The organism is Micromonospora sp. M42 (genome assembly GCF_000568915.1).
In the GTDB taxonomy this organism is placed as follows: Bacteria; Actinomycetota; Actinomycetes; order Mycobacteriales; family Micromonosporaceae; genus Micromonospora; species Micromonospora chalcea.
Map to the genome: position 1 here is coordinate 3,287,991 of NZ_KK037233.1, position 57,128 is coordinate 3,345,118.

General features: G+C 73.0%; 52 protein-coding genes, 1 tRNA gene, 1 other RNA gene and 1 pseudogene (1 of these 55 only partly in view). 22 read left to right on the plus strand and 33 right to left on the minus strand.

Features of this window, described 5'->3' with window-relative positions; all coding sequences use genetic code 11:
* The coding region (locus MCBG_RS14845; RefSeq protein ID WP_043326344.1) for an RICIN domain-containing protein at positions 1-584 on the plus strand (584 nt) is incomplete at its 5' end.
* A gap of 15 nt (positions 585-599) precedes the next feature.
* On the opposite strand, the gene MCBG_RS14850 is transcribed toward MCBG_RS14845, so the two are convergent.
* Positions 600-1,898, minus strand: coding sequence for an MFS transporter (locus MCBG_RS14850; protein ID WP_043326346.1), 1,299 nt, complete (start codon positions 1,896-1,898; stop codon positions 600-602).
* A gap of 53 nt (positions 1,899-1,951) precedes the next feature.
* Between MCBG_RS14850 and MCBG_RS14855 the strand changes: the two genes are divergently transcribed.
* The gene (locus tag MCBG_RS14855) at positions 1,952-3,055 is read left to right on the plus strand and encodes a GlxA family transcriptional regulator (protein WP_043326348.1); all 1,104 of its coding nucleotides are present in this window, start codon (positions 1,952-1,954) and stop codon (positions 3,053-3,055) included.
* Between the two features lie 38 nt (positions 3,056-3,093).
* Here the strand turns inward: MCBG_RS14855 and MCBG_RS14860 are convergent, their stop codons facing one another.
* The 5 genes and pseudogenes from MCBG_RS14860 to MCBG_RS14880 form a co-directional block, all read right to left on the minus strand.
* Entirely contained in the window at positions 3,094-3,570 is a 477-nt protein-coding gene (locus MCBG_RS14860; RefSeq protein ID WP_043330618.1) for a hypothetical protein, read from the minus strand.
* A 137-nt stretch (positions 3,571-3,707) separates the two neighbouring features.
* Entirely contained in the window at positions 3,708-4,283 is a 576-nt protein-coding gene (locus tag MCBG_RS14865) for a hypothetical protein (protein ID WP_043326350.1), read from the minus strand.
* A gap of 949 nt (positions 4,284-5,232) precedes the next feature.
* Positions 5,233-7,190, minus strand: a pseudogene (locus MCBG_RS14870) (VWA domain-containing protein).
* A 2-nt stretch (positions 7,191-7,192) separates the two neighbouring features.
* Positions 7,193-8,674, minus strand: coding sequence for a magnesium chelatase (locus MCBG_RS14875; protein ID WP_043326352.1), 1,482 nt, complete (start codon positions 8,672-8,674; stop codon positions 7,193-7,195).
* Positions 8,675-8,732: 58 nt separating this feature from the next.
* Positions 8,733-9,701 (minus strand): aldo/keto reductase, encoded by a 969-nt coding sequence (locus tag MCBG_RS14880; protein ID WP_043326355.1) that lies wholly within the window; start codon positions 9,699-9,701, stop codon positions 8,733-8,735.
* A gap of 57 nt (positions 9,702-9,758) precedes the next feature.
* Between MCBG_RS14880 and mgrA the strand changes: the two genes are divergently transcribed.
* A complete protein-coding gene (mgrA, locus tag MCBG_RS14885) occupies positions 9,759-10,748 on the plus strand; it encodes an L-glyceraldehyde 3-phosphate reductase (protein WP_043326357.1) in 990 nt (329 codons plus the stop codon).
* A gap of 1 nt (position 10,749) precedes the next feature.
* Here the strand turns inward: mgrA and MCBG_RS14890 are convergent, their stop codons facing one another.
* The gene (locus MCBG_RS14890) at positions 10,750-11,499 is read right to left on the minus strand and encodes a lytic polysaccharide monooxygenase auxiliary activity family 9 protein (RefSeq protein WP_369799309.1); all 750 of its coding nucleotides are present in this window, start codon (positions 11,497-11,499) and stop codon (positions 10,750-10,752) included.
* Between the two features lie 1,104 nt (positions 11,500-12,603).
* On the opposite strand from MCBG_RS14890, the gene MCBG_RS14895 reads away from it, so the two are divergent.
* A complete protein-coding gene (locus MCBG_RS14895) occupies positions 12,604-14,217 on the plus strand; it encodes a DUF4153 domain-containing protein (RefSeq protein WP_223201443.1) in 1,614 nt (537 codons plus the stop codon).
* 35 nt (positions 14,218-14,252) lie between these two features.
* Here the strand turns inward: MCBG_RS14895 and MCBG_RS14900 are convergent, their stop codons facing one another.
* Entirely contained in the window at positions 14,253-14,594 is a 342-nt protein-coding gene (locus MCBG_RS14900; RefSeq protein ID WP_043326359.1) for a VOC family protein, read from the minus strand.
* Positions 14,591-15,535 carry an AraC family transcriptional regulator gene (locus MCBG_RS14905; RefSeq protein ID WP_083296921.1) on the minus strand — a complete coding sequence of 315 codons (945 nt, stop codon included), beginning with the start codon at positions 15,533-15,535 and terminating at the stop codon, positions 14,591-14,593. Before MCBG_RS14905 ends, MCBG_RS14900 begins: the two co-directional genes overlap by 4 nt.
* Positions 15,536-15,606: 71 nt before the next feature.
* On the opposite strand from MCBG_RS14905, the gene MCBG_RS14910 reads away from it, so the two are divergent.
* Positions 15,607-16,095, plus strand: coding sequence for an anthrone oxygenase family protein (locus MCBG_RS14910; protein ID WP_043330621.1), 489 nt, complete (start codon positions 15,607-15,609; stop codon positions 16,093-16,095).
* Between the two features lie 4 nt (positions 16,096-16,099).
* On the opposite strand, the gene MCBG_RS14915 is transcribed toward MCBG_RS14910, so the two are convergent.
* A complete protein-coding gene (locus MCBG_RS14915) occupies positions 16,100-16,579 on the minus strand; it encodes a GNAT family N-acetyltransferase (protein ID WP_043330622.1) in 480 nt (159 codons plus the stop codon).
* A gap of 426 nt (positions 16,580-17,005) precedes the next feature.
* Between MCBG_RS14915 and MCBG_RS14920 the strand changes: the two genes are divergently transcribed.
* Complete coding sequence (locus tag MCBG_RS14920) at positions 17,006-17,920, plus strand: DNA-processing protein DprA (RefSeq protein WP_043326361.1); 915 nt, start codon at positions 17,006-17,008, stop codon at positions 17,918-17,920.
* 274 nt (positions 17,921-18,194) lie between these two features.
* Positions 18,195-18,656 (plus strand): hypothetical protein, encoded by a 462-nt coding sequence (locus tag MCBG_RS14925; RefSeq protein WP_223201227.1) that lies wholly within the window; start codon positions 18,195-18,197, stop codon positions 18,654-18,656.
* 438 nt (positions 18,657-19,094) lie between these two features.
* Here the strand turns inward: MCBG_RS14925 and MCBG_RS14930 are convergent.
* Together MCBG_RS14930 and MCBG_RS14935 are read right to left on the minus strand one after the other, a co-directional pair.
* A tRNA-Ala gene (locus MCBG_RS14930) sits at positions 19,095-19,167 on the minus strand.
* A gap of 90 nt (positions 19,168-19,257) precedes the next feature.
* The gene (locus tag MCBG_RS14935; RefSeq protein WP_043330624.1) at positions 19,258-19,848 is read right to left on the minus strand and encodes a YqgE/AlgH family protein; all 591 of its coding nucleotides are present in this window, start codon (positions 19,846-19,848) and stop codon (positions 19,258-19,260) included.
* Between the two features lie 148 nt (positions 19,849-19,996).
* Here MCBG_RS14935 and MCBG_RS14940 point away from each other — a divergent pair, with 148 nt between their 5' ends.
* Positions 19,997-20,797 (plus strand): S-methyl-5'-thioadenosine phosphorylase, encoded by an 801-nt coding sequence (locus tag MCBG_RS14940; RefSeq protein WP_043326365.1) that lies wholly within the window; start codon positions 19,997-19,999, stop codon positions 20,795-20,797.
* A gap of 109 nt (positions 20,798-20,906) precedes the next feature.
* Positions 20,907-22,499 carry a benzoylformate decarboxylase gene (mdlC, locus tag MCBG_RS14945; protein WP_043326367.1) on the plus strand — a complete coding sequence of 531 codons (1,593 nt, stop codon included), beginning with the start codon at positions 20,907-20,909 and terminating at the stop codon, positions 22,497-22,499.
* A gap of 3 nt (positions 22,500-22,502) precedes the next feature.
* Here the strand turns inward: mdlC and MCBG_RS14950 are convergent, their stop codons facing one another.
* The 9 genes from MCBG_RS14950 to pruA all read right to left on the minus strand — a co-directional run bounded on the left by MCBG_RS14950 (position 22,503) and on the right by pruA (position 30,358).
* Complete coding sequence (locus tag MCBG_RS14950) at positions 22,503-23,447, minus strand: hypothetical protein (RefSeq protein ID WP_043326369.1); 945 nt, start codon at positions 23,445-23,447, stop codon at positions 22,503-22,505.
* 37 nt (positions 23,448-23,484) lie between these two features.
* A complete protein-coding gene (locus MCBG_RS14955; RefSeq protein ID WP_043326371.1) occupies positions 23,485-23,907 on the minus strand; it encodes a hypothetical protein in 423 nt (140 codons plus the stop codon).
* 175 nt (positions 23,908-24,082) lie between these two features.
* Positions 24,083-24,458, minus strand: a transfer-messenger RNA (tmRNA) gene (gene ssrA / locus MCBG_RS31800).
* 103 nt (positions 24,459-24,561) lie between these two features.
* Positions 24,562-25,041, minus strand: coding sequence for an SsrA-binding protein SmpB (gene smpB, locus MCBG_RS14960; protein WP_030501421.1), 480 nt, complete (start codon positions 25,039-25,041; stop codon positions 24,562-24,564).
* Positions 25,042-25,172: 131 nt separating this feature from the next.
* Positions 25,173-26,048: a permease-like cell division protein FtsX gene (ftsX, locus tag MCBG_RS14965; protein WP_030501420.1), complete on the minus strand. Its 876-nt coding sequence runs from the start codon at positions 26,046-26,048 to the stop codon at positions 25,173-25,175.
* Between the two features lie 65 nt (positions 26,049-26,113).
* Positions 26,114-26,794: a cell division ATP-binding protein FtsE gene (gene ftsE, locus MCBG_RS14970; protein ID WP_013284225.1), complete on the minus strand. Its 681-nt coding sequence runs from the start codon at positions 26,792-26,794 to the stop codon at positions 26,114-26,116.
* Positions 26,795-26,912: 118 nt separating this feature from the next.
* A complete protein-coding gene (prfB, locus tag MCBG_RS14975) occupies positions 26,913-28,034 on the minus strand; it encodes a peptide chain release factor 2 (RefSeq protein ID WP_043326373.1) in 1,122 nt (373 codons plus the stop codon).
* Positions 28,035-28,079: 45 nt separating this feature from the next.
* Positions 28,080-28,595 (minus strand): PadR family transcriptional regulator, encoded by a 516-nt coding sequence (locus MCBG_RS14980; protein ID WP_043326375.1) that lies wholly within the window; start codon positions 28,593-28,595, stop codon positions 28,080-28,082.
* 134 nt (positions 28,596-28,729) lie between these two features.
* A complete protein-coding gene (pruA, locus tag MCBG_RS14985; protein ID WP_043330626.1) occupies positions 28,730-30,358 on the minus strand; it encodes an L-glutamate gamma-semialdehyde dehydrogenase in 1,629 nt (542 codons plus the stop codon).
* A 567-nt stretch (positions 30,359-30,925) separates the two neighbouring features.
* Between pruA and MCBG_RS14990 the strand changes: the two genes are divergently transcribed.
* Complete coding sequence (locus MCBG_RS14990; protein ID WP_043330628.1) at positions 30,926-32,074, plus strand: hypothetical protein; 1,149 nt, start codon at positions 30,926-30,928, stop codon at positions 32,072-32,074.
* A gap of 9 nt (positions 32,075-32,083) precedes the next feature.
* Here the strand turns inward: MCBG_RS14990 and MCBG_RS14995 are convergent, their stop codons facing one another.
* A complete protein-coding gene (locus MCBG_RS14995; RefSeq protein WP_043326377.1) occupies positions 32,084-32,593 on the minus strand; it encodes a DUF6912 family protein in 510 nt (169 codons plus the stop codon).
* 141 nt (positions 32,594-32,734) lie between these two features.
* On the opposite strand from MCBG_RS14995, the gene MCBG_RS15000 reads away from it, so the two are divergent.
* Complete coding sequence (locus MCBG_RS15000) at positions 32,735-33,016, plus strand: helix-turn-helix domain-containing protein (protein ID WP_247660237.1); 282 nt, start codon at positions 32,735-32,737, stop codon at positions 33,014-33,016.
* A gap of 95 nt (positions 33,017-33,111) precedes the next feature.
* Positions 33,112-33,690: an Rv3235 family protein gene (locus MCBG_RS15005; RefSeq protein WP_043326379.1), complete on the plus strand. Its 579-nt coding sequence runs from the start codon at positions 33,112-33,114 to the stop codon at positions 33,688-33,690.
* Between the two features lie 219 nt (positions 33,691-33,909).
* Here MCBG_RS15005 and secA read toward each other — a convergent pair whose 3' ends face one another.
* Entirely contained in the window at positions 33,910-36,807 is a 2,898-nt protein-coding gene (gene secA, locus MCBG_RS15010) for a preprotein translocase subunit SecA (protein WP_043326381.1), read from the minus strand.
* Positions 36,808-36,976: 169 nt separating this feature from the next.
* On the opposite strand from secA, the gene MCBG_RS15015 reads away from it, so the two are divergent.
* The gene (locus MCBG_RS15015; RefSeq protein ID WP_043326382.1) at positions 36,977-38,134 is read left to right on the plus strand and encodes a GNAT family N-acetyltransferase; all 1,158 of its coding nucleotides are present in this window, start codon (positions 36,977-36,979) and stop codon (positions 38,132-38,134) included.
* Positions 38,131-39,237, plus strand: a complete 1,107-nt coding sequence (locus MCBG_RS15020) for a GNAT family N-acetyltransferase (RefSeq protein ID WP_043326385.1) — start codon at positions 38,131-38,133, stop codon at positions 39,235-39,237. The genes MCBG_RS15015 and MCBG_RS15020 overlap by 4 nt, the downstream gene beginning before the upstream one ends.
* Before the next feature lie 45 nt (positions 39,238-39,282).
* Here the strand turns inward: MCBG_RS15020 and hpf are convergent, their stop codons facing one another.
* The 5 genes from hpf to mtrA all read right to left on the minus strand — a co-directional run bounded on the left by hpf (position 39,283) and on the right by mtrA (position 45,142).
* The gene (gene hpf / locus MCBG_RS15025; RefSeq protein WP_043326386.1) at positions 39,283-39,927 is read right to left on the minus strand and encodes a ribosome hibernation-promoting factor, HPF/YfiA family; all 645 of its coding nucleotides are present in this window, start codon (positions 39,925-39,927) and stop codon (positions 39,283-39,285) included.
* A gap of 250 nt (positions 39,928-40,177) precedes the next feature.
* Positions 40,178-40,882: a ComF family protein gene (locus MCBG_RS15030; RefSeq protein WP_043326388.1), complete on the minus strand. Its 705-nt coding sequence runs from the start codon at positions 40,880-40,882 to the stop codon at positions 40,178-40,180.
* 6 nt (positions 40,883-40,888) lie between these two features.
* Positions 40,889-42,688, minus strand: coding sequence for an LpqB family beta-propeller domain-containing protein (locus MCBG_RS15035; RefSeq protein WP_043326390.1), 1,800 nt, complete (start codon positions 42,686-42,688; stop codon positions 40,889-40,891).
* The gene (gene mtrB / locus MCBG_RS15040) at positions 42,685-44,436 is read right to left on the minus strand and encodes an MtrAB system histidine kinase MtrB (RefSeq protein ID WP_369799310.1); all 1,752 of its coding nucleotides are present in this window, start codon (positions 44,434-44,436) and stop codon (positions 42,685-42,687) included. Before mtrB ends, MCBG_RS15035 begins: the two co-directional genes overlap by 4 nt.
* Before the next feature lie 16 nt (positions 44,437-44,452).
* A complete protein-coding gene (gene mtrA, locus MCBG_RS15045) occupies positions 44,453-45,142 on the minus strand; it encodes an MtrAB system response regulator MtrA (protein WP_030501405.1) in 690 nt (229 codons plus the stop codon).
* Positions 45,143-45,356: 214 nt separating this feature from the next.
* Between mtrA and MCBG_RS34090 the strand changes: the two genes are divergently transcribed.
* The 7 genes from MCBG_RS34090 to MCBG_RS35230 all read left to right on the plus strand — a co-directional run bounded on the left by MCBG_RS34090 (position 45,357) and on the right by MCBG_RS35230 (position 50,373).
* Positions 45,357-45,779: a hypothetical protein gene (locus tag MCBG_RS34090; RefSeq protein ID WP_223201229.1), complete on the plus strand. Its 423-nt coding sequence runs from the start codon at positions 45,357-45,359 to the stop codon at positions 45,777-45,779.
* A 118-nt stretch (positions 45,780-45,897) separates the two neighbouring features.
* Positions 45,898-46,203 carry a hypothetical protein gene (locus MCBG_RS34095; RefSeq protein ID WP_223201230.1) on the plus strand — a complete coding sequence of 102 codons (306 nt, stop codon included), beginning with the start codon at positions 45,898-45,900 and terminating at the stop codon, positions 46,201-46,203.
* Positions 46,200-46,796, plus strand: coding sequence for a DUF4129 domain-containing protein (locus tag MCBG_RS15055; protein WP_043326392.1), 597 nt, complete (start codon positions 46,200-46,202; stop codon positions 46,794-46,796). The genes MCBG_RS34095 and MCBG_RS15055 overlap by 4 nt, the downstream gene beginning before the upstream one ends.
* Entirely contained in the window at positions 46,793-48,091 is a 1,299-nt protein-coding gene (locus MCBG_RS15060; RefSeq protein ID WP_043326394.1) for a DUF4350 domain-containing protein, read from the plus strand. The genes MCBG_RS15055 and MCBG_RS15060 overlap by 4 nt, the downstream gene beginning before the upstream one ends.
* Entirely contained in the window at positions 48,088-49,065 is a 978-nt protein-coding gene (locus tag MCBG_RS15065; protein WP_030501401.1) for an AAA family ATPase, read from the plus strand. Before MCBG_RS15060 ends, MCBG_RS15065 begins: the two co-directional genes overlap by 4 nt.
* Before the next feature lie 321 nt (positions 49,066-49,386).
* Positions 49,387-49,614, plus strand: coding sequence for a hypothetical protein (locus MCBG_RS35225; RefSeq protein ID WP_223201231.1), 228 nt, complete (start codon positions 49,387-49,389; stop codon positions 49,612-49,614).
* 51 nt (positions 49,615-49,665) lie between these two features.
* Positions 49,666-50,373 (plus strand): DUF58 domain-containing protein, encoded by a 708-nt coding sequence (locus tag MCBG_RS35230; protein ID WP_255358606.1) that lies wholly within the window; start codon positions 49,666-49,668, stop codon positions 50,371-50,373.
* Here the strand turns inward: MCBG_RS35230 and MCBG_RS15075 are convergent.
* On the minus strand, positions 50,351-51,304 hold the full coding sequence (locus tag MCBG_RS15075) for a stage II sporulation protein M (protein ID WP_043326396.1): 954 nt from the start codon (positions 51,302-51,304) through the stop codon (positions 50,351-50,353). The two genes, MCBG_RS35230 and MCBG_RS15075, sit on opposite strands and share 23 nt — an antisense overlap.
* A 23-nt stretch (positions 51,305-51,327) precedes the next feature.
* Here MCBG_RS15075 and MCBG_RS15080 point away from each other — a divergent pair, with 23 nt between their 5' ends.
* Positions 51,328-52,338 carry an RDD family protein gene (locus MCBG_RS15080; RefSeq protein WP_223201232.1) on the plus strand — a complete coding sequence of 337 codons (1,011 nt, stop codon included), beginning with the start codon at positions 51,328-51,330 and terminating at the stop codon, positions 52,336-52,338.
* A 7-nt stretch (positions 52,339-52,345) separates the two neighbouring features.
* Here MCBG_RS15080 and efeB read toward each other — a convergent pair whose 3' ends face one another.
* From efeB to ahcY, 4 genes are all read right to left on the minus strand, one after another.
* Positions 52,346-53,668: an iron uptake transporter deferrochelatase/peroxidase subunit gene (gene efeB, locus MCBG_RS15085; protein WP_043326398.1), complete on the minus strand. Its 1,323-nt coding sequence runs from the start codon at positions 53,666-53,668 to the stop codon at positions 52,346-52,348.
* On the minus strand, positions 53,665-54,795 hold the full coding sequence (efeO, locus tag MCBG_RS15090; protein ID WP_043326401.1) for an iron uptake system protein EfeO: 1,131 nt from the start codon (positions 54,793-54,795) through the stop codon (positions 53,665-53,667). The genes efeB and efeO overlap by 4 nt, the downstream gene beginning before the upstream one ends.
* A 27-nt stretch (positions 54,796-54,822) precedes the next feature.
* On the minus strand, positions 54,823-55,710 hold the full coding sequence (gene efeU / locus MCBG_RS15095; protein WP_043326403.1) for an iron uptake transporter permease EfeU: 888 nt from the start codon (positions 55,708-55,710) through the stop codon (positions 54,823-54,825).
* A 175-nt stretch (positions 55,711-55,885) separates the two neighbouring features.
* Positions 55,886-57,128: the 3' portion of an adenosylhomocysteinase gene (gene ahcY, locus MCBG_RS15100; RefSeq protein ID WP_043326405.1), read on the minus strand. The gene runs 257 nt beyond the window's last position; only the last 1,243 of its 1,500 coding nucleotides appear in the window; its start codon lies off the right edge, out of view; the stop codon is at positions 55,886-55,888.

A 57,128-nucleotide genomic window follows, 5' to 3' on the forward strand; every position in this document is an offset into this window, starting at 1 on the left:
TCGGGGCCTTCTTCGCCACCGGCGTGCTCGGCGGTGGCGACGAGCGGCCGGTGGTGCCAGCGGCGGCAGTGCCGACCGCGACGGCGAGCGAGCCGAGCGCGGAACCGTCGGCGGAGCCCACGCCGTCGCCCTCGCCGAGCGCGGCGCCGACCACCCCGGCCGCGCCGGTGGCCACGCCGAAGGTGCTCCGGGGCGTGCCGTCCGGGCGCTGCCTCGGCGTGACCGGCGACGAGGCCGAGGGCGCGCAGGCCGCGCTCGCCGACTGCACCGGCGGGCCCGAGCAGCAGTGGGTGGTCACGCCGGTCACGAACGACACCTACCTGCTGGTCAACGCCGCGAGCAGCAAGTGCCTGGACGTCAACGAGGCGAAGACCGACGACGGCACGGACGTGCAGCAGTGGTCCTGCAACGGGCAGGCCAACCAGCAGTGGCGGTTCCAGCAGGCCGGCGACGGCGTGGCGCTGCTGGTCGCCGTGCACAGCGGCAAGTGCGCGCAGGTCGACGACGCGGGCACCGAGCCCGGCCGTGAGCTGGAGCAGGCGCCGTGCAGCGGCGCTCCGGAGCAGCAGTGGGCGGTCGGCTGACCGGCAGCGCGGGCGTCAACCCCGATAGCTCCAGGCCCGCCGGCCCGCGGCCACCGGGAGCGCGAACGCCGGTTCGTCGGCGGGACGGCGGCGCAGCAGCAACGACAGCCCGGCCGCGCCGACCGACAGCGCGCCCGCCACGTACCAGGCCATCGCGTAGTCGCCGAGCCGATCCCGGACCAGGCCCGCGCCGGTGGCCGCGAGCGCGGCCCCGAACTGGTGCGCGGCGAACACCCAGCCGAACACCACCGCCCCGGACGCGCCGAACCACTCCCGGCACAGCGCCACAGTGGGCGGCACAGTCGCCACCCAGTCCAGCCCGTAGAAGACGATGAAGACCAGCATGCTCGGCCGGGCCGACCCGGCGAACAGGCTCGGCAGCACCAGCAGCGACGCCCCGCGCAACGCGTAGTAGGCGCCGAGCAGCAGCCGCGCGTCGACCCGGTCGGTGAGCCAGCCGGAGGCGATCGAACCGGCGATGTCGAAGAGCCCGACCAGGGCGAGCAGCCCGGCCGCTGTGGTCTCCGGCATGCCGTGGTCGTGCGCGGCCGGCACGAAGTGCGTACCCACCAGGCCGTTCGTGGTCGCGCCGCAGATCGCGAAACCAGCGGCGAGCAGCCAGAACGGCCGCGTCCGCGCGGCGGCGGCGAGCGCGCCGACCGCCCGGGCCGCCGCGCCGCCCTCCGGCCGGGCCGGCGGCACGACCTCCGTCGCGCCGTAGGCGGGCCGCCCCAGATCCGCCGGGTGCTCGCGCAACAACCACACCACAAGGGGTACGACCGCCAGCGCGGCCCCGGCCACGACGAGTGCCGCCGTGCGCCAGCCGTGGTCGCGCACCAGCACCGCCAGCAGCGGGAGGAAGACCAGCTGCCCGGCCGCCCCACCCGCGGTGAGCACACCCGTCACCAGGCCCCGGCGCTTGACGAACCAGCGCCCGGTCACCGTCGCCACGAACGCCAGGGCCATCGAGCCGGTGCCCAGCCCGACGAGGACGCCCCAGCACAGGATGAGCTGCCAGCTCTCGGTCATCGCCACGGTCAGGCCACTTCCGGCGGCCACCAGCACCAGCGCGCCGGCCACCACCCGGCGGATGCCGAACCGGTCCATCAGCGCGGCGGCGAACGGCGCGGTGAGCCCGTACAGCAGCAGGTTGACCGAGACGGCGGCGGAGATGGTCGCCAGCGGCCAGCCGAACTCGGCGTGCAGCGGGTGCAGCAGCACGCCGGGGGTGGCCCGGAAACCGGCCGCGCCGACGAGCGCGACGAAGGCGACGGCGGCGACGAGCCAGGCCGGGTGCAGGCGGGATCGGTTCACCAGCCGAGTCTCGGACCGGGGTGGCCTCGCCGACGAGTGGCCGGAAAGCCATCATGCGCAATAATCGGGCCATGTCCGTACCACACCGGGTCGCCGTCCTCGCCCTCGACGGCGTGGTGGCACTCGACCTCGGCACCCCCGCCCAGGTCTTCGGCGCCGCCCGCACCGACGGCGGCGTCCCCCTGTACCTCGTCGCCACGTGCACCCCCGGCGGGCAGCCGGTACGCAGCAGCGCCGGCTTCCAGGTGCTCCCCGACCACGGCCTGGAACTCCTCGACACCGCCGACACCGTGATCGTCCCCGGCATCCACGCCGGCGCGCCACTGCTCGACGGCACGGTGGCCGCCGAGGTGGCCGACGCGCTGCGCGCCGCGTACACCCGGGGAGCGCGCGTCATGTCCATCTGCACCGGCGCGTTCGTGCTGGCCGCCGCCGGTCTGCTCGACGGCCGCCCGGCCACCACCCACTGGGCGTACGCCCCACGCTTCCGTCGCCTGCACCCCGGCGTACGACTCGACCCCGACGTGCTCTTCGTCGACGACGGGCGCGTGCTCACCTCGGCCGGGGTGGCCGCCGGCATCGACCTGTGCCTGCACGTCGTCCGCACCGACCACGGCAGCGCGGCGGCCAACCGGGCGGCCCGGCGCTGCGTGGTGCCGCCGTGGCGGGACGGCGGGCAGGCCCAGTACATCGAACGGCCGGTGCCCCGGGGCACCGACCACGGCACCGCCGCCACCCGCGAGTGGGCCCGGCAGCGCCTGCACGAGCCGGTGGCGTTGCGCGATATGGCCGCGCACGCGCGGATGAGCGTCCGCACGTTCACCCGGCACTTCCGCTCCGAGACCGGGCTCAGCCCGGCGCAGTGGCTGCTCCAGCAGCGCACCGAGCACGCCCGGGTGCTGCTGGAGACCACCGACCTGAGCGTCGACCGCATCGCCCAGGACGCGGGTTTCGGCACCACAGCCGCGCTCCGCCAGCACTTCCACGCCCGGGTCGGCGTGGCCCCCACCGCCTACCGCCGCACGTTCCGCCACCCTTCCCCCGCGGCGTCCCCCGCGACGTCCCCGCGTTCCCCGCGCCCCGCTCCCGTCGATCTTGGAGTTGTGGCGCCTGGAAGGCCGGACGTGCCGGAGTTGTCCACCGCCACAACTCCATGATCGGCGGCGGGGCGGATCGGCGGCGGGCGGTCCCGCGGTCAGGCGAGGTGGGGCTGGCGGCGCAGGGCGCGGAGCTGGGTCATGTGCAGCGGCAGGTGCACGCGGATGTGCAGGTCCAGCGCCCTGCCCCAGGGCAGCGACTCGTCCACGTCCAGGTCGAAGCCCTCGCGTAGCACCGTGTCCACAGGTGTCTCCGCCGCCGGGCCGAGCCGGTCGGCCAGCGCGCACAGCTTCTGGCTGGTGGCCCGGAACAGCACCGCCAGGCCGTCCAGCCCGCCGCACTCGGACACCAGCGCGTCCAGCTGCGGCCGGTGAATGGTGTCCAGGTCGTAGTAGGCGAACGGCGAACCGGCCAGCACCGCCTCGGTCGCCTCGCTCATCAGCTCGTCGTTGGCGGCGAGGTGCGCGACGATCTGCTCGGCGCTGAGTTGCCCCTCCGGCGGCGGCCCGAACCCGCCCGCGTCGATCTCCGCGAACAGTTCGTCATACGCCTGCCGCAGTGCCGCGACGTCCACCTCGTCCATGTCCCGCATCCAACCCCCGCCGCTGCCGCGCCCACCCCGGCTACCGCGCCCGGTTCACCCGGACGGGTCCGGACAGGCGTGAAGGCCGGCACCCCGTTGGTTCGGGGTGCCGGCCTTCACGTTTTGTCTTACTTGTTCCAGTGCTGGGCGACGAGGTCGGCGGCCTGCTGCTCCCACTGGGCGTAGTGGTCCGGGTAGGCGGAGACCTGGACGGTCTGGGCGGCCTTGGTCAGCGGCATGTCCTGCCAGCCGTCGACCTGCTTCAGACCCTTCAGGAACGCGGTCGTGGAGTACTCGGGGTCGGTGATCTGCTCGACCGTGCCCCAACCGGAGGAGGGGCGCTGCTGGAACAGGCCCTGCGAGTCGTGGTCGTTACGGTCACCCAGGTGGCCGAGGTTCTCCAGCTTCGACTCCTGCAACGCGGTCGCGATCGACACGACCGCGGCACGCTCGTCCATGCCGGCCTTCTTCGTCGCGGCAATGATCGCCTTCACGTTCTTGGTCTGCTCGTCATTGAGGTCGATGCGGGACTGGGCGCCCTGCACGCCGTGCGGAATCAGCTTGTCACCCTGCACGGTGGCGGTGACCGGCTTGACCGCGTGGGCGGTGTCGGCCGCGTGGGCGGCGACCGGGCCGGCGAACACGCCACCGGTGAAAGCCAGACCAGCAATACCCAGAACGCTCTTACGCAGAATCGTGTTCATGATGGGGGCTCCATTCGGGGGTCGACACACCCCCCGGGGGGGACCGGGGGTGCGTGGGCACCGTCAGGCGCTCAAGAAAGTCTCAGGGGATCTCGGCTGCTCGCGGGGGCTGGGGGCCTCTCCGCGGCGCCGGAAGGATGTCCAACGACCGTCGACCCGGCATCATTCCCGGGCCAGCTCACGCTGTCGGGGGGCGGCGCGGGGCTCACGTCGTCGGAACCGTGTTCAACGACCAGCCGAGCGGGATGATTCCCCGCGGCTCACGCCGCCGCACGTACTCAACGGCCTGAGGTCTGTCCCCACAGCCGACGCGCTCGGGGGCGCGGCCTTGCTCGGTCGTTCACCCGGTTACAACGCCACCGGCCCGCCCACGATTCCGCCACCAAAGTGCCGCCCACCACCCCCAAACCCGACAACCCGCACACCACCGACCAGACTCGCCCAGCCCATCCGGACACCTCACTCTGTGCCCCGTGATCAAGGAGTTTGCGGCCATTTCCGGCGCCACGAGGACACAAACCCCTTGATCACCCCCACAAAAGCCTCCCCGGGCACCCGCCATAGCGTTGATCATGAGGTTAGCGGCGACATAACGGACACCAAGTGCCGCCAAGTTCATGATCGACGCGAGCGGGCAGGGCGGTGCGCTGGGCAGGAGCGAAGCGGCCGCGACCGGTCCCGCGATCTTGCAGTTCGCGCCCTCCGAGCACCCGATTTGTCCGGCTCGCGGGGCGCCAAAGTGCAAGATCGCGCACACTCAGGGGTCTGGGCGATCCGGGGCGCCGCGAGCTAGCCCGACGGGCCCCGGGGGTCGGGGATCTTGGAGTTGTGGTGCCTCGCGAAAGGTGTCAAGCCGGGCATCCTGGGCGCCACAACTCCAAGATCGACGAGAACATGGGAGGACGAGGGAGCGCGGGGACGGGGGGCGGGAGGATGAGGGAGCGCGGGGTCAGCGGCGGCCGTGGCGGGCTCGTAGGTAGTCGGACACCACGTACTCGCCCAGGTCGTCCAGGTCAGGCGTGAACATCCGGCCACCCGAGCGCCGCGCCACCGCGTCCACGAACCGGCGCAGCCCCGGGTCGTCGCCCAGCATGAACAGGTTGAGCGTCGCGCCGTACCGGGTCAGCCGGTCCACCTCCCGGATCGTCGCCGAGATGGTCTCCGGCAGCGGCGGCCAGTGGAAGTACGCCTCGCCGTCCTCCGGGTCCAGGTGCGCGGTGGGCTCGCCGTCGGTGACCACGAGCACCACCGGCTCGGCGCCCGGGTGGCGGCGCAGGTGCCGGCCGGCGAGCCGCAGCGCGTGCTGGAGGTTCGTGCCCTGCTGCATGTCCGGCTCCACCGCCGCCAGTTCCTGCTGGGTCAGCGGCATCGCCTCCCGGCCGAAGCCGACGATCTGCAACGCGTCCTGCGGGAACCGGGTGGCCATCAGGTGCGACAGGGCCAGCGCGGTCTGTTTCATCGGGCCCCACCGGCCCTGCGAGATCATCGAGTACGACAGGTCGACGCAGAGCACCACGGCCGCCGACGCCCGCCGTTCGGTCTCCACCACCTCGAAGTCCTCGACCGCGAGCGGCACCGGCACTCCGGGGCCGGCCCGGCGTACCGCGCGGGTGAGTGTGCGCACCACGTCCAGCGGCTGCTCGTCGCCGTACTCCCAGGGGCGGGACGCCCCGCTCACCTCGCCGGCCGCGCCCGCGGTGCGGAGGTCGTGCTGGCCGCGCGGGCCGGCGGTCAGGTCCGAGAAGACGCGCCGCAGCGCGGTGCTCGCGAGCCGGCGCAGCGCCTTCGGGCTGAGCGTCAGCCCGTCCGCGTCGCGGGTGACCCAGCCCTGGCGGCGCAGTTCGCGTTCCAGTTCCTGCAACCGGCGTACGTCGTCGGCGGCGTCGCGGCCCAGCGTGCGGGCGACCGCCTCCACGTCGACGTCGTCGAGCGTGGCGCCGGGCTGGTCCTGGTCGAGGGAGTCCAGCAGTTCGTCGAGTTCGGCGATCTCGTCGAGCGCGCCGGTGGCCTCGCCGTAGCCGAGCGGCTGGTCGCCGCGTACGCGCCTCGCCGCGCTGCCCAGTTCAGGTCCGGCCGCAGCGACCGCAGGTGCGCGTCGAGCTGGGACAGCTCACCGGCGAGCCGGTCGCCGAGCGACTGGCGCATCAGTCCGGCCAGTTCCTCGCGCTGCCTGTCGGACAGCGACCGCATCAGTCGCTCACCTGCAGCCGCCCGCCGGGCCAGCACGTCGATCAGCTCGTCGACGTTCCTGGGCCGTTCCGGGAAGAACTCCCCGTGCCGCCCCATGAACTCGGCGAACGCGTCGGTGGTGTCCTCCGAGCGGGCGTGCCGGGCGAGCAGGTCGTTGAGGTCGCGCATCATCTCGGCGAGCTGCCGCTGGGCGGCCGGGTCGGCGGCGGCCCGCGCCGCGTCGCGCAGCCCGGCGAAGCGCTGCTCCAGCACGTCGCCACGCAACCCGTCGAGGATGCGCTGGTAGGTCTGCCGGGCCTCGGCGCTGGCCCAGTCGTACCCGGAAAGCTCCGACACCGCGCGGGCGGTGGAGCGGGGCAGGTTGTCGAGCACGGCCTCGGCGAACCGGGCGTCGTCGCCGTCGCGGCCGCGCAGCTCGTCGCGTTCGGCGGCGAGCGCCTGGTCGAGCAGCGCGCGGGCCCGGGTTACGGCGCCGTCCAGGTCGCCGCGGCGCAGCGCCTCCCGGCGCAGGCGGCGGGCGCGGGCGGCCAGGTCGTCCAGGCCGCCCCGCCCCTGCGGGCCGCGCCGCAGCAGCTCACGCAGCGACTCGCGCAGGCTGCCGCCGGCGAGCACGTCCGAGCCGACCGCGTCCACCGCGGCGCGCACGTCGTATGGCGGGGCGAGCGGGTCGGGTCCGCCGCGCCACTGCCCGTACCGGAAGCGGTTGCCGCCGGCCATTGTCAGTCCCGGTCCCCGTAGACGGTGCGCCCGGAGTCGGTGACGTCCTTGCCGAGCCGGCGGGTCAGGTGCAGCCCTTCCAGCACGAACTCGATGCCGGCGGCGGCCTCCTCCGGGCTGGGCGCGTCGCCGAGCCCGAGCCGGTCGAGCACCTTGGCCAGCCCCGGTACGGTGCCGACCTGGCGCAGCAGCTCGGCCGAGGAGACCAGTTCCCCGGTCTCCACGGCGCCGCCCTCGGCGACGATCGCGGTGAAGCCGGACAGGTCGAGCCCGGCCAGGCGGGCGCGGAACGTCTCGGCGGTGGCGGTACGCAGCAGGTGCGCGAGCACCTCGATCTCGCGTCCCTCCTCGCCGCTCTCGAACTCGACCTTGCCGCGCAGCGTGGAGGTGACCGACACGGTGTCGCCGATCCGGGCCACCGGCGCCTCCGGCCGGGACGCCGACCCGGCCCCGCCACCCGAGGCAGCAGAGGCACCGGCCAGCAGACCGGAACGACGCAACGCGGCGGCGGCCACCGTCTCCGCGGCGGCGATGGCGAACCGGGCGGACACACCCGAGCGCGGATCCACCGACGGGGACTCCCGCACGTCGCGGGCGAACCGGGCCAGCACCTCCAGCACGTGTTCCGGCACGACGGCGACCAGGTCGGCCTCCTGCCGGATCAGCGACAGCTCCAGGTCGAGGTCCAGGGGGTAGTGGGTACGGATCTCCGCGCCGAACCGGTCCTTGAGCGGCGTGATGATCCGGCCCCGGTTGGTGTAGTCCTCCGGGTTGGCGCTGGCCACCAGCAGCAGGTCCAGCGGCAGCCGCAGCTGGTAGCCGCGGACCTGGATGTCGCGCTCCTCCAGCACGTTGAGCAGCGCCACCTGGATGCGTTCGGCCAGGTCGGGCAGCTCGTTGACGGCGAAGACGCCCCGGTTGGTGCGCGGTACGAGCCCGAAGTGGATGGTCTCCGGGTCGCCGAGCGTGCGCCCCTGGGCGAGGCGGATCGGGTCGACGTCGCCGATCAGGTCGCCGACGCTGGTGTCCGGCGTGGCGAGCTTCTCGCCGTACCGCATCGAGCGGTGCAGCCAGCCGATCGGCAGGTCGTCGCCGGCCGAGTCGACCAGTGCCCGGGAGGCGGGGGTGATCGGGTGCATCGGGTGCTCGTTGAGCACCGAGCCGGGGATCACCGGGGTCCACTCGTCCAGCAGCGCGCCGAGCGAGCGGATCAGCCGGGTCTTGCCCTGCCCGCGCTCGCCGAGCAGCACCATGTCGTGCCCGGCGAGCAGCGCGCGCTCGACCTCGGGCAGCACCGTGTCCTCGTAGCCCACGATGCCGGGGAAGCGGTCCTCGCCGGAGCCCATCCGGGCGAGGAGGTTGTCTCGGAGTTCCTGCTTGACCGTGCGGTACTGGTGGCCGGCCGCGCGCAACGCGCCGAGCGTGCTCGGCAGCTCGGCGGGCGGGACCGGGGGAACCTGGTTGGGAGCGGTCACCCGATCCACGCTAGCGCGCTCCGGTGACCGGCGGCGCCCGTCGCCACTGACGCCGCCGGAGCGCCGCTCACCTCCCGAGGCGGGCGCGGACCATCCGGGGCACCGCGGCCACGCCGGTGACCGGGCGGAACGCGTGCGCGGCGGCGACCAGCGCGGCGTACTCGTCGTCGGTCAGGTCGATCTCGGCGGCGGCCGCGTTGCGTTCCATCTGCTCGACCCCGGACGCGCCGGGGATGGCCACCACGTTCGGGTGCCGCAGCACGTACGCGAGCGCGATCTGGCTCGGCGTGGCGTCGTGCGCGTCGGCGACCTCGCGCAGCGTGGCGATCAGCGCGGTGCCGCGTTCCAGGTTCTCCGGCAGGAAGTACGGGTTGGCCCGGCGTACCGCCCCGGCGGGCGGGTTCGTGGCGTCGTAGCGGCCGGAGAGGAAACCCTGCGCCAGCGGCGAGTACGCGATGACGATCCGGCCGGCCTGCTCCGCGTACGGGATGAGGTCTTCTTCGGGGCCGCGGTCGATCATGCTGTAGCGGACCTGGTTGCTCAGCACCCGGCGGCCCAGCGCGGCCTCGGCGAACCGCCACCGGCGCAGGCCGTAGTTGCTGACGCCGACCTCGCCGACCAGTCCGACGTCCTGCAGCGAGCGCATGCCGCGCATGGTGGTGGTGTCGGCGACCACCGGGTTGGCCTGGTGCACCTGGTAGAGGTCGATGCCGTCGACGCCGAGCCGGGCGGCGGAGGCGACGGCGCGCTGCTGCACCACGGGGGCGACCGGCAGCAGCGGGAAGATCTTGCTGGCGACGACGACCTTGCTCCGGTCGTCGCCCAGCGCCGCGCCGAGGATGCGCTCGCTGCGGCCGAAGCCGTACAGCTCGGCGGTGTCGAACAGGGTGACGCCCAGGTCGAGCGCCCGCCGGACGATCTCGGCGGCGCGGCGCTCGTAGTCGGGGCCGTAGCCCCACTCCTTGGAGCCGAACTGCCAGGTGCCGAGGCCGATCTTGGAGATGGGCTTGGGGGTGTCGAGCTGCACGTAACGCATGTGGCCGAACGTACCCGCGCCGCTGCGGCCGCACTCCGCTGCGGACAGAATGGCCCCGTGACATACCTCGCCAGCGACGACCGTTACCACGAGATGATCTACCGGCGCAGCGGCCGGAGCGGGCTGAAGCTCCCCGTCATCTCCCTCGGCCTGTGGCACAACTTCGGACCGGACCGGCCCTTCGAGCGGCAGCGCGACATCGTCCGCCGCGCCTTCGACCTCGGCATCACCCACTTCGACCTGGCCAACAACTACGGCCCGCCGCCCGGTTCGGCGGAGGAGAACTTCGGCCGGCTGCTCGCAGGCGACCTGAAGCCGTACCGGGACGAGCTGGTGATCTCCAGCAAGGCGGGGTACCTGATGTGGCCCGGCCCGTACGGCGAGTGGGGCTCGCGCAAGTACCTGATCTCGTCGCTGGACCAGTCGCTGCGCCGCCTCGGGCTGGACTACGTCGACATCTTCTACTCGCACCGCTTCGACCCGGAGACCCCGCTGGAGGAGACGATGGGCGCGCTCGACGCGATCGTCCGCTCCGGCAAGGCGCTCTACGTGGGCATCTCCAACTACGACTCGGAGCAGACCGAGCGCGCCGCCGAGATCCTGCGCGACCTGGGCACGCCGCTGCTGATCAACCAGCCGTCGTACTCGATGATGAACCGCTGGACGGAGAGCGACGGCCTGCTGGACACGCTGGAGGGCGTCGGCGCCGGCTGCATCGCGTACAGCCCGCTCGCCCAGGGCCTGCTCACCGACCGTTACCTCACCGGCATCCCGGCCGACTCCCGGGTACGCACGAGCGTCTTCCTCAACGAGGCCGACCTCGACGAGGAGACGATGGCGACGGTCCGGGGGCTCGCCGCGGTGGCCGAGCGGCGCGGTCAGACGCTCGCCCAGCTCGCCCTCGCCTGGGCGCTGCGCGACCCGCGAATGACCAGCCTCATCATCGGCGCGAGCAGCGTGGCGCAGCTGGAGGGCAACGTGGCCGCGCTGGACAACCTCGACCTCGCCGGTGAGGACCTGGCCGAGATCGAGCGCCTGCTCGGCTGACTCACCAGACGCGGCGCCGCCCGGCGCGGTGGTTGCGGACACCGCACGGCCGTCCGGGCGGAGGGCCGCCGGCCCGGCTCAGCCGCCGTCCGACCACCGCCGCGGCGAGCAGCGCGACGACGAGCGCCGCCGCGCCGAGCACGAGCGGCCGGGACAGCGGTCCGCCGTCGGTCACCGTCGCCACCGGCACCGCCGGCTCGTCGTCGGTCGCCGCCCCGGCGAGGGTACGCGGAGGCGACGCGCTCGCCTCCGGCGCTGCCGGGGTCGCGTCCGGCTCACCGCGTGCCGCCCGGAAGATCACGTCCGAGCAGGAGTAGTAGGTGTCCTGGGTGTCCGAGTTCTGCCAGATGACGTAGACGATGTGCCGGCCGGTCCGGTCGGCCGGCAGCCGCCCCCGCATCTCGTACGCGCCGGAGCGGATCGGCGGGTCGGTGACCTGAAGGAACGGCTTCTTCTCCAGGTCCGCCCAGGTCAGCCGCCGCTGCGGCGAGTACGAGCCGGTGGTGACGTAGAACCGGAACGTGCCCTGGTGCGGGATGGTGGTGCGGTAGCGGAACGTGTGCCGGGCGCCGGCGGTGAGCGTGGTGGCCGGCCAGTCCGCGCGCGGCAGGTCCAGCCCCCGGTACGCGGACAGCCCGCCGCTGCACAGTTCCCCGTCCGGGATGCGTTCCCGGTCCCGCCCGTCGACGCGGGCGACCCGGATGTTGTCCCACTCGCGTACCCCGCTCCGGCGGCGATCGCGGCCCGGCACGCGGGCGTCCGCGCCCGGCCACCGCCCTCCGGCCCGCACGCGGCGGCCCGGCTCAGCGGGCTGGTCGGCGCACCGTGCGCGCCGGCCGGCGTGGCGGCGAGCGGCACCGTCACGGCGACGGCGGCGAGCGCGGCGAGCGCGCGGCGTGCGGCCATGTGATCGACCTCCCGCGCACTGGTACGGCCGCGAGACGTCAAAGGTTCGATCCGCGCCGATCGGCCGGGCCGACGTGACCGAACGGACAGACGGGGCGGCGGGGCGCATGTGGGGGGACCTAGAGTGACGAAACCCTGTGATCGAGGAGCGTCCCTTGCCCGAGCCGGAACCGTCCCCCGAGCCCTCCCGCGCCGCCCCGGCGAACGGGCCTCCCGCGGGCGACGTCCCACCTTCCCAGCCCTATCTGCTGGTGATGCACAGCATGGAGGGCGCGCCCCCACCGGTGCCGTGGCCCGGCGCGGAGGGGCAGCCCGGCTGGGCGATTCCGGTCACCGTCCCGCCCGGCACCCAGGGGTACGCGCTGTTCCTCCCGCTGGTGCCGGGGGCCGGCCAGCCGAGCGCGGTGCCTGCCCAGGCGACAGCACCGGCCGTCGAACGCTCCCCGGTGGAGGATGCCGCCCTCTCCCCCACCACCGGCGACGTCGCCAAGACGCCGCCGGCTTCCGCGGGCGCGGGCGTGTCCCCGGCCGGGGACGGTTCGACGGGGGCGGCTGATCATGGGGAGCCCGCCACCGCACCGGCCGACCGTCCGGCGGAGCCCGTCGCCGCCACGCCGGACGCCGCTCCGGCGGCCCGGCCTGCCGCCACCCGAGCCGACGGAACCCCTTCGGCTGCCGAGGACGCCGCATCGGCGGGTCCGTCCTCCTCGGGCGCCGGCACGACGGCTCCGGCCACCGGTTCGCCTGCCGCCCCGGGTTCGTCCCCGTCGGATGCGCCGAACCCGCAGGCCGGCTCCGGCACACTGGCCAGTTCGGGCGCACCGGGTGCCACCCGCAGGCCGGTTCCGGCGCGCCCGGCACGCCGCACGCTTCCGCCCGGCCCGGGACCCCGAGCACGCCGCCGATCCCCGGCGCGTCGCCCGCGCCGGTCACACCGCACGCTCCGGGGATGCCGCAGCCTCCCGGTCGGCCGGTGGGCGCGCCGCCGTACCCTGGTGTGGGGTGGACCGGCCATCCGCAGGCGCCGGTCTGGACGCCGCGACCGCCGACGCCGCGGACCTCGTTCCTCGGCGCGCGGTGGCCCGGCCCGAAGGCGGCGACCGGCCGGGCCGTGCCGCTCGCGGTGCTGGCCGGCGCGGTCGGCGGCGCGGTCTTCGTGCCGCTGGGCCGGGTCGGCGTCGGCTGGTTCCTGGGGTGGCTCACGCTCACTGTCGCGGTGGTGCTGGCGATCCGGTCGAAGACCGCTGACCTGCCGCGCGCCGACCGGCTCATCCGGGCCGGGTGGGCGGCGGCCGCGCTGGCGCTGATGGCCGTGCCGGCGTTCCGCAACGCCTGGTGGCTCGTGACGTTCTGCGTGCTCGGCGCGCTGGGCTGCGCCACCCTCGCGATCGTCGGCGGGCGGTTGGTGCGATCGATCCTGTTCGGCCTGGTCGCCACGCCGTTCGCGGCGCTACGCGGCCTGCCCTGGGTACGCCGGCACGTCACCGCCTCGGCGTCGGCGGCGACGGTGAGCAAGGTGACCGTCTCGGTGGTCGCCACGGTCGTGGTGCTCGTGGTCTTCGGCAGTCTGCTCGCCTCCGCCGACGCGGCGTTCTCCGAGGCGCTCGGCTCGCTCGTTCCCGAGACCGACATGGGTTCGGTGTTCAGCTGGGTGTTCCTGGCCGTGGTGGGCGGGCTTATCGCGGTGGCCGCGGTCTACACGCTCGCCGCGCCGCCCGACTTGTCCACCGTGGACAGGTCCGGCGAGCGGCGGATCGGCCTGCTGGAGTGGGCCCCGGCCATCGGCGCGCTCGTCCTGCTGTTCGCCGGGTTCGTGGTGGTGCAGTTCACTGTGCTCTTCGGCGGGCAGCAGCACGTGCAGCGGGTCGCCGGTCTCAGCTACGCCGAGTACGCGCGCAGCGGCTTCTGGCAGTTGCTCTTCGTCACGCTGCTGACGGTGGCGGTGCTCGGCGGCGTGGGCCGCTGGGCGCGCCGGGAGCGGCCGGTCGAGCGCGTCCTGCTGCGTGTGCTGCTCGGGCTGATCAGCGCGCTGAGCGTGGTGATCGTGGCGTCGGCGTTGTCCCGCATGTGGACGTACCAGAAGGTCTACAGCTTCACCGGCGAGCGGATCTTCGTGATGGCGTTCGAGATGCTGCTCGGCACGGTCTTCCTGATGATCATCCTGGCCGGCGTCCGGTTCAAGGGCCGGTGGATTCCCGGCGCCACTGTCGCGCTGGCCGTGACGATGCTGCTCGGCCTGGCGGTGCTCAACCCGGAGGACTACGTCGCCCGCCGCAACACGCTGCGGTACGAGCAGACCGGCAAGATCGACGCCTGGTATCTGCGGGCGCTGTCCGCCGACGCGACGCCGTCGCTGGCCAAGCTTCCCGACCCGGTACGCCGGTGCACGCTGAGCTGGATCGCCGACGACCTCGCCGAGCCCGACCCCTGGTACGCCTGGAACCTCGGTCGGCAGCGCGCCCGTAAGGCACTGGAGGAGGTCGGCCCGCAGGCGGTCGGCGGCCCGAAGGACTGCCGCCGGGCGGACCAGTTCGACCTGCCGAAGACGCGCGGTCCACGCTGACGTCGCCGACCGGGCCGCGGATCGCCGCGGCCCGGTCAGGCGGGGCCGCCGCCGAAGCCGATCTCGTTGCCGTCCGGGTCGTGGAAGATCGCCTTCCGGACGCCGTTGTCGTAGGTCTCCTGCGCAGCCGGCTCCAACCCTCGGGCCGCGATCGCCGCGAGACGGAGTTCGAAGTCCTCGACGAAGACAGTCTGCATGGCGTGACCGGCGTGGTCGGGCCGCACCTCGATGTAGAGGTAGCGGTGCTCGGCCAGCTCCCACACCGCCTCGTGGTCGTTGGGCAGGAACTGCGGCGGAGCGCCGAGCAGCCGCTCGTACCAGGCCGTCGACACGGCGATGTCGTGGATCGGGACGCCGGCGAACAGGTCGACAGTCATCCGGTCAATCTAGCCCCGTCGACGTGCCGACGAGGGCTCGTGCCGTACCGGCGTTTGAACGCGGTGCTCAGGGCGAACGAGCTGCCGTAGCCGACCCGGCGGGCCACCGCGCCGACAGTGGCGCCGGGCTCGCGGAGCAGGTCGGCCGCGAGCGCCAGCCGCCAGCCCGTCAGGTACGACATGGGCGGCTCGCCCACCAGGGCGGTGAACCGCCGGGCCAGCGCCGCACGCGACAGCCCCACCTCGGCGGCCAGCGACGCCACCGTCCACTGCCGGGCCGGGTCGTCGTGCAGCATCCGCAGCGCGCGGCCGACCACCGGATCCGCGTACGCCCGGTACCAGCCCGGCGCGGCAGCCCCGGGCCGGGCGAACCACTCCCGCAGCGCGGCGATGAGCAGCAGGTCCAGCAGGCGGTCCAGCACCGCATCCTGGCCGGGGTCGTCCTTGACGATCTCGTCGGCCAGCAACGGCACGAGCGGAGAGTCCCAGGACTCACGGCGGACCACCGCCAGCGGCGGCAGCGTGTCGAGCAGCCGCCGCCCGACAGTGCCCCGCACCGGGTACGTGCCGGTGAGCAGCACGGTCCGGCCGTCCGGTCCGTTGCCCCAGGTGCGTACGCCCCACCGCGTCATCGCGAACAGCTCCCGCCCGTCCGGCGTGGTGCAGCGCTGGCCCGGGTGCACTACCACCTGCGGCGCCGTGGCCGGGTCGTCCGCCACCGTGTACGGGGCCGGGCCACGCACGATCGCTACGTCACCGTCGCCGAGCCGCGCGGCCTCCCCCTCCTCCGGGACGATCCAGGCGTCCCCCCGCACCACGGCGACCAGCGTGAGCGGCGCCTCGTCCCGGATCAGCATCGACCAGGGCGGGGTGAGGATCGAGCGCAGCAGGAAGGCGCCCCGCGCCCGGGGACCGTCGAGCAGGCCGGAGACGGCGTCCACGGAGACGATTGAACACAGGATCGCGCGTCCTGGCCATGGGCCGTCTCACCGCGCGGCGGTTCGATGAGGACATGCGACTCGTACAACAACTGACGCTGGTCGGCGCCACAGTCGGGGCCGGGCTGATGGCGGGCCTGTTCGCCGCGTTCGCGTACGCGGTGATGCCGGCGCTGCGCGGCGCGGACGACCGCACGTTCGTGGACGCGATGCAGCGCATCAACGTCACCATCGTCAACGGCTGGTTCCTGCTGGCCTTCCTGGGTACGCCGGTGCTGGCCGCGCTCGCGGCGGTGCTGGCGTGGCGCGGGGCGGTCCGGCCGGCGCTGCCGTGGATCGTCGCCGGGCTTGCTCTCTACCTGGTGACGTTCGTCGTCACCGTGGCGGTGAACGTGCCGCTGAACGACGCGCTCGCGGCGGCCGGTTCCGCCGATCTCGGAGCGGAACGGGAGCGCTTCGAGTCCGCCTGGGTCACCTGGAACGTGGTCCGGGCGGTGGCGAGCACTGCGGGGTTCGGCGCGTTGTGCTGGGCGCTGGTGCTCGCGGGCCGCGCGTCCGGTTGAGCCGCTACGCCTTGTCCTCGATCAGCGGCAGGTAGCTCTCCGGCAGCCAGCGGACGACCACCTTCGGGAACAGCGTCCCGCCGAGCCGGCGGTAGAAGCGCTGCGCCGCCTCGTTCTCCGGCTTCACCTCCCAGCGGATGACCAGCCGCTCGGCGGCGGCCCGCTCGGCCAGCGCGGTCATCAGCCGCCGGCCCACGCCACCGTCGCGGGCCTCGGCGCGGACGAACAGATCGTCGAGCGCGAGGATGTCCTCACCGCTCCACATGTGCAGCCGCCGCTGCGCGGAGACGTAGCCGAGCGTCTCACCGTCCCGCTCGGCAAGCAGGACCGTCACGTCGGCGCGGCCGAGCACCTCGCGCCACCGGTCGGGGGTCGCGCCGACGTGCTCGCTCTCCCCCTCGTGGGCCGCGATCTCCCGGACCAGGGCGTCGACCGCAGCCGCATCGTCCGGACCGGCCTGGCGGATGCGGATGGCGTCGTTCACGGTGCTCTCCCTCACGGTCGGATCACGGGCGGACGCTCATGATCATCCCCCGGAGCCACCACCTGATGATCCTGCTTTCGGGCCGTCCTCGATGACGGCATCGGCCGGTACGGCGCATCTACCGATGACGGCTCCCGTTCGGCCCGCGCTGTTCCCGCCGGTCGTTCAACACGGCGGCGCTCTTGCCAGGCAAGGAAGGCGTGCCGTCCGATCGAGCGCGGCGGTGTTGCGCCGCCGCCGAACCCCAGCCTTCGCTCACCTGGACAGCAAGGGGAAGCAGGATCGGTCGCCCAGTGTCGGTCCGCTCTTGATTCCAGCCAGAATCGAACATACGTTCTAGCGATGACGTCCGCCGGGGGTTCTCGTCATCAACACAGGCCAGGATGGCTGAGCCAGGAACGCAGCCCAGGGCCTACGATCGTGCCCATGGACACGGCGACGATCGAGCGGGCCTCCCTGGTCGCGCTACTTCGCCGGCCTCGCGCGCGCTGGTCGGAGATCGCTCTCGACATCCAGGAAAACGGCAGCGCCAGGGCAGTCCTGGACCGTACGGTCGGCCACTCCGACACGCTCTTTCCGGACGGGAATTCAACCACCGAGCTGATCAGCGCTGCCGTCGCCGAGATCACCGGCTGGCAAGCTGATCGAGTCGGCGTCCACGCCTTCTTCGAAGACACCTACCCTGCACAGCTGCGCGGCATCCGGGAGATGCCACCGCTCCTGTTCAGCCGAGGTGATCTACGGGTTCACGACCAGGCAGTGGCCGTCGTCGGCAGTCGCAAGGCCAGCGAGGAAGGGCTGCGGATCGCCCGAGCCGTCGCCACCACCCTGGCAGGCCGCGGGGTGACCGTGGTCAGCGGGCTGGCCGCCGGCATCGACACCGCCGCACACTCAGCTGCGCTGGAGGCAGGTGGGCGAACGGTCGCGGTCATCGGCACCGGGATCCGCCGGTACTACCCCTCCGCGAACCAGCGCCTGCAGGACCACATTGCCGAGGTCGGGCTCGTCATCTCCCAGTTCTGGCCGGACGCCCCGCCGAGCAGGCAGAGCTTCCCCATGCGCAACGCCGTCATGAGCGGGTACGCAGTCGCGACGGTCGTTGTCGAGGCGGGTGAGACCAGCGGAGCACGGATCCAGGCCCGGCTCGCCCTCCAGCACGGCCGTCCCGTCGTGCTGACGAGCCAGGTCATGCGGTGCGACTGGGCCAAGACGTTCGCCGAGAACCCGGGCGTCTACGTCGTCCACGGCACCGCGCAGCTGCTGGAAGCCGTCGACGACATCCTCAGCTACCAGCCCACCGACGCCGGCCTGGAGAACTTCCCTGACTTCGCCCTCCGCTGACCAGCGCTGGACCATCATCAGCCGGCACGTCGAGGTCCAGCGCGGCTACCTGCGCAACCCGTTACCGGCACACCCCTGGATCTGCCCGACGTGCCGGGGAGTACGGAACGAGGGCTACTCGCTCTGCTTCCGCTGCCAGTCCCACGTCGCTCGGTCCCAGGGCCTTCTCGCGGACCTCGTACTACCGATCTCCTACTCGCCACGCACCTGGCAACACCACTACAACCTCCGGACGTACAAGGGCACAGCTCCGTCCGAGCAGGCTCGGCGAAGCTTGCTTGCGCTCCTGCTGCTGTTCCTGCATGACCATCTCGCGTGTATAACGTCCAGTACGGGAGCCTCCCCAACGCACGTCATCACCGTCCCGAGCACCCGCAGCCGCACTGGCGCACATCCGCTTGCCGACCTTGTCGGCGACCGGCTCCGGCTGCCCTGGATCAACAGCACGGTCAACCCGAGCTACGGTCCGGAGGATCACGACTTTCACGCCGACTGGTTCAAGCCGTCCCTCCCCACTTCGCTTGCGCCCGTTCATGCGCTGATCCTCGAGGACACCTGGACGACCGGGGCGCGAACACAGTCCCTGGCGCACGCACTGAAGGTCGCCGGTGCCGCCACCGTTGCCGCCGTCATCCTCGGCCGCCACGTGGATCCAAACTTTGCACCGGCCAGGCAATTGCTCAGCGCGATCGCCAGCCCGTTCTTCGATACCACTAGGTGCGCAGCTGAAGACTGATCAAGAACACCTCGGCATCCCGATGCTCCTATGGCGGTCATGATCAAATGAAGCCGCACATCGCTGTGCACATACTCGAGTCGAGGCGCCCGGCGATGCGCGCGCCACGCAGCCGGAGCCCTCGGGGATCTACATGCTGCCCGGCCCGACCGAGCAGGATTTCTCTGATGACGTCAGCAGACACCGTCCGTGCGTCGCCCCACGAACGCATGGTTCGCTCGTCGACCGCAGACATTGGGCGACTGCCAGACTGCCGGCCTGCGGGTAGCGGCAAGGGGGAACAAGAAGGGCGCAGTGCGCCGGTCATGTGGGCAGCAGCCGACAAGGCTCGATTTCTGGATGCAGCACGCAAGGCTCATGAGAAAGCGTGATCACGTTCCAACGAATCAGCGGCCCGGTCGACGATTACTCGACCAGGCCGCTGACCTGCTTCAAGGGTGGAGCCGAGGGGACTCGAACCCCTGACCCCCACACTGCCAGTGTGGTGCGCTACCAGCTGCGCCACGGCCCCTTGCGGTCGTACCCGGTCGCCCGGGCACGGGAAGAACTATACACACGCCGCCCCGCATGGTCATCTCGCGGGGGTCCCCCACCGAGGGGGTCAGTTCAGTGCCACATCCGGCGGGAAGTGGGCCACCGCCGCCATCATGCCGCCCTGCCGGCGCAGCACCATCGGCCAGAGATCATCCGGCCGGTCGACGAAGGCGTCACCGGGCAGCGCGTCGAGCACGAACCAGGAGCCCTCCTCGATCTCGCGCTCGACCTGCCCGGCGCCCCAGCCGGAGTAGCCGGCGAACACCCGGATCCCGCCGACCGCCTCGCGCAGCTTCTCCGGGTCGACCGAGAGGTCGATGGTGCCGACCGCGCCGGAGACGCGGTGGAAGCCCTTGACCGGCCGGACGGGGTGCCGCATCCGGGCCAGGCAGATGGCGGAGTCGGGCTGCACCGGGCCACCCTCGAACAGCACGGCCGGGTCGCGGGCCAGGTCGCTCCAGTCGCCGAGCACGTCGGCCACCGAGACCTCGGTGGCGCGGTTCAGCACCACCCCGAGGGCGCCGCCGGGTTCGTGGGCGACGAGCAGCACGACCGTACGGTCGAAGTTCGGATCCTTGAGCCCTGGTGTCGCGACCAGCAGTCGTCCGGTCATCGACTCCATGGCTCGGCCACCGATCGCCTGCCCCTCACTCTGCATGTCCGACACCCGTCAGCCGTGCGCCCGTACGGGCCCGAGGCCGTCGACCGTCCATCCTGTCAACGCCATGTCACGCACCATAGCCTGCGTCCGGCCCGCTGGTTAAGGTCTGACGGCGGGTGATCACGACGGATCGAGGGAGGGTCGGATGGCGGCGCAGGCCGAACTGGCGGTGATCGGCGGGTCGGGTCTCTACGCCCTGCTCGACGGGGTGGAGCACGTGGTGGACACCCCGTACGGCGAGCCGTCGGGCCCGATCACCGTCGCCGAGGTGGGCGGTCGCCGGGTGGCGTTCCTGCCCCGCCACGGGCGTGATCACCGCTACCCGCCGCACCTGATCCCCTACCGGGCGAACCTGTGGGCGCTGCGGTCGCTGGGCGTACGCCAGGTGCTGGCGCCCTGCGCGGTGGGCGGCCTGCGGCCGGAGCTGGGTCCGGGCACGTTCGTGGTGCCGGACCAGTTGATCGACCGCACCAGCGGGCGCGTGCAGACGTACTACGACCGGGGCGCGGTGCACGTGTCGTTCGCCGATCCGTACTGCCCGGCGGGGCGGCGCACGCTGCTGGACACGGCGGCCGGGCGGGGCGTGCCGGCGGTGGACGGCGGGACCGTCGTGGTGGTCGAGGGTCCGCGCTTCTCGACCCGGGCGGAGTCGCGCTGGTTCGCCTCGATGGGCGGCACGATCGTCAACATGACCGGCCACCCGGAGGCGGTGCTGGCCCGTGAGCTGGCCCTCTGCTACACGTCGATCGCGCTGGTCACGGACCTGGACGCGGGCGTCGAGGCGGGCGAGTCGGTCACCCACGAGGAGGTGTTCCGGGTCTTCGCGGAGAACACCGACCGGCTGCGCGGGCTGCTGCTGGACGCCGTCGCGGCGCTGCCCGCCGAGCGGGAGTGCGGGTGCGGGCACGCGCTGGACGGGATCAAGCTGCCGTTCCCGCTGCCCTGAGCGCGGGAAGCGCCCGAAAAGTCGGCCTCGGCCCGATAGATTCGGCTGGTCGGGGGACCGGGCACCGGGCCGTCTCCGGCATCCGCGTGGAGGACGGAGGCAGCCGGCGATGGCGACGGTGCGGGAGGCGACCTACGACCTGCTGCGCGCGCTCGGGCTGACCACGGTCTTCGGCAACCCGGGCTCGACCGAGGAGCCGTTCCTGCAGGAGTTCCCGGCCGACTTCCACTACGTGCACGCGCTGCAGGAGGCGTCGGCGGTCGCGATGGCCGACGGCTACGCCCAGGGCACCGGCCGGCCCGCGCACGTCAACCTGCACACCGCGCCGGGCACCGGCAACGGCATGGGCAACCTGGTCACCGCCTGGCACAACCGGACGCCGCTGATCGTCAGCGCCGGCCAGCAGACCCGCGAGATGCTGCTGATCGAGCCGCGCCTGGCCAGCCCCCGGGCGGTCGAGCTGGCCCAGCCGTACGTCAAGTGGGCCCACGAGCCGGCCCGCGCCCAGGACATCCCGGCGGCCTTCATGCGGGCGTACGCCTCGGCGGTGCAGCCACCGGCCGGGCCGGTCTTCCTCTCCCTGCCGATGGACGACTGGGACCGCCCGGCCGACCCGCCGCCGCAGGTGCGTACCGTCGCCACCCGGATCGCGCCGGACCCGGACCGGCTGCGGAGCTTCGCCGACGCGCTGGCCGCCGCCCGCGCCCCGGCACTGGTGCTCGGCGCGGCGGTGGACCGGTCGGACGCCTGGGCGGACGCGGTCGCGCTGGCCGAACGCCTGGCCGCCCCGGTCTGGGCCGCCCCGGCGCCGGAGCGAGCCGTGTTCCCCGAGCGGCATCCGCACTTCCGGGGCGTGCTGCCGTACGCGATCGGGCCGCTGTCGGAGGCGTTGCGCGGCCACGACGTGGTGCTGGTGGTGGGTGCGCCGGTGTTCCGCTACTACCCGCACGTGCCGGGCGACTACCTGCCCGGCGACGCGCGGCTGCTGCACGTCACAGACGACCCGGACGAGGCGGCGCGCGCCCCGGTCGGGGACAGCCTGCTCGGCGACGCCCGCCTGACCATGGCCGCGCTGTGCGAGCTGCTTCCGGCGACCGACCGTCCCGCGCCGTCACCGCGCCCGCAGCCGGCCCCGCCGGAGCAGGCTGACCCGCCCAGCGCCGACGCGTTGTTCGCCGCGCTCGCCGCCGCGTGGCCGGCGGACGGGGTGCTGGTGCAGGAGTCGCCGTCCAACCTGGCCGCGCTGCGCCGCCGGCTGCCGATCGAGCGGCCACGCTCGTACCTGACGATGGCCAGCGGCGGGCTCGGCTTCGGGCTGCCGGCGGCGGTCGGCATGGCGCTCGCCGAACGCGACACCGGGCGCGGCCGCCCGGTGGTCGCGGTGGTCGGCGACGGCTCGTTCCACTACTCGGTCCAGGCGTTGTGGACGGCGGCGCGGCTGCGCCTGCCGCTCGCCGTCGTGGTTCCGGTGAACCAGCAGTACGCGATCCTGAAGGCGTTCGCCGAGCTGAAGCACACCCCTGGTGTGCCGGCGCTGGATCTGCCCGGGTTGGACGTGACGGCGGTGGCGCACGGCTACGGCTGCGCCGGTGCGGTGACCACGCTGGACGGGCTCGGCACCGCGCTCGACGCCGCATTGGCCGCGGACCGGCCGACGGTGCTGCCGGTGCCGATCAGCACCGACGTGCCACGGATCCTCTGAGACTCAGCCGGGCTGGACGATCAGCGGGGCGCCGCTGGCGGCGTCCAGCACGGCCCGGCCGCCGAGCGGCGCGTCGAGCGTGACGCTGACCGGCTTCAGCACGAGCTGCGCGGTGCAGACGCCGGTGGAGGCGATCACGGCGCCGCCGATCACCACCACGTCCGGCCGTTCCAGCACGAGCGGGGTGGGCGGGCCGTCGCAGGCGCCGACGCCGAGCACGTAGTCGATCCGGTTGCCGTCGACCGCCCGCAACTGCTGAGCGGACACCAGGCCGGCCGGGAGCGGCCGGGTGGGCACCGCGCCGCCGGGCGCCCGGCCGGTCACGCGCGGCGCGACGGCGATCCGGGCCACGGGTACGGCCAGCTCGTCCACGGTGAACAGCCAGGCGGGCGCGTCGGCGCGGCCCCGGCTGGTCCACACCGGCGCGCTGCCCAGCCGTACCTCGGTCACTGTGAGCGGGACGCACGGCGTCGGCGCCGAGGTCGACACCGGGTCGTTCGGGCCGGGCCGTCCGGTCGGTGCCGGGTCGGGCGCGGCGGGGCGCCCGTCGCAGGGCGGCGGGTCGCCCTGGCGGAGCTGGGCGTACGCGTCGGCGGCGCTGACCAACGGCACCCGCAGCGTGCCGTCGGGGAACCGGATCGTGCCGTCCTTCGGCACGGCGGCCGGGATCGGGATCTGGTCCCGGTACCAGCCCGCCCCGAACGCCACTTTCGTCTCGTCGGTGAAGCCCGGGTCGCCGGTGAGCACAGTGGCGTCCTGGAGCGGCACGTACCCGTCGCGCCAGCCCGGCCCGGGACGCCAGCCCGCGGCGACTTCCTCGGCCCGCTCGGTGAACGCGGGCCGCTGGTCCGGACCGGTGGGCGGCGTCCGGACGGGAGCGGCGCCGGGCGTGGCGCAGGCGGAGAGGGTCAGCAACGAGATCCCGAGCAGGGCGAGCACGCGACGCATACGGGTTGGACGGGTGCCGGCCCGGAACGGTTCCGGCTCAGTCCTCGCCGCCGAGGTCGGCCTGGTACGCCTCCCAGAGCAGGTCGGCACCGTGGCGCCGGTGCCGGTCGAGCGCGCGCAGCAGGTCCACGGTGCGGGCCCGCACCTGGGCGGCGGACGCCCCGGGCAGCCGGACCGTGTGCTGGAGCGCGGCCAGCGCCGCCAGGATCGCGGCGTGCTCGGCGACCAGCAGGCGTACGCCCCGGTGCAGCCGCGGCGCGGCGCGCACCAGGTCGGCGTAGTGGCCTCCCGGCCCTTCGGTGACGCGGACGTGTTCGGTGAAGCCCCGCCGGACCGGGTCGAGGTCGGTGAGCAGGCGCTCCCGCCAGCGCGGACCGCCGGTGGCCCGGGCGAGGGCGCGCAGGTCACCGGGAGCGGTGGGGAGCACGGAGATCGGCTGCTGGATCGGACTGGTGACCATGGGACACCTCCCGCTGCTGGGCGAACCCGTATGGCGATGGTGGACCCGGTACGCGGCGCTGTCCAGCGCTGCGACGCGCCTCATCTGCCGCATTGGCACCATCTGCCCCGGCTGGCTCAGAGGCCTCAGACGACTGTGCGCCCCGGTCCTCGTGGACCGGGGCGCACAGGCCGTGTGGTGGAGGTGCCGGGAATCGAACCCGGGTCCTTCGCCGGTTTGTCAGGGCTTCTCCGAGCGCAGCTCGCTGTGCCTCTACTCGGCCCCACCGCTCACGCGAGCAAGTTGGTGTGACGGGCCCAGTCGCTGATTGATCTCGCCGCACGGACCCCGCGACCGGGTCCGATTGGCCAGCCTTCTAGCTGATGCCGGCTAACTGGGTCGAAGGCGCTCCCAGGCCGACAGACTTGCTACTCGCCTCAGGCGGCGAGAGCGAAGTCAGCGCGATTGTTCTTGGCGCTTATTGGTTTCCGACGACCGATTCTCGAGACGACGTCGGCTTCCTCGGCTCGCTTCCCCTGTCGCTGCGTACGAAGTCGAAACCAGTCACCCCCTCGAAGCGCTGCCTCTGTCGGCAGCACACCAAGCCTAACGCCTGGCGCAACCGGATTCATCCCGAGGCCCGCCCGACGTGGGCAGCCGGACGAACCGGACGTATCACTCAGCCATGCCCTTGCCGCGCCGGCCGACCGCCCGGGCGATCTCCTTGGCGGCGTCCCGTTTGGCCAGGTCCTGGCGCTTGTCGTACGACTTCTTACCCCGGGCCAGGCCGATCTCCACCTTGGCCCAGCCGTCGGAGAAGTAGACCTGCAGCGGCACCAGCGTCAGGCCGCTCTCCTTGAGCTTGCCCAGCAGCCGGTCGATCTCGATCCGGTTGAGCAGCAGCTTGCGGGTACGCCGCGGCTCGTGGTTGGTCCAGGTGCCCTGGGCGTACTCCGGGATGTGCATGGCGTGCAGGTAGATCTCGCCGTCACGCTCCTGGGCGAACGCGTCGACGAGCGACGCCCGCCCGGCCCGCAGCGACTTCACCTCGGTGCCGGTCAGCGCCATGCCCGCCTCGTACGTGTCGAGGATGGCGTAGTCGTGGCGCGCCTTCTTGTTGGAGGCGACCACCTTGCGACCCTTTTCCCGTGGCATCGGCGCCACCTCCCTCCCGGTCCGTCGCCGGCCACCGGCCGGCGAGCGAAGATCATGCTACCGGAACCACAAGGGCCCTCCCGCGCGGTTTATTCCGCGCGGGAGGGCCCTTGCCGGAGCCGGACGGGTGACTAGACCCGCAGGTAGAAGCGGAGCGTGACCCAGGCGGTGACCGCGCTGACCACGCCACCGACGGCGGCCATCAGCGGGAAGGTCAGGAAGATGTCGGACCAGGAGATCGGGGTGATCAGGCCCTCCAGGGCCGCCATCGAACTGCCGGCCGCGAGCACCTTCACCGCGATCAACGCCAGCAGGCCGAGGATGGAGCCGAACAGACCGGCCACCACCGCCTCCAGCACGAACGGCGCCTGGATGAACCAGTTCGACGCGCCGACCAGCTTCATGACCGCCACTTCACGCCGCTTGCTGTACGCGGCCACCTGGATGGTGTTCGCGACGAGCAGCAGGGCGGCGACGGCCATCACCATAGCGATCGCGAGCGCGCCGTTCTGGAAGCCGCTGAGCACGCCGAAGACCTTGTCGAGCAGCTTGCTCTGGTCGACGATCGTGTCGATGCCCTCGGCGGTCTTGTACTTGTCGTAGATCGCCTTGTACTGCTCGGGGTCGTTGAGCTTCACCCGGTACGACTCGGGAAGCTGGTCCGGCTTGACCGCGCTGACCAGGTCCGGGGCGTCGGCGTACATCTGCTGGAAGCGCTCGTACGCCTGGTCCTTGTTGACGTACGTCGAGTCCTTGACCAGCGGGTCCTGGTCGAGTTGCTGACCCAGCGCGTCGACCTGTTCCTTGGTGGCGTCGGTCTTCAGGAAGATCGAGACCTCGACGTTCTCGTAGTAGAGGTCCTTCATGTCGCCGACCTTCTGGTACAGAAGGCCGCTGCCGCCCAGCATGAACAGCGACACCGCCATTGTGATGATCATGGCGATGGTCATGGTGACGTTGCGCCACAGCCCGACCAGTACTTCGGACAGGACGTACTTCATCCGCATCGGGATATTCCTCCGGCTCTCCGGCGTGAGGGTTCGTCGTCAGGGTCTACGGAACGTCGTACGGCTCAGCCGTAGACGCCGCGGGCCTGGTCGCGCACGATGCGGCCGCTCTCGATCTCGATCACCCGGCGCCGCATCTGGTTCACGATGTTGGAGTCGTGCGTGACCATCACGACGGTCGTGCCGGTGCGGTTGATCCGGTCCAGCAGGCGCATGATCTCGATCGAGGTGTCCGGGTCCAGGTTTCCGGTGGGCTCGTCGGCCAGCAGGATCAGTGGCCGGTTGACGAACGCCCGGGCCACCGCCACGCGCTGCTGCTCACCACCGGAGAGCTCGTGCGGGTAGCGGTGCTCCTTGCCACCGAGACCGACCAGCTCCAGCACCTCCGGCACGACCCGGCGGGCGACCGCCTTCGTCTTGCCGATCACCTCCAGCGCGAACGCCACGTTCTCGTACGCGGTGCGGTTCGGCAGCAGCCGGAAGTCCTGGAAGACGCAGCCGATGGAACGCCGGAAGTGTGGTCGCTTCCAGGAACGCATCGACGTCACGTCCTTGCCGTTGACGACGACGCGACCCTTGTTGGGCGTGACCTCGTGCAGCAGCAACTTGATGATGGTGGACTTGCCGGAGCCGGATGGACCGATGAAGAAGACGAACTCGCCCTTCTCGATCGAGACGGACACGTTGTCGAGCGAAGGCCGGGACGCCTTCGGGTACGTCTTCGTCACTTGCTCAAGCTGAATCACGGGTCGGTAGTCTACGCGGTGTAACCGCAGAGCCAAGCCCCCAGGCCCGCCGAAGCGGTGCGCGTCATCGATTTACCCGGTCAGAACGGGATCGATGACGCGCTCAGTCCGAACGTGATCACGCACCGTCAGCGCTGAGCTGCTGCTGCTTCCGCCAGCGGATTCCCGCCTCGATGAAGCTGTCCAGGTCACCGTCGAAGACCGAGGACGGATTGCCCGTCTCCTGTTCGGTACGCAGATCCTTCACCATCTGATACGGGTGCAGGACGTACGAGCGCATCTGGTCGCCCCAGGAGCTGGTGCCGCCGCTCTTCAGGCCGGCCATCTTCTCCTCCTCCTCCTGCCGCTTGCGCTCCAGCAGCCGGGCCTGGAGCACCCGCATCGCGGAGGCCTTGTTCTGCAGCTGGGACTTCTCGTTCTGGCAGGTCACCACGATGCCGGTGGGGATGTGGGTCAGCCGCACCGCCGAGTCGGTGGTGTTGACGCTCTGCCCACCCGGCCCGGACGACCGGTAGACGTCCACCCGGACCTCGTTCTCCGGGATGTCGATGTGGTCGGTCTGCTCGGTGACCGGCAGCACCTCGACGCCGGCGAAGCTGGTCTGCCGGCGACCCTGGTTGTCGAACGGGCTGATCCGCACCAGCCGGTGCGTGCCGGACTCCACGCTGAGCGTGCCGTAGGCGTACGGCACCTTCACCGTGAAGGTGGCCGACTTCAGGCCCGCCTCCTCGGCGTACGAGGTCTCGTAGACCTCGGTCGGGTAGCCGTGCCGCTCGGCCCAGCGCAGGTACATCCGCAGCAGCATCTCGGCGAAGTCCGCGGCGTCCACGCCGCCGGCCCCGGCCCGGATCGCCACCAGCGCCTCCCGCGAGTCGTACTCGCCGGAGAGCAGCGTGCGGACCTCCATCTCCTGGATGGCCTTGGTCAGCCCGGCGATCTCCGACTCGACCTCGGTCAGCGCGCCCGGGTCGTCCTCCGCCTGGGCCAGCTCCAGCAGCACCCCGGCGTCGTCGAGCCGGGAGCGCAGGTCGCCGAGCTTGGTGATCTCGCCGTTGACGTACGACAGCTGCGACGTCACCTGCTGCGCCTTGGCCTGGTCGTCCCAGAGGTCGGGCGCGGAGGCCTCCTGCTCCAGCCGTGCCTTCTGCTCGCGCAGCTTGTCGAGGTCGAGCACGGCCTCGATGTTGCGCAGCGTGGCGTCGAGTTCCTTGAGCTGTTCGGCGTAATCGGCAGCGGTCACGACAGACAAGACTACTGCGTCGTTCCCTCAACCTGCTGCAGGTGGTCAGCCGACCGGCGCGGTCTTGAGCCAGGACAGCGCCGCCTTGTGGTAGGCGACGGCGAACTCCAGCGCGCTGGCGTCGTAGCTCTCGCCTTCCTTCTTGGCGTTCTTGACCTGCTCCCGCACCGCCGCCAGCGCCTCGGTGTGGTACTCGTTCGCCGTCGCGTAGAGGTTCTTGAGCTGGCTCGCCGAGTGCAGGTTGCCGAACGCCATCCGTAGCGCTATCGGGTTACGGATGGTGTCCTTGCCGGGATTCTCCGCCAGCCAGCGGGAGAATGTCCGTTTACCGGCAGCTGTCAGCGCGTACGGCTGACTCATGCGCGGCCCGGGCTTGCCGAGACGCACCAGACCCTTCTCGGCCAGGACCGGTAGCTCCCGGTAGACCTGACTGCGGGTCATCGACCAGTACGGCGCCAGCCGGCGCTCAGCCGCGGCCATCAACTGGCCGCCAGTCATCGGGCCGTCGTGCAGCAGGCCGAGCAAAGCTGCCGCCGTCGGGTTGACTCCGGAATCCGCCATGCCCTCTAAGCTGCCACTTTGTCGGCTCTGGCGTCCAGGATTTGCCTATTTCGGCACCCGCGGACCGGTCCGATGTGCACTGTCGGATGAGGAAGAGGGCCCGTCCCGGCCGGGACGGGCCCTCTTCGAGCGTCTCAGCCCATGTGCGGGTAGGTGTGATCGGTCGGCGGAACGAACGTCTCCTTGATCGTCCGAGGCGACATCCAGCGGACCAGGTTGTGCCAGGAGCCCGCCTTGTCGTTGGTGCCGCTGGCCCGGGCGCCGCCGAACGGCTGCTGCCCGACCACCGCGCCGGTCGGCTTGTCGTTGATGTAGAAGTTGCCGGCCGCGTACCGCATCTTCTCCGCCACCTGGTCGACCACCCGGCGGTCGGTCGCGAAGATCGACCCGGTCAGCGCGTACGGCGCGATCGACTCGGCCTGGGTGACCACCTCGTCGAAGCGGGCGTCGTCGAAGATGTGCACGCCGAGGATCGGCCCGAAGTACTCGGTGGTGAACGTCTCGTGCGCCGCGTCGGAGCACTCGAACAGCGTCGGCCGGACGAAGTAGCCGACCGAGTCGTCGGCGGTGCCGCCGGCCAGGATGCGGCAGGAGTCGTCACCCTTGATCAGCTCCAGCGCGGCGGTGTGCCGGCCGAACGCCTTGTCGTCGATCACCGCGCCGCCGAAGTTGCTGAAGTCGGTCACGTCGCCGTAGGTCAGCGAGTCCGCCGTGGCGGCGAGCCGGTCGCGCAGCCCGCCCTCCCAGATCGACCGCGGGACGTATGCGCGGGAGGCAGCCGAGCACTTCTGCCCCTGGTACTCGTAGGCGCCCCGGATCAGCGCGGTGTGCAGCGCGTCCACGTCGGCGCTGGTGTGCGCGACCACGAAGTCCTTGCCGCCGGTCTCGCCGACCAGGCGGGGGTAACCGCGGTAGCGGGCGATGTTGTCGCCGACGGTCTTCCACAGGTGCTGGAACACCTTGGTCGAGCCGGTGAAGTGGATGCCGGCCAGGTCCGGGTCGGCGAGCACCACCTCGGAGACCTCCTCGCCGCGGCCGGTGACCATGTTGATCACGCCGGGCGGCAGGCCGGCGGCCTCGAACAGGCGCATGGTGAAGTGCGCCGCGAACTGCTGCGTCGGGGACGGCTTCCAGACCACCGTGTTGCCGAGCATGGCCGGCGCGGACGGCAGGTTGCCGGCGATCGCGGTGAAGTTGAACGGGGTGATCGCGTAGACGAAGCCCTCCAGCGGCCGGTGGTCGAGGCGGTTCCAGACCCCGGGCGAGGACAGCGGCTGCTCGGCCAGGAGCCGCCGGGCGAAGTGCACGTTGAAGCGCAGGAAGTCGATCAGCTCGCACGCCGAGTCGATCTCGGCCTGCACGGCGGTCTTGGACTGGCCGAGCATGGTGGCCGCGTTGAGCGTGTCCCGCCAGGGGCCGGCCAGCAGGTCGGCGGCGCGCAGGAAGATCGCGGCCCGCTCCTCGAACGGCAGCGCGCGCCACATCGGCGCGGCGTCCTTGGCGGCCTGCACCGCGGCGCGGGCGTCGTCGTGGGTGGCGTGCCCGGTGACGCCGAGAACGTGCGCGTGGTTGTGCGGCTGTACCACGTCGATCGACGCGCCGCCGGCCATCCGCCGCTCGCCGGCGATCGTCATGGGCAGCTCGATCCGCTCGGCGGCCAGTTCGGCCAGCCGCCGCTGGAGCCGTTCCCGGTCGGCGCTGCCGGGCTCGTAGGAGTGGACCGGCTCGTTGAGCGGCTCGGGTACGGAGAACACGGCGTCCATCAACAGGCTCCTGGCGATCTCGACGGCGACGGCGAAACCGGACCCGCGGGCGCCGGCCGGGCGGCCGGACACCGGGGCGCCGCGGGGTGGGCGGCGGCGGGACCTGGCCCGATTCTGTCACGACAAGCCCTCGCCGGACGCGCCTCCCTGGCACACCGGACGGCCGGTTCATCTCCGGACCGTCGGCCCCAACCCGCCCGGATCCGACGAAACATCGGATCGCACCCCAGTTGGTCGACGATTCGTCGGCGCTTACTCGACCTTTGATCCAGCCCACCTCGGGGGTGGCGGTGTTCCGGGCCTCCGGGCGGCACCTCCCCGAGCTGGAGTCGACCAACGGCACCACACGGCCCGCCCGGCTGGCGGTTATCGGCCATTGATCCACTCCACCTCGGGGAAATGGCGGTATCCGGGCCCTCGGGATGCCACCACATCGCCGTACTGCAGTCGATCAACGCGCACACGGCACACGGCCCGCCCGAGGAGTGGTGATGCGCCGCGTACGCTGGATGACCGGTGACCTGCCCGGCCCGGCTCGGGGATCCGGCGACCGTCGAAGGGAAGACGATGAGCAACCAGCCCGGCAGCTCCACGGCCGCGGAGACGGATCAGCCCGAGACCGTCGGGCCGACCACGGGCGACGGGGCCACCGTCGAGACGTCCTCCGTCAAGGCGTCCTCCGGAGAGGCACCGTTGGCCGAGACACCGGCGGGAGAGACACCGTCGGGCGAGGCACCGGCGAGCGAGGCTCGGACGGCCGAGGACGCAGCCGGACACGCGCGTGCGGACGAGGGGACTGTCACCGGCGGTCGGCCGGAGTTCGCCCCGGGCGCGCTCGTACTCGCCCTGCTCTCGCTCGGATGGCTGGCCGCCATGCTCTGGTCGACCCGCGAGGCGATCCACTCGACCGCGGCCGGCGTCACCGCGATCAGCCTCTCCGCGTACGCGCTGCCCGGCGTCATCACCGCGGCGCTGGTCACCGGCGCCACCGTCGCCCTGGCCGCGACCAACCGGCTCGGCCGGGCCACGCTGCGGTTCCTGGCCGCCGTCGGGACCGGCTTGGTGGTCGGGCTGCTCGCCGCGGTGGCGATCAACCTGACGTACGCCGACAACGCCACCACGAACACGATCGCCGGGACCACGGCGGCAGCCGCGATCATCGGCGGCGCGATGGCGGGCGCGCGTCAGGCCCGGGTGGTGGGTGCGATCACCGCTGCGACGCTCACCGCGCAGATCTTCGTGGTGCTGTTCAGCCGCGCCCGGGACCCGCTGTCCGACCTGTTCGGCGCCGGGGAGACCCAGCAGTCGGTGCTCGACGCCGCCAAGTGGGTCTCGCGTACCGAATCGCTGCTCGCCGGCCTGCTCGCCGGCCTCGCCGCGTACCTCTATCTGACCTGGTCCCGCCGCCGGGCGGAGCGCCGTGACGGCGTGGCGTCGCCGCTGCGCTGGCCGGCCTACCTGGTGGCCGGCGCGGGCGCGGGCCTGCTCCTGCTGCTCACCGAGGTGATCATCCGGATCGGCGGCCGCGGGCTGCTCGACCTGGCCGCCGCGCTCAGCGAGGCCGACGAGGTCGCGCAGACCGCGCTCGGCACCTCGCGGGTGGACAACGGGATCTGGGTGCTCTTCGTAGGCGCGCTGACCACGCTCATCGTGTTCGGCCGCACGCTCGGCCCCCGCCCGGTCGAGGACGAGACGGACGAGCCGGCGGCGTCCTGAGCCGCCGGCTCAGCCGGCCTCGCGCAGCAGCAGGTCCAGCTCGGTCACGTCGTACCACTCCAGTTCGTGGTCCTCGGCGCCGTCGACGGTGAACTGGGCGTCGGGGTCCCCGGCCTGGGCCTCGGCCACCACCTCGACGGCAGCGGCCACGTCCTCGACCGCCTCCGCGCCGTCGACATGAAGCGCGGCGACCGACTTCACCGGCACCGGTCCGGCCGGCCGGACCACGCTGGACCCCAGCTCGCCGCCGACCCGTCCGACCGCCCGGGCGGGCAGGTCGGCCGAGACGACAACCCGTCGCCGGGGCGCGGCGGGGTCGCTCCGGAGCAGGAACAGCGCGTCCTGGGCGGCCCGGGTGAAGGCCACGTACTCCAGTTCCTCCTCGTCGCCCTCGGCGTACCACTCGCGCAGTTCCGGGGTGACCGCGTGCGCCGCCTCGGCGGTCAGCCCCTCCTCGCGCAGCCGGGCGAGCATGGGTACGGTCGCCGGCAGGTACACCCGGACAAGCTCGTCGGTCACCGGTCACTCCCGCATTCAGGCCACTCACCGGCGGACGCCGGCTCCGGGCGCCGATCATGCCGTACGCCAGGACCGTCATACACCCGGCATCCGCGCGGGTGAAGTCTCCCGCCGGTGTGTCAGGCGAACGGGCATGGGGCGATGTCAGCCGGTGATGGCAAACTAAGGCAAACGAAGCCAACCCCGGGAGTCACCGTGGAGTCGAGGTTCCTGCTGCTGTCCGACGTCGCCGCCGAGCTGAACGTCTCGGACTCGCAGGTCTACCACATGGTTCGCAGTGGCGAGCTGCCGGCGATCAAGATCGGCGGTCGGGGGCAGTGGCGGGTCGAGCGCTCCCGGCTGGAGGAATACATCGAGCGGAAGTACGCCGAGACGGCGGAGTGGGTACGCGGGAACCCGCTCGGTGAGCGCGACGAGGAGTGACCACCCGAGGACCGTCGGCCATTGACGACGGTGACGACATTCCGGGAAGATGAAGCCCTGTCGGAGGCAAACGAAGGCAAACGCAAGGATTCGAGATGGTCGACACCCGCCGTCCCCGCGCACCCCGCCCGCCGGTCCGTCTCCGGCCCGCCCCGCCGCTCGACCCGCCGTGCGTTGACGAGGAGCCGCTGTGGAGTCCCGTCGGGCAGCTCACCCTCGACCTGAGCGATCCGCGCCGCGGTGCCGCCGCACGCCCCGCCGGCCGCGCCCCGGACCCGGCACCCGCCTGGCCACGCTGGACCGGCACCCCCGCGTCAGCCCTCGCGTCCGCCGCACCCGAGGGAACGCGGGCCGCACACCGGTTCGTCCGCACCTTCCTGGAGATCGTCAACGGCTTCCGGCCACCCGGCCAGCTCCGGCCGCTCTGCGTGCCCGAGTCGGCCGGCCCGGTCGCGGCCGAGCTGACCCGAGCAGCCCGCCGGGTGACCCCGGTCCGCCGCCGTACCGCCCGGCCGACTCTGCTCCTGCGGCGTCTGCGGGTCTGCGAGCCCCGCGCGGGCGCGGTCGAGGCCACCGCCGTGTTCGCCGGCGTCGGAGGCACGAGCTGGGCCGTTGCGATACGCCTGGAACGCCGCCGAGGCACCTGGCTGTGCCTCGTCCTGGACGTCCTCTGAGCCCGGTCGTGGGCCCCCCGACCTGGCTCGACCGCGCCGCGGCCACCCGCGCCTCCACCGGCGCCGATCTTGCACTTCCGTCCCGTAGATAACGTCATGAATCGGGCATGATGAGGGCCGGAACTGCAAGATCGCGGGAGAGAGCGAGGGCCCCGGGGGAACCCAGGGACGGCGACGGGCCCCGGCCGGGAGGCCGGGGCCCGTCGTGGGCGTTCGGGGTCAGTTGCCGCCGTTGGGCGAGCCGTGGCAGCGCTTGTACTTGCGGCCCGAGCCGCACGGGCAGGGCGCGTTACGGGACGGGCCCTCGCCGCCGTCGACCTGGCCCGGGGCGGCCCGCCGGGCGGTGCTCGCCGCGACCGCCTGGCCGCTCGCACCGGCCGGAGCCCGGCGCGGCCCGGCGGCGGCAGGGCGCTCCGACTGCTGGCCGATGCCGAGCGCCGGCGCCTGCTGCTCGGGCCGCTCGATCACCGGAGCGCCGCGACCGGCCTCGCCGTCCACGGCGGGAGCGGAGTACTGCAGGCCCTGCTGCTGCGGCGCGCGGTTGAGACCCTTCGCCCGGATCTCCACCGGCTTCTCCAGCAGCTGCACCTCCTCGGCCTCCGGCTCGGCCTCCTCGACCTGCACGTCCAGGTTGTAGAGGAAGCCGACCGTCTCCTCCTTGATGCCGTCCATCATGGTGGCGAACATGTCGAAGCCCTCGCGCTGGTACTCGATGACCGGGTCGCGCTGGGCGTACGCCCGCAGGCTGATGCCCTCCTGCAGGTAGTCCATCTCGTAGAGGTGCTCGCGCCACTTGCGGTCGATCACCTGGAGCAGGACCATCCGCTCGAGCTGGCGGACCGCCTCCTCGCCGAGGCTCTCCTCGCGCCTGTCGTACGCGGCGTGCGCGTCCTCCTTCAGGCGGGCGAGCAGGAAGTCCTGGTCGATGCCCGAGCGGGAGCCGACCTCCTCCTCCAGCTCGTCGACTGTGACGCCGACCGGGTACAGCTGCTTGAGGCTGGACCACAGCTGATCGAGGTCCCAGTCCTCGGCGTAGCCGTCGCTTGTCGCGCCGACCACGTACGCGGTCACCACGTCGTCGATCATGTTGCGGACCTGGTCGGACAGGTCCTCGCCGTTGAGCACCCGCAGACGCTCGGCGTAGATCACCTGGCGCTGCTTGTTCAGCACCTCGTCGTACTTGAGGACGTTCTTGCGGATCTCGGCGTTCTGGCCCTCGATCTGGGCCTGGGCACTCTTGATCTGCCGGGTGACCATCTTCGACTCGATGGGCACGTCCTCGGGGATGTTGAAGCGGTCCATCACGGCCTCGACCGCGCCGGCCCGGAAGCGCTTCATCAGCTCGTCCTGCAGCGACAGGTAGAAGCGGGACTCGCCCGGGTCACCCTGCCGGCCGGCGCGACCGCGCAGCTGGTTGTCGATCCGGCGGGACTCGTGCCGCTCGGTGCCCAGCACGTAGAGGCCACCGGCGGCGGCGACCTCCTCCGCCTCGACGTCGCACGCCTGCTTCCAGGTCGGGAGGATCTCCTCCATCGCCTTGGCGTACTCCTCCGGCTGCTCGACCGGGTCGAGCCCGCGCTGGCGCAGCTCGTTCGCGGCGAGGAACTCGGGGTTGCCGCCGAGCAGGATGTCCGTACCGCGGCCGGCCATGTTGGTCGCGACGGTGACCGCGCCCTTGCGCCCGGCCTGGGCGACGATCTCCGCCTCCTTGGCGTGGAACTTCGCGTTCAGCACGGAGTGCGGGATGCCGCGGCGGCGCAGCATGTGCGACAGGATCTCGGAGTTCTCCACCGAGACGGTGCCGACGAGCACCGGCTGGCCCTGCTCGTGCCGCTCGGCGATGTCCTCGACGACGGCGTTGAACTTGGCCTTCTCGGTCTTGTAGATGACGTCGGGCCGGTCGAGCCGGACCATCGGCCGGTGCGTCGGGATGGTCACGACGCCGACCTTGTAGACCTTGTTGAACTCGCCCGCCTCGGTCTGGGCGGTACCGGTCATGCCGGAGAGCTTGTCGTAGAGGCGGAAGTAGTTCTGGAGGGTGATGGTGGCCAGGGTCTGGTTCTCCTGCTTGATCTCCACCCCCTCCTTGGCCTCGATCGCCTGGTGCATGCCCTCGTTGTAGCGGCGGCCGTGCAGGATGCGGCCGGTGAACTCGTCGACGATCAGGACCTCGCCGTCGTTGACGATGTAGTCCTTGTCGCGCTTGTAGAGTTCCTTGGCCTTGATGGCGTTGTTCAGGTAGCCCACGAGCGGGGTGTTCACCGACTCGTACAGGTTGTCGATGCCGAGGCGGTCCTCCACCTTGGCCACGCCGCGCTCGGTGATCGCGATGGTGCGCTTGGCGTAGTCGACCTCGTAGTCGCCCTCGCCGTCGGTGCCGGGCTGGAGCCGGGCCACCACGGTGGCGAACTCCTGGTACCACCGGGCGGAGTGCTCGGCCGGACCGGAGATGATCAGCGGGGTACGCGCCTCGTCGATGAGGATCGAGTCGACCTCGTCGACCACGGCGAAGAAGTGGCCGCGCTGGACCAGTTCGTCCTTCGACCAGGCCATGTTGTCGCGCAGGTAATCGAAGCCGAACTCGTTGTTGGTGCCGTAGGTGATGTCGCACTCGTAGGCCGCGCGGTGCTCGGTGGCGGGCCGGTTGGGCAGCACCACGCCGACGCGCAGGCCGAGGAACTCGTGCACCCGGCCCATCCAGGCGGCGTCGCGTTCGGCCAGGTAGTCGTTCACGGTGACCACGTGCACGCCCTTGCCGGCGAGCGCGTTCAGGTAGACCGGCATGACCGAGGTGAGCGTCTTGCCCTCACCGGTCTTCATCTCGGCGATGTTGCCGAAGTGCAGCGCCGCGCCACCCATGACCTGGACGTCGTAGGGACGCTGGCCGAGCACCCGGGAGGCCGCCTCACGGCACACCGCGAACGCCTCGGGCAGCAGGTCGTCGAGGGTCTCGCCGTCAGCGAGCCGCTCCTTGAACTGGTCGGTCATGCCGCGTAGCTCGTCGTCGCTGAGGTTGACGTAGTCGTCCTCGATCGAGTTGACGGCGGCCGCGATGGCCTTGAGCCGACGCACCATGCGCCCCTCGCCGGCGCGAAGGACCTTTTCCAGAATCGACACGGATCAACGCTCCCCTAGACGGTCTCGAACCATCGTAGGCGCTCGGAGGCGACGATGGTCACTGGTGGCGGCGGTCCGGGCTCCGGAACCCGACATAACGCCGCGACCGTGCGCCACCGGCCGCTAATCGGGTTACGCCGTGCGCGAACGATCCGGCACGATGGCTCGGATGGAGCCTGTGGAGATCATCGAGGACGGCCTGCTGCTGCGCCCCTGGCGTGCGGCGGACGCCGACGCGGTGCACCGCGCCTGCCAGGATCCGGACATCCAGCGCTGGACCACCGTACCTCGCCCGTACCTGCCGGAGCACGCCGCCGAGTTCGTGACCACGTTCAGCGCGACCGCCTGGGCCGAGGGCGCGGGCGCACCGTTCGCGGTCTGCGACGCCGGCACCGGGGAGCTGCTCGCCTCGTGCGGCCTGGTCTCCGTGGACCGCGAGCTGGACTCGGCCGAGGTCGGCTACTGGACCGCGCCGTGGGCCCGGGGCCGGGGCGTCGCGGTCCGCGCCACCCGCGCGCTCGCCCGCTGGGCGTTCGACGCGCTCAAGCTGCGCCGGCTCACCTGGCAGGCCGAGATCGGCAACCACGCCTCGCGGCTGGTCGCGCTGCGCGCCGGCTTCCGCGTCGAGGGTGAACTGCGGCTGGCCCACCCCAGCCCCGGCGGCCGTCCGGAGGGCTGGATCGGCTCCCTGTTCCCGGCCGAGCTGGCCGCGCCCGGCGACCCGGTCCCCTACGGGCCGGACACGCTGCAGGCCCGCCGCGCGGCGGTCTTCGGCCGCCCGCAGCCGGTCCTGTTCGCCACCGCCGGGGACACCGAGCTGCGGCTGCGCGCGCTGGAGGAGCGCGACCTGCCCGCGGTGACCCGCACCTGCCAGGACGAGCAGACGATCCGCTGGACCACGGTGCCGCACCCGTACCGGCCGGAGCACGCCGAGGGCTTCCTGCACGACCTGGTCCGCCCGGCCTGGGCCCGGGGCACCGCCGCGACGTTCGCCGTGGCCGACCCGGACGACAGCTACGTCGCCTCGATCGACCTGCGCATCCTCCCCAACGACCCGCTGGTGGCCGACGTGGGCTACATGACCGCGCCGCACGCGCGCGGCCGGGGTTATCTGCCGGCCGCGCTCACCGCCGTGTGCGCCTGGGGCTTCACCACGCTCGGCCTGGCCCGGATCGAGTGGCGGGCCAACGTGGGCAACACCGCCTCGCGGCGGGCCGCCGAGAAGGCCGGCTTCACCGTCGAGGGCACGCTGCGCGGCGGCGTCCAGCACCGCGGCGAGCGCCAGGACGCGTGGATCGGCGCGCTGCTGCCGGAGGACCTGGTGTGACGCCGGAGACGATCGAGGGGTACGGCGTACGGCTGCGGCCGTGCCACCTCGGGGACGTGCCGGACATGGTGGCCGGGTGCGCCGACCCGGAGACCCGCCGGTTCATGCCTCTGCTGCCCGATCCCTACGACGAGGACGCCGCCCGCTGGTGGATCACCGAGGGCTCGCCGGCGGCGTGGGCGGCGGGTGGGGCCGCGTACACGATCGCCGACCCGGCCACCGACCGGCTCCTCGGCAGCATCGGTCTGAGCCGGCTCAGCGCGGAGCGGGCGAGCTACGAGATCGGTTACTGGGTGGGTCCCGCGGCGCGCGGCCGGGGCGTGGCGAGCGCCGCCACCCGGCTGCTGACCGAGCGTGCGTTCGCCGCCGGGGCGGCCCGGCTGGAACTGCTCACCCGCGTCGACAACGTGCCGAGCCAGCGCATCGCCCTGGCCTGCGGCTACCGGCACGAGGGCGTACGCCGGGCGGCGGGCGCGAGCGCGGGCGGCGTACGCGAGGATCTGATCGCCTGGGTACGGCTGGCCGACGACCCGCCGGGACCGGTCGCCCGTCTGCTGCCGGACCTGCCCGGCGGCCGGCTCACCGACGGCGTGGTGACGCTGCGCCCGGTGGGGCCGGCGGACACCGACGTGCTGCACCGGCTGCACTCGCTGCCGGAGGTGGTGGCGAACCGAGTGCCGCCGGTGGCGCCGGAGCGGGCCGCGCTCGCGCGGCGCTGCCGGCTGGCGGCGAGCCGCTGGCTGGCCGGCGAGGCCGCCGACCTGGCGATCGTCGACGCGGTGACCGGCGCTGTCGTCGGCGGGTGCGCGCTGTTCTACGACGAGCCCGCCACCGGCCAGGCGATGATCGGCTACAGCCTGCTGCCGGAGGCGCGCGGGCGCGGGCTGGCCGCGCGTACGGTCCGGCTGGTCGCCGGGTGGGCGTTCGGCATCGGGGTGGCCCGGCTCTGGGCCGGTACCCGGCCGGACAACGTGGCCTCGCAGCGCGTGCTGGAACGGGCCGGCTTCCGGCGGGAAGGGCTGCTGCGCGGGCGGTTGCCCGGCCCGGACGGCGCCCGGGTCGACTCGGTGGTCTACGGCCGGCTCGCCACCGACGAGAACTGAGACGGGCCCCCGCGCATGCGGGGGCCCGTCTCACCGGTCAAGGGGTCACGTGTCGAGCTGGATGATCCCGTAGTCGTACGCGTGCCGCCGGTAGACCACGCTCGGGCGGCCGGACTCCTTGTCCTGGAACAGGTAGAAGTCGTGGCCGACCAGTTCCATCTGGAACAGCGCGTCGTCGACGGTCATCGGATCGGCGGGGTGGACCTTCGCCCGGGCGATGTGCCACGGCTGGTCGTCGGGTTCGACGTGACCGTCCTCGTCGGGACGTTCGGCGACGGCGGTGGCGGCGCCGTGGCCGTCGCGCGCCGCCAGGCCGGGCCCGTCGAGTTCGGCCACCGGCAGTCCGGCGGTCGCGGCGGCCACGGAGATCGGCGCGTGCCGCCCCCGGTGCACCCGGCGGCGGTCCGCCGCGCGGCGGAAGCGGGTGTCCAACTTGGCGATTGCGGCGTCGAGCGCGCTGTAGAAGTCGCTCGTGCAGGCCTCGGCCCGGATCACCGGGCCGCGCGTGACACAGGTGATCTCCACTCGCTGGCAGTGGTCCGCCTGGCGTGGATTGCGCTCGTGGAACAACTCGACGTCCACGCGAATGAGCTTCTGGTCGTAGCGTTCGATCTTCGCGAGCTTCTCGGCTACGTGCACCCGGTAATGGTCCGGCACTTCGACGTTACGGCCCTTGACCACGATGTCCACGTGACCTCCCTTGTTCGGACGGTCGTTCGGTCCGGAGAATCCGGTCGACCCGCCCGGGAGGGCCCCGCTCGGCGTCGACCGGTGGTGTTCGGCTACGCCTCCTTCCAGCGCCGGGGGAAGGTTGGCATCCTCTCTACCCCCGACACCGAAACGCTAACTCCTGTACCGCCAACCGTCACCCCTGGTTGCCGAAAGGGGTTGCGGAATTTAACACCTCATACACCATGGGGTGAAACGGATACACGAAGCGTCACCGAACGTGCCGCTTTTGCGTTGCGGCGAGCACGGCCGCGGCCTTTGGCGTCATTCCCGCGCGGTGCAACATCCGGCTCACCGCCGCGAGCGTCGCGCCGGTGGTGACGATGTCGTCCAGCAGCACCACGGTCCCGGCCGGGCGGTGTCCGGTCACGGGGCGGCGCAACCGGAACGCCGCCTCGGCCGCGGTGGCCCGTCCGGCGCTGTCCAGCGTCACCGAGTCGGGCCGGGACAGTGCCCGCAGCGGTCGCAGCACGCGCACCGGCCAGCCGGCCGCGCGCAGCCGGGACGCCGCCGGGCGGACCAGCCGGTCCAGGTGGTCGCCGTAGCGGGCCCGGGCGGCGCGGGCCGTGTCCGGCACCGCCACCAGCGTCACCGGGCCGGGCGGCCCCACCGCCTCGGCGACCACCTCCGCCAGCAGCGCGCCGAGCGGCCGGGCCAGCCCGTGCCGGCCCCGTTCCTTGTACGCGAGCAGCGCCTCGCGCAGCGCCCCGCCGTACGGGCCGAGCGCGACACAGGGCGGCAGGCCGGGCGGGGCCGGATCGGGCCGGGTGGGCGCGGGGCGCAGCGACTCCAGTTCGCGTACGCAGCCGGGGCAGAAGCCCTGCCGCAGCCGCGCCGCTCCCCCGCCGCAGCCGGCGCACCCGGCGGGCAGCACCAGGTCGGTCAGGTCCGACCAGAGCCCGCCCAGGTCACGCACGGCGGCTCAGTAGAGGAAGAACGGGGCGGTCGGGTTGGTCGCCCGGCTGCCGGCCGGCACGTCGAGCACCTGCTCCCGCTTGACGAAGTCGAACGGGTTGTTCCGCCAGGCCGCCCCGTCCGTCTCGAACATGAACGAGAACGCGGCCAGGCCCCGGTCGCTGCCGCCCGGATACCCGGCGAGCTGGGTGACCGGGGCGCCGATCTCCACCGCCAGCGGGGTCTCCCACACGCCGTCGACGCTGAGCTGGTGGATCGCCGAACGCCGGTCCGCCTCGTTGCCGGCCAGCACGAGTTCGTTCTCCGCCACCCAGTCCACCACCGTCACGCCGGTGAGCAGGGTGGCCACTCGGCGCGGCTGTCCCAGGTTGACCACGCCGCCGTCGACGCTGACCGCGGCGACGTAGAGCGCGCCGCCGCTGACCAGTGCGACCCGGTGGCCTTCGAGGGAACCGGCGACCGCCGTCACCGGGCCGGACACGGACAGCGCGATCTCGCTCATCCGGCCCGACCCGTCGAACCGGTAGAGCTTGCCGTCTGCCGCCACCAGGCCACCCGGCCGGGCCTTGGTCAGCGACCGCAGCCAGGTCGGGCGGCTCATCGCGCGGAACGTGCGGTCGCTCGCGTTGAGCGTGGCCACCGGCTCCGCGCCGGAGCCCACCTTGAGCCGCTTGCGGTTGTCGGCGCCGGTCACGACGAGCGCGGCCAGCACCTGTTCCTCGGCACGGGCGAGCGCGGCGGAGACCACGTTGCGGTTCTCCTCCGGCGGCAGCGGCACGGCGGCCCGCGGCTCGTTGCCGAACGCCAGTGGGCGTACGGCGCCGTCGTAGACGCCCAACCGCATCGGGTTCGCCCCGCGCGGGTACGCGACGACCGAGACGCGCTCCCGCCGGAGGTCGACGGTCAGCCGCTTCTGGTTCTGGATCTTGAGGTCGACCACGCCGTCCAGGTCCGACAGGGACCAGGCCAACTGGGTGCCGAGCCGGTTCAGCCGCTGCTCGTTGGCCCCCGGCATGTTCAGGTTGATCTCCCAGTGCCCGTCCGTCCCGGTCGCGTTGTTGATCAGCTGGGTGCCGTCGGGCAACCCGGTCACGCCGGCGGCCAGCCAATCCGAGGGGCGGTCCGCCAGCCACTTCATCACCTCGGTGATCCGCCGCTCGGTCGGCGCCGAGGAGAGCAGGTAGCGCTGGTCCGGCACCAGCCGGGTCTGGTCCGAGTTCCAGAAGTAGACGGTGCGGGGGCGGTAGTACTCACGCATCGCCGAGTCACTGGCCAGCAGCACGTTCGGCGCCTCGGTGATCAGCAGCCCGGTCCCGGCCGGCTCGGCGCGGCGCAGCTCGAAGACGTACTGCGTGTCGCTGGCCACCGGCGGCCCGAGCGTGCCGTCCGCCCGCAGCACGCCGACCTGCTGCACCTTGAGCGTCACCGTGCTGGTGCCCTGGTTGTTCGGCGGCGTGCTCTCCGGCTTCTCCCGCAGCCGCACCACGGTCAACTCGACCTCGCTGGTCTGCGGCTTGCCCGGGAGCAGGTCGCGGGACTCCTCGGCGAGGAACTTCCGGGCCCGGGCGTACGCCTGGTCGCGTTCCCCGGCCGCCGCCGCCCGCAGGTAGTTCTCGATGAACGGCACCGGCTCGCTGCTGTCGGCCGGTTCGGGCGGCCGGGCCGGACTGCCGTTGAGCGCTCCGCCCTGCGCGGCCGGCACCGAGCCGTCGATCTGGACGTCTGTCTCACCCGGGATGCCGCAGCCGACGAGCGCGGCCGGAAGCAGGGCGCCGGCCAGCAGCAGGGCCAGGGCGCGGCGGCTCACGGCCGGACCTCCGCCCGGTCGCCGTCGGCGGCGGGCTCCACGGTCAGCGTTCCGGCGTCGGTGCCCGGGCCGATGGCGAGCAGGCCGCCGTCGCGGGGACCGCCGAACGGCACCGTGGCGTCGGCCGGCACCAGCCGCAGCGGGGAGGTGGTGAGCCGGTCCCCGGCCCGGGCCGGCAGCGTGAGCCGGAACTGGGCGCCCTGGCCGGGCGCGCCCCACGCCTCCAGCCAGCCGCCGTGCAGGCGGGCGTCCTCCAGGCTGATCGACAGGCCGAGCCCGGTGCCGCCGGTCTGCCGGGCCCGCGACGGGTCGGCCCGCCAGAAGCGGTTGAACACCAGCTTCTCCTCCCCCGGCTTGAGGCCGACGCCGTGGTCCCGCACGGTGATCGCCACCGCGCTGCGGTCCTGACCCAGGGTGATCCGTACCGGTTTGGCCTCGCCGTGCTCGACCGCGTTGCCGACCAGGTTGCGCAGCACCCGCTCGACGCGGCGCGGGTCGACCTCGGCGATCACCGGAGTGTCCGGCAGGTCCAGCTCGATCGTGACCCCGACCCGCTCGGCCAGCCCGGCCAGCCGCTCGGTGACCCGGTGCACCACCGGCACCAGGTCGGTGGGCTCGCTGTCCAGCACCGCGAAGCCGGCGTCGAACCGGCTGATCTCCAGCAGGTCGGTGAGCAGCTCCTCGAACCGGTCCAGCTCGGCCTGGAGCAGCTCGGCGCTGCGGGCCACCGCCGGGTCGAACTCGTCCCGCTCGGCGAAGATCAGGTCGGCGGCCATCCGGACCGTGGTCAACGGGGTCCGCAGCTCGTGCGAGACGTCGGAGGTGAACCGGCGTTGCAGCCGGGACATCTCCTCCAGCCGGAGGATCTGCCGTTGCAGGTTCGTCGCCATCTGGTTGAACGAGGCGGCCAGCAGGGCGAGGTCGTCCTCGCCGTTCACCACCATGCGCTGGTCGAGCAGGCCGGCGGAGAGCCGCTGCGCGGTGCGCGCGGCCACCCGTACCGGCGTCACCACCAGGCGGGTGACCAGGGCGGCCAGCAGGCCGAGCAGGAGCACGAGCGCGACGCCGGTGGCGACCACCGTGGCCCGGGCGTCGGCCGCCGTCGCGTCCTGCCGGGCCAGGGGTACGAGGTAGTAGAGCTCGACCTGCCCGAACTTGGTGGGCACCGGGGAGCCGTAGACCAGGTATTTGGTGCGTTCGCCGCCGAGCGACCCGGTGCGGATCTGGTGGGCGACCTTGCCGGAGGCCACGGCGGCCCGCAGCTCGTCGCCGATCACCGTGCCGACCGGCACCTCGGGCGTGGTGCGCGGCTCGATGAACTCGGCGAAGTTGTCGGCGGTGATCGCCACCACGACGCCGCTGGTCTGCGTCGGGTCACCGCCGGCCAGGTAGTTCACCGTGCCGTCGATGGTGTTCTGGAGCTGCGCCTCCTGCGGCTGGCTGTAGAGGTTGAACTGCTTCGCCGCGTACTCGCTGCCGTTGCTCAGCCGCAGCCGCACGTCGGTCTCGGCGTTCTCCAGCAGGATGCTGGTGATCTTGTCGGCGATCAGGTAGGCGAAACCGCCCACCAGCAGACTCGACGCCACCAGCGTGATGGTGACCACACGCACCTGGAGCGACCGCCGCCAGGCCTGGTGCACCGCGGCGACCAGCCGGGCGACCCGGCCGCTCAGGGCGAGCCAGAGCGCCCGCACGGCGTGGAGCCGGCGGGGCTCGGCGGTCGGCGTGTCCGGCAGCGGGGTGGTCACCACAGTGCTGACCAGGCTATCCGGTACCCGCCTTGTAACCCACGCCCCGCACGGTCAGGATGATTTCGGGTCGCTCCGGATCCGGCTCGATCTTGGCGCGCAGCCGCTGCACGTGCACGTTCACCAGGCGGGTGTCGGCGGCGTGGCGGTAGCCCCAGACCTGTTCCAGCAGCACCTCGCGGGTGAAGACCTGGCGCGGCTTGCGGGCGAGCGCGACCAGCAGGTCGAACTCCAGCGGGGTCAGCTTCACCTCGTCGCCGTCGCGGCTGACCGTGTGCGCCGGCACGTCGATGGTGATCTGGTTGCCGGGCGGCCCGATCGTCAGCATCTCCGGGGCCACGTCCTCGCCCCGGCGCAGCCGGGCCCGCATCCGGGCCACCAGCTCCTTGGGCTTGAACGGCTTGACCACGTAGTCGTCGGCGCCGGACTCCAGGCCGAGCACCACGTCCACGGTGTCGCTCTTGGCGGTCAGCATCACGATCGGCACGCCGGACTCGCCCCGGATGGCGCGGGCCACGTCGATGCCGCTCATGCCGGGGAGCATCAGGTCGAGCAGGACGATGTCGGGTCGGTTGTCGCGGAAGGCGGCCAGCGCCCGTTCGCCGTCCGCGACGAAGGACGGCACGAAGCCCTCGCTGCGCAGCACGATGCCGAGCATCTCGGCGAGGGCGGGGTCGTCGTCGACCACGAGTACCCGGGCTCTCATGGGGTTTATCGTTCCATCCCCGTTCGTCTGGAGGGGTTCGGCGTCTCCACGGCACGGTAGCGCCGAGCGGGCCCGCGCACCACAGCAAGCGGCGTGGCCGCACAGCGTGGCGCGTCAGGGCGGACGGGTCCACCGGATGCGGACCCGCCGTGCAACCATGATCCCTCGGGCGCCGCGCCGCCCGCCACCTCCGCCCTGCCCGCCAGGAGTACGCGTGCCCGACGCCGGCCCGACCGCGGTGCTGCCGCGCCGTCCGCTGACCGTCGGCGAACTGCTCGACGCGGCAGTGCTGCTGCTGCGCGACCACGCTCGGGTGCTCGTCCCGCTCGCCCTCGTGCTGGCCCTCGCCGAGCAGGCGGTGCTCCACCCGCTGCGGCTGCTGGTCGAGGCCGACCCGCCGCAGTGGTGGCCGGCGGATTTCGGTGACTCGCTGCCCTGGTACTGGCTGCTGCTGGCGACCGGGCCGGCACCGAGGCGGCGATCATCGCGCTGCTGGGCGGCCCGGCCGCGCGCGGCGCCGGCGCGGCCCTGCTGGGGCGCCGTCCCGGGCCGGCCGAGCTGCTGCGCGGCTCCCGCCCTGGCGCCGCGCTGCTGGCCGCCGTCGCGGTCGGCCCCGTCGTCGCGCTCGCCGCACTGACCCGGGCGGGCTGGTTCCTGGCGTACGGGGCTGCTTCGGCCCTGGTGGTGCCGGTGCTGGTGCTGGACGGGGTGCCCGGACACCGGGACCGTGGCGGGCGATCCGCCTGGCGGGCCGGGTGAGCGCGCGGGCCGCCGCCGTCCGGCTGCTGGGCTACCTGGGCTGGTGGCTGATCCGGCTCGGCATCGGGCTGGGCGTCTATCACGGTCTCGGCATGCTGGGCCTGTTCGACGTGTCCGCCTGGGCGCTGCCGGTGACCGTCGCCGCCTTCGCCGCGGTGAACGCGCTGGCGTACCCGGCGCTGGCCTGCCTGGACGCGGTGCTGCACCTGGAGACCCGGATCCGCACCGAAGGGCTGGACATCCGGCTCTCCCGCGCGCCGGCGGGCGTACCGGAACCGGTCCTGCTGGCGGCGCAGCGGTGAGCCGGTGGTGGACCGAGACGGTCGCGGCCCTCGGTGACCTGCTGCCGCTGCCGCTGGCCGCGCTGATCCTGCTGGTGGTCGCGCTGCTGGCCGCCCTGGGCTGGTACTTCTTCCCGGCCTGGGTGCCCCGCCGGCTGCCCCGGTTCTCACTGCCCCGGCTGCGCCTGCCGCGCCTGCCCCGGCTGCGGCTGCCCCGCCTGCGCCGGCCCGCGCGCCGCCGCTCCGATCCGCCGCCGGTACGCGTGCCCGAGCCCCGGACCCCGGAGGCCGTGCCGGCCGGCGCGCCCGGGCTGGCCGACCGGCTCGCGGCCGAGGGCCGGTACGCCGAGGCGGTCCGGGAACGGCTGCGCGAGATGGTCCGGCTCCTGGTCACGCGGCACGTCGTGGAGCCCCGCCCCGGGCTCACAGTGGTCGAGCTGACCGAGGCGGCGGCCCGTGCCCGGCCCCAGGTGCGGCCGACGCTGCACACCGCCGGGGCGATCTTCTCCGACCTCTGGTACGCCCAGCGTCCCGCCACCGCCGCGCACGACCACCGGATGCGTGAACTCGCCGCCGACCTGCGTCGCGAGCTGACCGGGGAGGAGCCGCGATGACCGCCACCGTGACGCCGGTGGAGACGGCCACCGCCGCGACGCCGCGCCGTCGGCGGCACCGGCTGCTCGTCCCGCTCGGGCTGGCCGTGCTGCTGATCGTGACCACGCTCGTGCTGCACGCCGTCGACCGGCCCGACACCGACGAGCCCGGCTTCCTATCCCCGGTCGCCACCGACGACGACGGGGGCAGCCGCCTCGCCGAGGCGCTGCGCGCGCAGGGCGTGCCGGTGCGCCGGGAGACGGCGTTCGACGGGGTGCTGCAGACCGCCGGCATCGCTCCGAGCACCGTCTTCGTGCCCGCGCCCGGACTGGTGCACCCGGACCTGCTCGACCGCCTGACCGCCCTGCCCCCGGGCACCCGCCTGGTGTTCGTCGAGCCCTCCCCGCGGGTGCTCGCCGAACTGGACACGCCGGTCGAGCCGGCCGCCCGGCGCTGGGCCGCGCGGGCCGTGCCGCCGGACGCGGACGGCACGCCGTGCCCGCTGCCCGAGGCGGTCCGGGCCGGCACCGCCGCGATCGACCTGCAGCGCTACGCCGGGCCGGCCGAGGTCGGCCACTGCTACGGCGGCGCGCTGCTGCGCGTCCCCGGACGGGTCGAGGTGGTGCTGGCCGGCGCCAGCGACCCGTTCCGCAACGACCGGATCGGCGAGTGGGGCAACGAGGCCCTCGCCACCGGTCTGCTCGGCGGGAACCGCCCGCTCGTCTGGCTCGACCTGCCCGAGCCGGTACCGGCCCCGACCCGCCCGAGCTGGTCCCCGGAACCCTTCAGCGAGGAGCCCGCCCAGGGCGGCGACGGCGAACGGTCGGAACGGCCCGACCCGCCCGACCGCGCCGACCCGCCGTGGGAGAACCCGCTCTGGGGCGCCTTCCCGCAGTGGTTCTGGGCGCTCCTGGCGCAGCTCGCCCTGGCCGGGCTGCTCGTCGTGCTCTGGCGGGCCCGCCGGCTCGGGCCACCGGTGTCGGAGCCGCTGCCGGTGACCGTGCGGGCCGCCGAGACGGTACGCGGCCGGGCGCGGCTCTACCGCCGGGCGGGCGCCCGGGACACGGTCGCCGAGACGCTGCGCGCCGCCGCGCTGGACCGGCTCCTGCCCCGGCTCAACCTGCCTCCGGACACGCCCGACAACGAGGTGGCCGCCCGGGTCGCCGAGCACGCCGGCGCCGACCCGGAACGGGTGGCCGAACTGCTCTACGGCCCCGCCCCGGAGAAGGACCGCGAGCTGCTGGAGCTGGCCCGCGAACTGGACGCCCTGACCCGTACCCTGGCCCCGCATCCGAGCGAAGGAGACACCCGGTGACCGGACCCGTCACGACCACCGCCCCGTCCGGCGCCCGCGCCGCCCTGCACCGGCTGCGCGCCGAGGTGGCCAAGGCCGTCGTCGGGCAGGACGCCGTGGTCACCGGGCTGGTGATCGCGCTGCTCTGCCGGGGGCACGTGCTGCTGGAGGGCGTACCGGGGGTGGCCAAGACGCTGCTGGTGCGGACGCTTGCCGCCGCGCTCGACCTGGACGCCAAGCGGGTGCAGTTCACCCCCGACCTGATGCCCGGCGACGTCACCGGCTCGCTGATCTTCGACCAGCGCACCGCCGCGTTCACGTTCCGGGAGGGGCCGGTCTTCACCAACCTGCTCCTCGCCGACGAGATCAACCGGACCCCGCCGAAGACGCAGTCGGCGCTGCTGGAGGTGATGGAGGAGCGGCAGGTCTCGGTCGAGGGCGAGCGCCGTCCGCTGCCCGACCCGTTCATCGTCGCGGCCACCCAGAACCCGGTCGAGTACGAGGGCACCTACCCGCTGCCCGAGGCGCAGCTCGACCGCTTCCTGCTCAAGCTGACGGTGCCGCTGCCGGAGCGGGAGGAGGAGCTGGGTGTGCTCCGCGCGCACCACGCCGGTTTCGACCCGCGTGACCTGCGTGCCGCCGGCGTACGCCCGGTGGCCGGTGCGGCGGACCTGGCCGCGGCCCGGGCCGAGGTGCAGCGGGTGCACGTGGCCGAGCCGGTGCTCGGCTACATCGTGGACCTGTGCCGGGGCACCCGTTCCGCCCCGGCGCTGGAGCTGGGCGCGTCGCCCCGGGGCGCCACCGCGCTGCTGAACACCGCCAAGGCGTGGTCCTGGCTGGCCGGCCGGGACCACGTCACGCCGGACGACGTGAAGGCGGTGGCCCGGCCCACGCTGCGGCACCGGCTGCGGCCGCGCCCGGAGGCGGAGCTGGAGGGCGTGACCGTGGACGCGGTGCTGGACTCGGTGCTGGCCACCGTGCCGACGCCGCGATGACCTGGCGGGCGGGTCTGCTGCTCGGCGTGGGCGCGCTGACGCTGCCGTTCTGGCCGGCGCCGTTCGTCGGGATGGCCGTGCTGACCGTCGTGGTGCTGCTGCTGGTGGCGCTCGACCGGGCGATGGCCGCCCCGCCGCACGCGCTCACGGTGACCCGCTCCGGCGACCGTACGGTGCGGCTCGGCGGCACCGCCACCGTCACGCTGCACCTGACCAACCCGACCCACCACACGCTGTACGCCCAGGTGCGCGACGCCTGGGTGCCGTCGGCCGGGGCCCGCCTGGACGTGCCGCCGCAGCGCCTGCTCACCGTGCCGCCCGGTGGCACCGCCACGCTGCCGGTCCGGCTCACCCCCGACCCGGCGCGGCGACCGGCCCGCGGTGGCGCTGACCGTACGCTCGCTCGGGCCGATGCGCCTGGGCGCCCGGCAGCGCGCCGGGCAGCCCGCCACCCCGCCGTGGACGCTGCGGGTGCTGCCCCGGTTTCGACTCCCGCCGGCACCTGCCGGAAAGCTGGCCCGGCTGCGGGTCATCGACGGTTGCAGGTGACCCGGGGGACGCGGCCACGGCACCGAGTTCGACACGCTGCGCGAGTACGCGGTGGGCGACGACGTCCGTTCGATCGACTGGCGGGGCAGCGCCCGGCGCGCCGACATCCTGGTCCGCACCTGGCGCCCGGAACGGGACCGGCGCCTGGTCTGCGTGCTCGACACCGGCCGCACCTCGGCGGTCCGGCTGGGCGACGAGCCCCGGCTGGACACCGCCATCGACGCGGCGCTGCTGCTCACCGCGCTCGCGGCCCGCGCCGGTGACCGGGTGGACCTGCTGGCGGCGGACACCGAGATCCGGGCGCGGGTGACCGGCAGCGGCCGTCCGGCCCTGCTCGCCCGGCTGGTCGAGGCGGTGGCGCCGCTGGAGCCGACGCTCGCCGAGACCGACTTCGAGCTGATCGCCGGCGAGGTGCTGCGCCGGGAGCGGCAGCGCAGCCTGGTGGTGCTTTTCACCGCGCTGGAGGCGGGCGCGATCGGCGAAGGGCTGCTGCCGGTGCTGCCCCGGCTGGCGACCCGGCACCGGGTGGTGCTGGCCGCCGGCAGCGACCCGGTGCTGAGCAGGCTCGCCACTGCCACCCCGACCGGCCCGGACGACCCGTACGCGGCCGCGTCGGCGTGGCGGGCGCTGGCCGAGCGGGACCGGGTACGCGCCGCGCTGTCCCGCTACGGGGTGACGGTGGTGGACGTGCCGGCGCACCGGCTCGCCCCGGCCGTCGCGGACACCTACCTGCGGCTCAAGTCCCTCGGTCAGCTCTGACCGCGCGCCGGCCGAGCACCAGCGCGTACGCGAGGAAGGTCAGCCACACCGCGGCGCCGGCGGCCACCCGGAGCGCGACCGGCAGCGGCGCCGGGGTGACGAACGCCTCGACCAGCGCGGAGACCGCGAACAGGCCGACCAGCCCGGCCGCGACCACGACGGCGAGCCGGCCGGCCTCGGCGACCGCCCGGCCGCGCCCGAGGTCCGCGGGCGGGGCGATCCAGGCCCAGGCGGTACGCAGTCCGACCCCGGCGGCGACGTAGATGCCGGTCAGTTCCAGCAGGCCGTGCGGTGTGATCAGGCCGAAGAAGACGTCCCCCCGGCCGTAGGCGACCATCACGCCGCCGACCACGCCGATGTTCAGCGCGTTCTGCCACAGCAGCCAGAGCACCGGCACCACGAGCACGCCGGCGGCCAGGCACTGGGCGGCCAGCCAGGCGTTGTGCGTCCACAGGTGGAACGCGAAGGTGGGCGCGGCGAACTCGGTGTAGTAGCCGGCGAAACCGGAGTCGACGAGTTCCCGGGCGGCTTCGTCGCCGACGAACGCGGCGGCGGTGTCCGGGTTGCCGGCGACGAACCAGATGAGGAACGCGGTGAGCAGGCTGAACCCGGTGGCCACGCCGCACCACCACGGCCAGGCCCGGTAGAGGGCGGCGGGCAGGTCGGCGGCCAGGAACCGGCCCACCGCCGCCCAGGAGAACCGCTGACGGCCGGTGACCCGGGCGCGGGCCGCGAGGACCAGGTGGGACAGGCGGTTGACCAGCGCCGGCTCGGGCGCCCGGGCGCGCAGGGCGGACAGGTGCGTGGCGCTGCGCTGGTAGAGCGCCACCAGCTCGTCGACCTCTGCCGCGTCGAGGCGACGCCGCCCGGTCAGGTACTCCAGCCGCCGCCATTCGGCGTTGTGTTCGGCCACGTACGCATCGAGATCCACTCGCCCTCCCCCGTTCGGCGTCCATGGTGTTCACTGTCGGGGTGCGCGCGCAACCTCCCCCACCGCCCCGGTGGGCCGACGCCGGTCTGGTCAGCGGCGAGGCGGTGGAGCTGGACGTCCGGGCGGCCCGGCTGGGCTCCCGGGTGCTGGCCCTGCTGATCGACGCGGTGATCCAGCTCGCGCTGGCGCTCGTGCTCGGCGCGGTGCTGGGGATGGTGGCGCTCGCCCTGCTCGGGGACTACCTCGACGCCGCCCTGGCGGGGGCGCTGCAGATCGTGCTGCTGGTGCTGGTGCTGATCGGCTATCCGGTGGTGATGGAACGTTTCGCCGGTGGCCGGACGGTGGGCAAGCTGGCCGTCGGGCTGCGGGTGGTCCGGGCCGACGGCGGCCCGGTGGGGGTGGGCCAGTCGCTGACGCGGGCGCTCGTCGGCGTCGCGGTGGAGTGGCCCGGGCTGGTGCTGCCGCTGCTGAGCTGGGCGGCGAGCGTCACGGTGATGCTCACCGACCCGCGCGGACGCCGGCTGGGTGACCTGGTCGCCGGCACGCTCGTGGTGCACACCCGGGGCGCGACGCTGTGGCGGCCGCTGCCGCCGGCCGCGCCGCCGCTGCTGGCCTGGGCCGGCACGCTCGACCTGACCCGCCTCGACGACGGGCTGGCGCTGGCCGTGCGGCAGTACCTGGACCGGCTGCCCCAGCTCGCCGAACCGGACCGGTTCCGGCTGGGCCGGGGGCTGTGGACGGAGGTCGCGGCGGTCACCTCGCCGCCTCCGCCGTGGGCCGCGCCGGACTGGGCGTACCTGTCGGCGGTGCTCGCCGAGCGGGGGCGGCGGGCGGCGCACCGGCTGGGCCGCAGCCGGGCGGTCGCCGCCACGCTCTGGCCGGAGCTGGTCCCGGCGCCCGCCGTGGTGCCGGGCTCCACCGGGCCGGGCGCCGTCCTGCCAGGCCCCGCCGGCCGGGCGCGGGCCGGTTGCGGCCCGCCGCGCCGCAGGTCGAACCCGATCCGGTACGCCGCTGAGCCGCCTCGGGTGAGCTGAGCCGGCTTCAGGAGAACAGCGCGCGCCCCCACCAGTCGGCTGCGTCGCGCAGGCCGGGCGGGCAGGCGAACAGGCCGCTGGAGACGTGCCGCAGGTATTCGTTCATCGCGTCGTTGCGGGCCAGCCGGGTCTGGATCGGCACGAACTGCCGGCGCGGGTCGCGCTGGTAGGCGATGAAGAACAGCCCGGCGTCGAGCCGGCCCAGCCCGTCCGAGCCGTCCACGAAGTTGTAGCCGCGGCGCAGCAGGCGGGCGCCGTCGTTGGTGTCCGGGTGGGCCAGCCGTACGTGCGCGGTGTCGGCGATGAGCGGCTCGCCGTCGTCGCCCCTGGCGGCGAAGTCCGGCTCGTCGAACTCGTCCCGGCGGCCGATCGGCGCGCCGCTGCCCTTGGTCCGGCCGACGATCATCTCCTGCTCGGCCAGCGGGCTGCGGTCCCACGTCTCGATCAGCATCCGGATCTTCCGGGTGACCAGGTAGGAGCCGCCGGTCATCCAGTCGGGGCCGTCACCGGGCTGCACCCAGAGCTGGTCGCGGAGCAGGGCGGCGTCCTCGGCCTTGAGGTTGGCGGTGCCGTCCTTGAAGCCGAACAGGTTGCGTGGCGTGGCCTGGTCCCGCGACGTCGACGAGGTACGCCCGAAGCCGAGCTGCGACCAGCGGACGCTCACCACGCCCATGCCGATCCGGGCGAGGTTGCGGATGGCGTGCACCGCGACCTGCGGGTCGTTGGCGCACGCCTGGACGCAGATGTCGCCGCCGGACAGTTCCGGCCGCAGCGCGTCCCCGGCGAAGTGCGGCAGGTCGGCCAGGGCGGCCGGACGCCGGGCGGCGATGCCGAAGCGGTCCCGGCCCTGCGCGTCGCGGAACAGCGTCGGTCCGAAGCCCACGGTGAGGGTGAGCTGCGACGGGGGCAGCCCGAGCGCCTCGCCGGTGTCGTCCGGCGGAGCCTCGGGCATGCCGCCGACCGCGCCGATCACCCCGGCGTCCTTCCCGGCGGTCATCCGGGCCGCGGCGGCGGTCCACTCCTGGAGCATGGCGACGAGCCGGTCCCGGTCCTTGGTGACCACGTCGAACGCGACGAAGTGCAGCCGGTCCTGGGCCGGGGTGGTGATGCCGGCCTGGTGCTCGCCGAGGAACGGCACGGAACCGGCGGCCGATCCGGTCGCTGATGCCTCGTTCCCGCCGGCGAGCAGCGCGCCCGCGCCACCCGCCACCCCGGCGACACCGGCCACGCCGACGCCGGCCAGGGTCATCGCCCGGCGCCGGGACAGGCCGCGGCCGGTCCGCTCGCGGTTCGGCTCGCTCGTCGCGTCACCGCCGGCCGGGCCGGTCATCGCGCGACTGCCGCCGCGACCTTGCTGACCGGCTCGGCCAGCGCGTTGACCGCGTCCGACAGCTCCTTCAGCTCGTCCTTGCCGAGCTGGGTGTGCAGCTTCCAGCCGTCGCCGGCGCGGTGCTTGCCGAGCGTGGTCTCCACGTTCGCGAACTCGCTGTCGAGCTGCTTGACCAGGTCGGGCGCGCGCTGCTCCAGCGCCGGACGCAGCGCGGCGACGGCCGCCTTGGAGCCCTCCAGGTTGGCGTTGAAGTCCCAGAGGTCGGTGTGCGAGTAGCGCTCCTCCTCGCCGGTGATCTTCCCGCTGGCGACCTCGTCGAGCAGCGCCTTGGCACCGTTGGCGAGCTGGAGCGGGGTGAGCTTCTCGGCGTCCGCCTTGGCCACGATCGCCTTCACGTCGGCCAGGAGCCGGTCGGCGATCGGGCCGTCGGAGCTGACGTCGCCGGTGGTCCAGAGGTCCTTCTCGATCCGGTGGAAGCCGGTGAACTCCATGCCCTCCTCGACCACCTCCTCGCGGCCGTCGATCTTCGGGTCGAGATCGCCGAAGCTCTCCGCGACCGGCTCGATCCGCTCCCAGTAGGTGCGGGCCACCGGGTACAGCGCCTTGGCCTTCGCCACGTCTTTCGCCTTGACCGCGGCCACGAACTCCTCGGTCTTCGTCAGCAGCGCGGCGGTCTGGCTGCGCACGTACCGCTGGTAGCTCTCGGTGGCCTGGGTCAGCGCGGCGTCGGGGGCGACAGTCGCGGCGGTGCCGCTCACCTTCAGCGCGCCCCGGATGCCCCGGCCGCTCATTCCCGGCTTGCAGGCCGTCTCGTACGTGCCGGCGGTCAGCTCGACGCGCAGCTCCCGGCTGAGCCCGGGGGCGATGTTCTCCACCTCGCCCATCACCCGGTCACCGGCGGCGTAGACGTAGAACTCGTTGACCTTGGAACCGTTGTTCGTCACCTTGAACGTGACCTGACCGGCGTCGATCTCGGTGTCGGCGACCTCGCAGACGGTGTCGGTGGCCTTGACTGCGATCGGCCCGCCGTTCTTGGCGTCGGCGTCGTCACCGCCCCCGCAGCCGGTCAGTCCGGCGACGGCGAGCAGCCCGGCGGCGGCGGGCGCGACGAGTCGGGTGGTACGCATCGTGCGGTCTCCTCGGGAACGGGTGGTTCAGGCGCGGGGGGACGGAACAGCGGCGACGTCGGCCGGCGCGGCGGGTGTGGCGGCGGCCGGAACCGGCTTGGCGGGCCGGGCGGGCTTGCGCAGGAAGAGCACGAGCACCGGGACCGCGTACGCGACCCAGGCGACCAGCTCCAGCACCGTCGGCGCGGCGGTGACGTTGAACATGCCGGCGAGCAGTGCGCCGTACCAGGCGTTCGGGTCGAGCGTGGTGGAGATGTCGAAGGCCAGGTCGTTCAGGCCGGGCAGCACGCCCGCCTCCTGGAAGTCGTGCACGCCGTACTTGAGGATGCCGGCGGCCACCAGGATGAGCAGCGCCCCGGTCCAGGTGAAGAACCGGCTGAGGTTGATCCGGACGGCGCTGCGGTAGAGCAGGAAGCCGATCACCACGGCGGTGGCGATGCCGCCGGCCAGGGCGAGCAGCGAGCCGGGCCCGGTGCCGCCGGCCGCGCTCTCGGCGGCGGCGTAGAAGATCAGCGCGGTCTCCAGGCCCTCCCGGATGACCGCGAGGAACGCCATGCCGGCGACCGCCAGGGAGCCGACCGCGAGCGCGTCGGTGAGCTTGCCGCGCAGCTCACCCGCGATGGTGCGGGCGGCCCGGCGCATCCAGAAGATCATCCAGGTCACGAACACCACGGCGGCGACCGAGGTGACCGCCTCGAACAGCTCGCGCGACTCCGAGGTGCGCAGCAGCGAGGTCGAGGTGTACTGGATGAGCGAGCCGAAGCCGACGGAGAGCGCCACGGCCAGGCCGACGCCGGTCCACACCTGCGGCAGCCGGTCGCGGCGCTGCGACTTCACCAGGAACGCGACGAGGATGCTGACCACAAGTGTCGCTTCCAGGCCCTCGCGCAGGCCGATCAGGTACGTGGCGAACATCAGCTGCTCCGTGGTCGCTAACTTAGGGCAGGCATACCTTCCTCCTGTTCACAGCAAACGTCAAGCTGATCGCGGTAACGTCACCCGGTTCGGCACCCGCCGGCCCACCCCGTACGCGAAAAGGGACCGGGACGGCCGCGCGGCGGCCGACCCCGGTCCCTTCCGGAGTGTGAACTCAGTAGCGGTAGTGGTCGGGCTTGAACGGGCCCTCCGTGGAGACGCCCAGGTAGGCGGCCTGCTCCTTGGTGAGCGTGGTCAGCTTCGCGCCGAGCGCGTCCAGGTGCAGCCGGGCGACCTTCTCGTCCAGGTGCTTGGGCAGCACGTAGACGCCGATCGGGTATTCCTCGGTCTTGGTGAACAGCTCGATCTGCGCGATCGTCTGGTTGGCGAACGAGTTCGACATCACGAAGCTCGGGTGGCCGGTGGCGTTGCCCAGGTTCAGCAGGCGGCCCTCGGAGAGCACGATGATCGCGTGGCCGTCGTCGAAGCGCCACACGTCGACCTGCGGCTTGATGTTCTCCCGGGTCACGTCGCTGCGCTTGGCCAGGCCGGCCATGTCGATCTCGTTGTCGAAGTGGCCGATGTTGCCCACGATGGCCTGGTGCTTCATCCGGGCCATGTGCTCGTTGGTGATGACGTCGAAGCAGCCGGTCGCGGTGATGAAGATGTCCGCCTGCTCGACCACGTCGTCCAGCGTGGCGACCTGGTAGCCGTCCATCGCCGCCTGGAGCGCGCAGATCGGGTCGACCTCGGTCACCACGACCCGGGCGCCCTGGCCGCGCAGCGACTCGGCGCAGCCCTTGCCCACGTCGCCGTAGCCCATGACCACTGCCATCTTGCCGCCGATCAGCACGTCGGTGGCCCGGTTGATGCCGTCGATGAGCGAGTGGCGGCAGCCGTACTTGTTGTCGAACTTGCTCTTGGTCACCGAGTCGTTGACGTTGATGGCCGGGAAGAGCAGCGTGCCGGCGCGGTGCATCTCGTAGAGCCGGTGCACACCGGTGGTGGTCTCCTCGGTGACGCCCTTGATGCCGGCGGCGATCCGGGTCCAGCGCTGGTTGTCCTCGGCCAGCGAGCGGTGCAGCAGTTCGAGGATGACCGCGTACTCCTCGGAGTCGGCGGACTCGACCGGCGGTACGGCGCCCGCCTTCTCGAACTCGGCGCCCTTGTGGACGAGCAGGGTGGCGTCGCCGCCGTCGTCCAGGATCATGTTCGGGCCCTGCCCGTCCGGCCAGGCGAGCACCTGCTCGGTGCACCACCAGTACTCCGGCAGCGTCTCGCCCTTCCAGGCGTAGACCGGCACGCCGGCCGGGGCCTCCGGGGTGCCCTCGGGGCCGACCACGATCGCCGCGGCGGCGTGGTCCTGGGTGGAGAAGATGTTGCAGGACGCCCAGCGGACCTGCGCGCCGAGCGCGACA

Coding starts and splice junctions, on each gene's coding strand:
- MCBG_RS14855 (WP_043326348.1), top strand. CDS start 1,952: ATGCGCAATAATCGGGCCATGTCCGTACCACACCGGGTCGCCGTCCTC.
- MCBG_RS14865 (WP_043326350.1), bottom strand. CDS start 4,283: ATGAACACGATTCTGCGTAAGAGCGTTCTGGGTATTGCTGGTCTGGCT.
- MCBG_RS14880 (WP_043326355.1), bottom strand. CDS start 9,701: ATGCGTTACGTGCAGCTCGACACCCCCAAGCCCATCTCCAAGATCGGC.
- MCBG_RS14895 (WP_223201443.1), top strand. CDS start 12,604: ATGCCGCAGCCTCCCGGTCGGCCGGTGGGCGCGCCGCCGTACCCTGGT.
- MCBG_RS14900 (WP_043326359.1), bottom strand. CDS start 14,594: ATGACTGTCGACCTGTTCGCCGGCGTCCCGATCCACGACATCGCCGTG.
- MCBG_RS14910 (WP_043330621.1), top strand. CDS start 15,607: ATGCGACTCGTACAACAACTGACGCTGGTCGGCGCCACAGTCGGGGCC.
- MCBG_RS14920 (WP_043326361.1), top strand. CDS start 17,006: ATGGACACGGCGACGATCGAGCGGGCCTCCCTGGTCGCGCTACTTCGC.
- MCBG_RS14935 (WP_043330624.1), bottom strand. CDS start 19,848: ATGCAGAGTGAGGGGCAGGCGATCGGTGGCCGAGCCATGGAGTCGATG.
- MCBG_RS14940 (WP_043326365.1), top strand. CDS start 19,997: ATGGCGGCGCAGGCCGAACTGGCGGTGATCGGCGGGTCGGGTCTCTAC.
- mdlC (WP_043326367.1), top strand. CDS start 20,907: ATGGCGACGGTGCGGGAGGCGACCTACGACCTGCTGCGCGCGCTCGGG.
- MCBG_RS14950 (WP_043326369.1), bottom strand. CDS start 23,447: ATGCGTCGCGTGCTCGCCCTGCTCGGGATCTCGTTGCTGACCCTCTCC.
- MCBG_RS14955 (WP_043326371.1), bottom strand. CDS start 23,907: ATGGTCACCAGTCCGATCCAGCAGCCGATCTCCGTGCTCCCCACCGCT.
- smpB (WP_030501421.1), bottom strand. CDS start 25,041: ATGCCACGGGAAAAGGGTCGCAAGGTGGTCGCCTCCAACAAGAAGGCG.
- ftsX (WP_030501420.1), bottom strand. CDS start 26,048: ATGCGGATGAAGTACGTCCTGTCCGAAGTACTGGTCGGGCTGTGGCGC.
- MCBG_RS14980 (WP_043326375.1), bottom strand. CDS start 28,595: ATGGCGGATTCCGGAGTCAACCCGACGGCGGCAGCTTTGCTCGGCCTG.
- pruA (WP_043330626.1), bottom strand. CDS start 30,358: ATGGACGCCGTGTTCTCCGTACCCGAGCCGCTCAACGAGCCGGTCCAC.
- MCBG_RS14990 (WP_043330628.1), top strand. CDS start 30,926: ATGAGCAACCAGCCCGGCAGCTCCACGGCCGCGGAGACGGATCAGCCC.
- MCBG_RS15000 (WP_247660237.1), top strand. CDS start 32,735: ATGTCAGCCGGTGATGGCAAACTAAGGCAAACGAAGCCAACCCCGGGA.
- MCBG_RS15005 (WP_043326379.1), top strand. CDS start 33,112: ATGGTCGACACCCGCCGTCCCCGCGCACCCCGCCCGCCGGTCCGTCTC.
- MCBG_RS15015 (WP_043326382.1), top strand. CDS start 36,977: ATGGAGCCTGTGGAGATCATCGAGGACGGCCTGCTGCTGCGCCCCTGG.
- mtrA (WP_030501405.1), bottom strand. CDS start 45,142: ATGAGAGCCCGGGTACTCGTGGTCGACGACGACCCCGCCCTCGCCGAG.
- MCBG_RS15060 (WP_043326394.1), top strand. CDS start 46,793: ATGACCGCCACCGTGACGCCGGTGGAGACGGCCACCGCCGCGACGCCG.
- MCBG_RS15080 (WP_223201232.1), top strand. CDS start 51,328: ATGGTGTTCACTGTCGGGGTGCGCGCGCAACCTCCCCCACCGCCCCGG.
- efeB (WP_043326398.1), bottom strand. CDS start 53,668: ATGACCGGCCCGGCCGGCGGTGACGCGACGAGCGAGCCGAACCGCGAG.
- efeO (WP_043326401.1), bottom strand. CDS start 54,795: ATGCGTACCACCCGACTCGTCGCGCCCGCCGCCGCCGGGCTGCTCGCC.
- efeU (WP_043326403.1), bottom strand. CDS start 55,710: ATGTTCGCCACGTACCTGATCGGCCTGCGCGAGGGCCTGGAAGCGACA.